Raw genomic sequence first — 55,849 nt, forward strand, 5'->3', positions numbered from 1 at the left:
CGAAGGCCGCCCGCAAGCCTGGGCTCCGAAGCCGAACCGAGCCCGTGACCGTGGATCCATCGGCGTACATAAATCTCTGCCGACTGACATGTGGTCGTCCCACCCACAACCCCACCTGTCGCACACATCATGAGGAGCCGCCTGATGTCCGACTTCGTACCCGGGCTCGAAGGAGTCGTCGCGTTCGAGACGGAGATCGCCGAACCGGACAAGGAGGGCGGCGCCCTCCGGTACCGGGGCGTCGACATCGAGGACCTGGTCGGCCACGTCTCGTTCGGAAATGTGTGGGGACTGCTGGTCGACGGAGCGTTCCGGCCCGGTCTGCCGCCCGCCGAGCCCTTCCCGATCCCCGTGCACTCCGGCGACATCCGCGTGGACGTCCAGTCCGCGCTCGCCATGCTGGCGCCCGTGTGGGGGCTGAAACCGCTCCTGGACATCGACGAGGAGCAGGCCCGCGAGGACCTGGCCCGGGCCGCCGTCATGGCCCTGTCCTACGTCGCGCAGTCCGCGCGCGGCCAGGGCCTGCCGATGGTTCCGCAGCGCGAGATCGACAAGGCGCAGTCCGTCGTCGAGCGCTTCATGATCCGTTGGCGGGGCGAGCCCGACCCCAAGCACGTGGCCGCCGTGGACGCCTACTGGACGTCCGCCGCCGAGCACGGCATGAACGCCTCCACCTTCACGGCCCGCGTCATCGCCTCCACCGGCGCCGATGTGGCCGCGGCGCTCTCCGGCGCCGTCGGGGCCATGTCCGGCCCGCTGCACGGCGGGGCCCCCTCCCGCGTCCTGCACATGATCGAGGAGATCGAGCGCACCGGCGACGCCGAGGCGTATGTGAAGCAGACCCTCGACAAGGGCGAGCGGCTCATGGGCTTCGGCCACCGCGTCTACCGCGCCGAGGACCCACGCGCGCGCGTGCTGCGCCGTACGGCCCGTGAGCTCGGTGCGCCGCGCTTCGAGGTCGCCGAGGCCCTGGAGAAGGCCGCGCTGGCGGAGCTCCATGCCCGCCGTCCGGACCGTGTCCTCGCCACGAACGTGGAGTTCTGGGCCGCCATCGTCCTGGACTTCGCCGAGGTCCCGGCGCACATGTTCACGTCCATGTTCACCTGCGCCCGTACGGCGGGCTGGTCGGCGCACATCCTGGAGCAGAAGCGCACCGGCCGCCTGGTCCGCCCGTCCGCGCGCTACATAGGTCCCGGCCCGCGCGATCCGCGCGAGGTCGAGGGCTACGGGGACATAGCGCACTGAGGGACTGAAGGGCTGAGGCGCTGAGGGGCTCGGGCATCGGGTGACTGAGCCCCCACGCGCGTGTCCCTCCCATGCCAGTGAAGACCGCACACGGAACGTGACTGATCCGCTCCGCCAGTATGCTGGGGCGGCTGCGGCACCCCCCATCACCCCGTCCTGCGTGGTGAGTTATGGCCTGCGGCGATCAGGACGTCTCACGGCATGGGGATGGGTAACAAGTGCTGATAGCGGGCCGCTACCGGCTGAGCGAGTCGATCGGGCGCGGTGGGATGGGGGAGGTCTGGCGGGCGTACGACGAGACGCTCGCCCGGCACGTGGCCGTCAAGCTGCTCCTGCCCCAGGACTCCGACCCCACCGCGACCTCCCGCTTCCGGCTGGAGGCCCAGACCGCGGCGCGGATCGACCATCCGAACGTGGTCGCCGTCCGGGACTTCGGCGAGCACGACAACCGGCTCTATCTGGTGATGGAGCTGGTCGAGGGCGACAGCCTCGCGCGGACACTGGCCCGCTCCGGCGCGCTGCCGGCCGAGCGTGTGGCCCGTATCGCCGCCCAGGCCGCCGCCGGGCTGGCGGCGGCGCACCGTCAGGGCATCGTCCACCGGGACATCAAGCCCGGCAACCTGCTCCTGGACGCCGACGGCACCCTCAAGATCGGCGACTTCGGGATCGCCCGCTTCCTGGACGATCCCGGAGCCGCGCTCACGGCCACGGGGCAGATCGTCGGCACGAGTCTGTACCTCGCCCCTGAGCGGGCGCTGGGCCAGCCGGCGGGCCCGCCTTCCGACGTCTACGCACTCGGCTGCGTCCTGTACCAGCTCCTGACCGGCCGTCCGCCCTTCCATGCCGACACGGCGGTCGCAATCCTGCACAAGCACCTGGACGCCGCCCCCGTGCCGCCCCGCGAGCTGGGTGTCCCGGACCTCCCGCCCGCCTTCGAGAGCTACCTCCTCGGCCTGCTCGCCAAGGACCCCGAGCACCGGCCGACCGCCCAGCAGGCGGCCGACTGGTTCACGGGCGGCGCCTGGCAGGGGCGACCCGAGCCTTTGCCCGACGCGGCTTCGCCGTCGCGGCCATCGACGGTCGCGTCGGCGTCCGCTGCCGGGTCACAGCAGGTGGGTGAGACCAGCACGCCTACGACCTACATGCTGCCGTCCGCCCGAGGGGCGGCGTCCATCGGCAGATCCAGGTCCCGGTCCCGGAGCGGGGCCCGGCGTGTGGTCGCCACGGCTGCCGGAGCGGTGCTCTTCGTGATCGCGATGCTGCTCGGCATGCTGTGGTTCTCCCCCGACAACACCGGCACGGAGGGCTCGAAGTCCGAGGCACCGACCAGTCCGAGCGCGTCCGCATCGGCGACCTCGCTGACGTCGAGTCCGTCCCCGACCGCCTCCCCGAACCCCGCGGTGGAATCGAGCGCGGAGCAGCGGAGGCAAAGCGATGTGCGGCAGGACGACGACGGTGACGAGGACGACTGACGGCCGGTCTGCGGCCTGCCGGGCGTCGCCGGTCAGAGCTTGCCCCACAGATCCGCCAACCGGTGACCGTCCAGCAGCTCGGATATTCGGGTGCGGAACTCAGGGGTGAGTTCGGGCCAGTTCCAGAACTCGAAGCCGAGGTGGGCGAAGGCGAAGTAGTCGTCGGCCCAAGTGAAGTCGGGCAGCGGGACGGCCTCGGCGCAGGCGGGGCAGTCGACCATGGCCTCGCCCGCCTTGTGCCAGGCACTGATGGCCTCGCGGAACGGCGCCCAGGCGGCGTCTATCAGCTCCCACTGGTCGGTGATCAACCGGGTGGTGGTGCCACAGCGCGGACAGGTCACCGCCTCCGGCCCGCCCTGCCCGCCATGGAAGACGGTGCGCTCGGTGTACACGGCGAGGCCGTCCCAGGGGTCCCCGTCGGCGTCGTCCGGCCCCACGGCCCGCTGCCAGTTCGGTCCCGGAGGATGGCCGAGCGGCGGACCGAGAACACAGTCCGTGCGCTCGGCGAGCACGATTCCCTCGGCCACCAGCCACTCGAGAACGCGCTCCGCCAGGCGCGGCGCCTGCTGCGGGCCCGCCTCGAGGTCGACGATCGTCTGGAAGTGATCACCCATGCCCGAACCGTAGGCCCTGCCACTGACAACGCCTTCAGCCCAGGGCCTCCTCCAGCAGCACCGCCCACTGCGCCACCACGCGATCGCGGCGGGCGGTGTCGTCCGTGAGGAGGTTGGCCAGCCCCAGGCCACGGGCCATGTCCAGCACGCCCTGGACCGCCTCCCGTACGCCCGGTCGCGACTCGTCCGCGCCCAGCAGGTCCACGGCGATCCGGTGGGTCTCGCGGCCCACTCGGGCCTCCAGCTCCGTCACCCGGGGGCGTAGCTGCTCCTCGTTCGACGCGGCCACCCACAGGTGCAGGGCGGCACGGAACAGGGGGCCGGTGTAGAGGTCGACCAGTGCTGAGACCACCGCCCGGCGGTCTCCCGCCTCGCCCTCGGGGAACAGGGCCCGCAGCGCCGTCGAGCGTTCCTCGGCGACGTACTCGACGGCCGCCGTGAACAGGTCCTCGCGGGTCGGGAAGTGGTGCTGGGCGGCGCCGCGGGAGACGCCGGCGCGTTCGGCGACGACGGAGACCGTGGAGCCCGCCCAGCCGTGTTCGGCGAGGCAGGCCACGGCGGCTTCCAGGAGCCGCTGCCGGGTGGCGCGGCTGCGGTCCTGCTTGGGTACGCGGTCGGCCCGGTCCGCTCGGTCCGTGCGGTCGCCGACCGTGCTCACACCACCCATTCCGGATCCCGTCTTTCGAGGAAGGCCGTCATCCCCTCGCGGGCCTGCGCGCAGGAGAACAGCCGGGCCGAGAGCGCGGTCAGGTCGGCCGCGTCCCGGTCGAAGGTTTCCAGCACCTTAGCCGTGAGCAGCGCCTTCGTCTCGGCCAGGGCCTGGGGGGAGGCCCGGCGCAGGCCGTCGAGGACGGGGGTCAGGGTCTCGTCGACGTCGTCGCCGTGTGTCGTCAGCAGGCCGATGCGGGCCGCCTCCGGGGCGGTGAAGCGTTCGCCGGTGAGGTAGTAGCGGGCCAGGGCTCTGGGGTCGGTGCGGGGCAGGAGGGGCAGTGAGATCACCGCGGGGGCCACGCCTATGTGGACCTCCGTGAAGGCGAAGGTGGCCTGGGGTGACGCCGCCGAGATGTCGCAGGCGGCGAGGAGGCCCAGGCCGCCCGCGCGTACGTGGCCGGTGACCCGGGCGACGACGGGTTTGGGCAGTTCGACGATCTGGCGGAGCAACGCCACCAGTCCGTCCGGGGGTGGGGGGTCGCGCAGGTCGGCGCCCGCGCTGAACGTGTTGCCGGTGTGGGTGAGGACGATGGCGCGTACGTCGGCGTCCTTGGCGCAGTCGGTCAGCGCGTCGGCGAGCTCGCGCACGAGCGCCGCCGAGAGGGCGTTGCGGTTGTGCGGGGAGTCGAGGGTGAGGGTTTCGACGCCCCGCGCGCGCGTGCGGACGATCAGTGTCATGTGGCCTCCCTGAGGGCCCGCAGTTCGCGGCGCAGGATCTTCCCGGAGGCGGCCCGTGGCACCCCGTCGATGAAGGTGACCTGGCGGACCCGCTTGTAGGGGGCGACGCGTTCGGCGACGTACATCATGACCTCTCCTTCGGAGAGGTCGGTGGCGGACGGCTGGCGGACCACGTACGCGTGCGGGACCTCGTTGCCGTCGTCGTTGTAGACGCCGATCACCGCCGCGTCCGCGATGCCGGGGTGGGTGAGCAGGAGGGCCTCCAGTTCGGCGGGGGCCACCTGGAAGCCCTTGTACTTGATGAGTTCCTTGACGCGGTCCACGACGAACAGCCAGCCGTCGGCGTCCACATGGCCGACGTCGCCGGTGTGCAGCCAGCCGTCGGGGTCGATCATGGCGGCGGTGGCGTCGGGGCGGCCGAGGTAGCCCTTCATGACCTGGGGTCCGCGGATGAGGATCTCGCCGGCCTCGCCGACGCCGAGGTCCTTGTCGGGGTCGTCGAGGGAGACGACGCGCATCTCGGTGCCGGCGATGAGCCTGCCGACGGTTCCGGCGGGCGCGTCGTTCATGGCGGCGAGCGGGACGACGTGGGTGCCGGGGGACAGTTCCGTCATGCCGTAGGCCTGGCCGACCGGTGGCAGGCCGAGGCGCTGCGAGCAGGCGGCCGCGAGGTTCGCGTCCAGGGGCGCGGCGGCGCTGATGACGTACTTCAGGGACGACAGGTCGTACCGCTCGACCAGTGGGTGCTTGGCGAGGGCCAGGACGATCGGCGGGGCCACGTACAGGCCGGTGATGCGGTGGTTCTGGATGGCCGCGAGGAAGGTCTCCAGGTCGAAGCGGGGCAGGACGACGACCGTGGCGCCCACACGCAGGGGGGCGTTCATCAGGGCCGTGAGGCCGTAGATGTGGAAGAAGGGCAGTACGGCGAGGATGCGGTCACCGGGACCGGCCGATATCGCGGGTTCGAGCTGGGCGAGGTTGGTGGCGATCTGGCGGTGGGTGAGCATCACGCCTTTGGGGATGCCGGTGGTGCCCGAGGAGTACGGCAGGGCCGCGACGTCCGCCACGGGGTCGATGTCGACCCGTGGTTCGGGGGCGGCGGACACCAGCATGTCGATGAGCGACCGGTGTCCGGGCGCGCTGTCGCACACGAAGATCTCCCGCACGCCGCCCGCGAGTTCGGCGGCCCGGCGTGCGGTCTCCAGCAGCGGTGAGACGGTGACGATCCAGCGGGCCGCCGAGTCCTTGAGCTGCTTGGCGAACTCCTCGGGTGTGGCGAGCGGGTGCACGGTGGTGACGGAGGCTCCCGCGCGCGTGGCGGCGTAGAACGCCGTGGGGAAGGCGATCGTGTTGGGGCTGTGCAGGGCGAGGACGTCGCCCTTGCGTATGCCGGCCTCGGCGAGACCGGCGGCGACGCGCCGTTGGAAGCGGTCGAGCTGCTCGTAGGTGAGGGTGGTGCCGTCCGTGCCGTCGATGAGCGCGGGGGCGTCCCCGAACTCGGCGGCCCGGCCCAGTACGGCCTCGTGGATAGGGAGTTCTACGGCCGGGACGTCTGCGTACTCGCTGCGGAACACGGTTCCTCCTCGCGACACGGTGCCGGACGGGTGCCGGTCAGTAAGACTTGGGCAGGCCCAGGGTCTGGTGGGAGACGTAGTTGAGAATCATCTCCCGGCTCACCGGAGCAATACGAGACACGCGCGCGGCGGTTATCAACGAGGCGAGGCCGAATTCGCGGGTGAGGCCGTTGCCGCCGAGGGTGTGCACGGCCTGGTCGACGGCCTTCACACAGGCCTCCCCGGCCGCGTACTTGGCCATGTTGGCGGCCTCGCCCGCGCCGACGTCGTCTCCGGCGTCGTACAGGTAGGCGGCCTTCTGCATCATCAGGCGGGCCAGTTCGAGGTCGATGTGCGCCTGGGCGAGGGGGTGCGCGATGGCCTGGTGGGCGCCGATGGGGGCCTTCCAGACGGTGCGGTCGCGCGCGTACTCGACGGCACGGGCGAGGGCGTAGCGGCCCATGCCGATCGCGAAGGCGGCCGTCATGATGCGTTCGGGGTTGAGGCCGGCGAAGAGCTGGAGGAGGCCGGCGTCCTCGTCGCCGACGAGCGCGTCGGCGGGGAGCCGTACGTCGTCGAGGGTCAGCTCGAACTGCTTCTCGGCGGCGTGGAGTTCCATGTCGATCTGACGGCGCGTGAAGCCTTCGGCGTCGCGCGGGACGATGAAGAGGCAGGGCTTGAGCGTGCCGGTGCGGGCGTCTTCCGTGCGGCCGACTATGAGGGTCGCGTCGGCTATGTCGACGCCGGAGATGAAGACCTTGCGGCCGTTGAGGAGCCAGTCGGCGCCGTCTTTGCGTGCCGTTGTCGTGATGCGGTGGCTGTTGGAGCCGGCGTCGGGTTCGGTGATGCCGAAGGCCATGGTGCGGGTGCCGTCGGCGAGGCCGGGGAGCCAGTGCGTTTTTTGGGCGTCTGTGCCGAAGCGGGCGATCACTGTGCCGCAGATGGCAGGAGACACGACCATCATCAGCAGCGGGCAGCCTGCGGCTCCCAACTCCTCCAGGACTATGGAGAGTTCGGCGATTCCGCCGCCTCCCCCGCCGTGTGCCTCCGGCAGGTTGACGCCGAGGTAGCCGAGCTTGGCGGCTTCGGACCAGAGGGCTTCTCGGTCGTAGGTGCGGCCGTGGCGTTTGCCGAGGGCGGATACTGCGGACCGTAGGGCCTTGTGTTCATCGGTTTCGACGTGGGTGGTCATGGGACTCCTTCGGGCTGCGGGTTCGTCGTGGCTGGTCGCGCTCACGCGGCGGTAGCCGCATATCAATACAGCCCCGCGCCCCTAGGTTTCTTGCACTACCGCCAGCAGTGAGCCGACCGTCACTTGTTGACCAGGTACAGCGTGCAAAGCGCTCAGCATCCCTGTGACCGGCGCTGAGATCTTGTGCTGCATCTTCATCGCCTCCAGCCACAACAGGGGCTCTCCGGCCTGTACGGCGGCCCCTATGGTCAGGCCCTCGGCGACGCGGACGACCGTGCCCGGCATGGGGGCGAGGAGGGAACCCGGGGCGTGCTGGGCTGTCGGGTCCGGGAAGCGGGGCAGTGCGGTGAGGTGGGTGGCGTTGACGTGGATCTCGTCGCCGTACCTCGCGACCTCGTAGGTCCTTCGTACGCCGTCCACTTCGAGTACGACGCGACTCGCGTCGGCGTGGACGACGCGCGCCCCGTCCGCCTCCAGGCCCGCCCGTGTGTGGCGGTAGTGGACCTCGATCTCCTCGCCCGCCATCGCGTAGTGCTTGACCTGCGGCTGTGACGGAACGTTGCGCCAGCCGCCGAAGCGGGAGCGGCCGTGGGCGTCGGCGAGGGCGGCGGCCAGGGGGGCGTGCGGGTCGGGGGTCGGCTCGGTCAGGGAAGTGAGGTGGCGGTCGTAGAAGGCCGTGTCCATGCGGGCGGTCGTGAACTCCTCGTGGCGCAGGGAGCGGACGAGAAGGTCCCGGTTGGTGGTCGGGCCGTGGATCGTCGCCCGCTCCAGGGCGCCCGCGAGCTTGCGGATCGCGTCCGCGCGCGTGGGGGCGTGTGCGACGAGTTTGGCGAGCATCGGGTCGTAGTGGACGCCGATCTCGTCGCCGTCGGTGAAGCCGGTGTCCAGCCGGACGCTCCCGGGTACGGCGAAGCGGTGCAGGGTGCCGGTCTGCGGGGCCCAGTCGCGGGCCGGGTCCTCGGCGTAGAGGCGGGCCTCGACGGCGTGGCCACGCGCGTGGGGCGGGTCGGCCGGGAGGGCGTGGCCCTCGGCGACGCGGATCTGTTCCGCGACCAGGTCGAGGTCGAAGACCGCCTCCGTCACCGGGTGTTCGACCTGGAGGCGGGTGTTCATCTCCAGGAAGTGCGCCGTGTCGCCGGCCACCAGGAACTCGACGGTTCCGGCGCCGACGTAGTCGACGGCACGTGCGGCGCGTACGGCCAGCGCGTGCAGCTCGGCCGTGAGCTGCACGGAGAGTCCGGGCGCCGGGGACTCCTCGATCACCTTCTGGTGGCGGCGTTGGAGGGAGCAGTCGCGGGTGCCGAGCGCCCAGACCGTGCCGTGGGTGTCGGCGAGGATCTGCACCTCGACGTGGCGGCCGTTCTCGACGTAGGGCTCGACGAAGACCTCGCCGTCGCCGAAGGCGCTCGCGGCCTCGGCGCGTGCGCTCTCCAGGGCGGCGGTCAGCTCGGCCATACGGCGCACGACACGCATTCCGCGCCCTCCGCCGCCCGCGGCCGCCTTGACCAGCACGGGCAGGTCGGCCTCGGTGACCTCGCCCAGGGGCGCGATACCCATCAGCTCCTTCGCCCTCGTCTTGGACGCCATCGCCTCGATCGCCTCCGGCGGCGGGCCGATCCAGACGAGCCCGGCGTCGAGGACGGCACGGGCGAAGTCGGCGTTCTCGGAGAGGAAGCCGTAGCCGGGGTGCACGGCGTCCGCGCCGGACGCCACGGCCGCCTTCACGATCAGGTCGCCGTCCAGATACGTCGCGGAGAGCGCCGCACCCGGCAGCCGTACGGCGGCGTCGGCCACGCGCGCGTGGAGGGCGTTCGCGTCGGCGTCCGAGTGCACGGCGACCGTCCGGATTCCCCACTCACGGCAGGTGCGGAAGACGCGGCAGGCGATCTCGCCCCGGTTGGCGACGAGCAGAGTCGAAATCATTTGCCTCACATCCGGAAGACGCCGAAGCCGCCCCGCGCGCCCTCGTAGCGGGCGGTGTGGATGGCGGACAGGCACAGGCCGAGGACGGTGCGGGTGTCGCGCGGGTCGATGACGCCGTCGTCGTACAGCCGCCCGGACAGGAACATCGGCAGCGACTCGGACTCGATCTGCTGCTCGACCATGGCGCGCAGGGCGGCGTCGCCTTCCTCGTCGTACGGCTGCCCCTTCGCGGCGGCCGACTGCCGGGCGACGATCGAGAGCACGCCGGCGAGCTGCTGCGGGCCCATGACGGCCGACTTGGCGCTGGGCCAGGCGAACAGGAAACGGGGGTCGTAGGCGCGGCCGCACATGCCGTAGTGGCCGGCGCCGTAGGAGGCGCCCATGAGGACGGAGATGTGCGGTACGCGGCTGTTGCTGACCGCGTTGATCATCATCGCGCCGTGCTTGATGATGCCGCCCTGCTCGTACTCCTTGCCGACCATGTAGCCGGTGGTGTTGTGCAGGAAGAGGAGTGGGATGTCGCGCTGGTTCGCCAACTGGATGAACTGGGCCGCCTTCTGCGATTCCTCGGAGAACAGGACACCCTGCGCGTTCGCCAGCACGCCGACCGGGTAGCCGTGGAGCGCCGCCCAGCCGGTGGTCAGGCTCGTCCCGTACATCGGCTTGAACTCGTCGAAGTCGGAGGCGTCGACGATCCGGGCGATGACCTCGCGCGGGTCGAAGGGGGTCTTCAGGTCGCCGGGGACAATGCCGAGGAGCTCGTCCGTGTCGTACTTGGGGGGATCGGCGGGGCCCGGATCGCCGTACGCCTTGCGGTGGTTGAGGCGGGCTACGACGCGTCGCGCCTGCCTGATCGCGTCCGGTTCGTCGACCGCGAAGTAGTCGGCGAGACCCGACACGCGCGCGTGCATCTCCGCACCGCCCAGCGACTCGTCGTCGCTCTCCTCGCCGGTCGCCATCTTCACCAGGGGCGGGCCGCCGAGGAACACCTTGGCGCGCTCCTTGACCATGATCACGTGGTCGGACATGCCGGGGACGTACGCGCCGCCGGCCGTGGAGTTGCCGAAGACGACCGCGACGGTCGGGATCCCGGCCGCCGACAGCCGCGTCAGGTCCCGGAAGACGGCGCCTCCGGGGATGAAGATCTCCTTCTGGGAGGGCAGGTCGGCGCCGCCCGACTCGACGAGGTTGATGCAGGGCAGCCGGTTGGCGAGGGCGATGTCGTTCGCGCGCAGGGCCTTCTTCAGCGACCAGGGATTACTCGCTCCCCCGCGCACGGTCGGGTCGTTGGCGGTGATCAGGCACTCCACGCCCTCGACGACCCCGATGCCGGTGACGAGGGACGCGCCGACCGTGTAGTCACTGCCCCAGGCGGCCAGCGGGGACAGCTCCAGGAAGGGCGTGTCGGGGTCGAGGAGCAGCTCGATGCGCTCACGGGCGAGCAGCTTGCCGCGCCCCCGGTGCCGTTCGACGTACTTCTCCCCGCCGCCCGCGAGCGCCTTGGCGTGCTCGGCGTCGAGTTCGGCGAGCTTGGCGAGCATGGCCTCGCGGTTGGCCCGGTAGTCGGGGTTCGTGGTGTCCAGGGCGGACGGCAGGACGGTCACAGCAGGGTCTCCGGGATGTCCAGGTGGCGGGAGCGCAGCCATTCGCCGAGGGCCTTGGCCTGCGGGTCGAAGCGGTGCTGGGCGGCGACACCCTCGCCGAGGATGCCTTCGACGACGAAGTTGAGGGCGCGGAGGTTGGGGAGAAGGTGCCGGGTGACTTTCAGCTGGCGGCTTTCTGGGATCAGCTGCCGGAATCGGTCGGCCGTCAACTCATGCGCGAGCCAGCGCCAGGCGTCGTCCGTCCGCACCCAGACGCCGACGTTGGCGTTGCCGCCCTTGTCGCCGCTGCGGGCGCCGGCGACGCGGCCGAGGGGGGCGCGCTTGGTGGGCCCGGGCGGCAGCGGCTGCGGGAGAGGTGGCTCCGGTACGTCGTCGAGTACGAGGCTGTCGTGGGCCGGCGGCACAGGAACCTGGCGTCCGTCGTGGAGGACGGCCACATGGTCGACGGCACCATGGGGGACGTACACATCCTCGAAGACCCCATAGGGCGAGCCCTTTCCGGGTGGCGCGAGCACATGGAAGCCGGGGTAACTTGCGAGCGCCAGCTCGACGGCGGCCCCGCTCAGCGCCCGTCCGACGGCCTCCTGGTCCCGGTCGCGCACGACGAGCCGGAGCAGGGCGCTCGCCGTCTCCTCGGTCGGGGCATCGGGCCGGTCGGTGGGCACGAGCTCCCAACGGACGTCGGCGGGCGGCGACTTGGCGAGCGCCTCCGTCAGCTGCTCGCGCACCAGGGCGGCCTTGGCCTCGATGTCGAGACCGGTGAGCACGAAGGCGACCTCGTTGCGGAAGCCGCCGAGGCGGTTGACGCCGACCTTGAGGGTCGGGGGCGGGGCCTCGCCTCGTACGCCCTCGACGCGGACGCGATCGGGGCCGTCCGGTGTGAGCCGTACGGTGTCCAGGCGGGCGGTGACGTCCGGCCCGGCGTACCGGGCACCAGCCGTCTCGTACAGCAGCTGGGCCGTCACCGTGCCGACGTCGACGAGGCCGCCGGTGCCGGGGTGTTTCGTGATGACGCAGGTGCCGTCCTCGTGGAGCTCGGCGAGCGGGAAGCCGGGGCGGCGCAGGTCGCCACCGCTCCTCCGGAACTGGTCGAAGAAGGCGTAGTTGCCGCCGGTCGCCTGCGCCCCGCACTCCAGCACATGACCGGCGACGACGGCGCCCGCGAGCCGGTCGTACTCCCCCGGCTCCCACCCGAAGTGGGCGGCGGCGGGCCCGGTGACCAGGGCCGCGTCCGTCACCCGCCCGGTGACGACGATGTCGGCGCCCGCCCGCAGGCAGGCGGCGATACCGAAGCCGCCGAGGTAGGCGTGGGCGGCGAGGCTGTCCGGATACCGGGCCTTCAGATCGTCGCCCTCGACGTGGGCGACATGGACGGGGACGCCGAGGCGGTCGGCCAACTTCCGTACGGCGTCCGCCAGTCCGGCCGGGTTGAGGCCGCCCGCGTTGGTGACGATACGGACGCCCCGCTCGTGTGCGAGGCCGAGGCACTCCTCCAGCTGCCGCAGGAAGGTGCGCGCGTATCCGGCGCCGGGGTCCTTCAGCCGGTCGCGGCCGAGGATCAGCATGGTGAGCTCGGCGAGGTAGTCGCCGGTGAGGACGTCCAGTTCGCCGCCGGTGAGCATCTCGCGCATGGCGTCGAAGCGGTCGCCATAGAAGCCGGAGGCGTTGCCGATCCGCAGCGGGCGGGGCGCGGGCGTCACCGCGCGGCTCCCTTCGGCGTGCGGCCCTGGCCGGGTGGGCCCGCGAAGACCTGGGCGATGTCGAACCAGCGGTCGGCGTCGGGGCCCTCGGCGCGCAGGGCGAGGTCGACGCGGTGCGCGCGCTGGGTGACGAGCCTGCAGAAATCGAGCGCCGGGCCGGTCACGCGCTGGGGGGCGTCTTCGGGGCCGTATGTCCACAACTCACCGGACGGCGCGACGAGTTCGATGCGGAAGTCGTCGAGAGGCGCGGGGAGTCCGTGCACGCCGAAGGCGAAGTCCCGGGTCCGTACGCCGATCCACACCACATGCCTGAGCCGATCGGTGGGTGTGCGCACCACACCCAGTGCGTCGGCGACGTCCAGCCCGTGGGCCCAGGTCTCCATGAGTCGGGCCGTGGCCATGGAGGCTGCCGACATGGGTGGCCCGTACCAGGGAAACTTCACGCCCTGCGGTGCCTCGCGCAACGCCGCGTCGAGGGCGGCCCGCCCTTCCCGCCACCGCGTCAGCAACTCGGCGGGCGGCAGTCCGGCCCCCTCCGCCGCCCCCTCGTCGACGAACGACCCCGGCGACACCAGCGCCTTCTCCACCAGCGTGTGGAAGGCGTCCGTGTCGGTCACGGCCAGCAGGGCCGAGTGGTCCGTCCAGGCGAGGTGCGCGATCTGGTGGGCGACGCTCCAGCCGGGGGCGGGCGTGGGAAGTGCCCACTGCTCGGGGTTCAACTCGGCCACGAGTCGGTCGAGTTCCTCACTCTCCGCACGCAGATCGTCGAAGACGGGCGTCGGATCGGACACGGTGCGCTCCCCTCGGGCACGGCGGTGTGCGGGGTGGTGCGGCATGCGGGGTGGTGCGGTGTGCTGAGGAGCATGGCAGCGCCACTAGAAACAAGCAAGCGTGCTTGCATTAATCGGTTTCCCGTTTCGACCTCATAGGGTGAGGCCATGGCGAGTGAATTCAGCGATGCCTTCCTCCTGGAGGCCGAACGGCATGCCGCATGGGGTGCGGCCCAACTCCAGGCCCTCACGGCGTTCCTGCCCGAGGGACCGTGGACCGCCGACCTGTCGTCCTGCCTGTACCGGCAGGGGGAGCTGGAGCTGCGCGTGGCCGTGCTCGGCACGTACGACATGGACGAGCGTTCCTGGATGTGGGGCTGGGCGAACCCCGGACTGCGGGGCACCGACGTGGTTGCCCCGACCGGCGCGGTCGAGCGGTACGGACGGACCCACGGCATCGCCGAACTGACCGAGGAGACCCTGGATCTCTCCGGTTTCGAAGACCCCCGGCGCGCGGCGGAGACGCTCGCCTTCACCGGGATGGGCATGGTCGGGGCGCCCGGCTACATCGGCGTTCCGGCGGGCCCGGGCACGCAGGTCTACTTCCTGCCCGACGATCCGCGGATTCCCCGCGCCGGCCTGGACACCGTCTCGCTGCCGCGGACGCTGCTCACCGGCGCGGGACTGATCGGGCATTCGGCCCGGCAGGTGGTGCACGGCTACTTCGACCACCACGAGGTGCCTCACCGCATCGAGGGCGACCGGATCGTCGCCGACCTGCCCGGCGGCGACACGGTCGCGGTGGGCTTCGACTCCCTGGGCCGGATCGCGGGTGTGGACGTCAAGGTCCTGCCTTGAGCGCGTAGCGGAGGGGGCGGTGGGAGGTGGGGCGTGGGGGCCGCGGCACACCCACGCGGCCGTAGACCACTAGGGCTTCGCCTTCCCCCGCCCCACCTGCGTCCGCACCGCCCCCATGCTCGCCGCGATGACGAGGGCGATCGCGACGGACTGGGCCGCGGACAGCGCCTGGTCGAGGATGAGGAACCCCGCGGTCGCCGCGACGGCGGGCTCGAGGCTCATCAGGATCGCGAAGGTCGGCGCGGGCATGCGGCGCAGGGCGAGGAGTTCGAGGGTGTAGGGGAGGACCGAGGAGAGGATCGCCACGGCCGCGCCCAGCCCGAGGGTCACCGGGTCGATGAGCTTCGTGCCCGATTCGGCGATTCCCAGGGGCAGGAACAGTACGGCGCCCACAGCCATCGCGAGTGCCAGCCCGTCGGCCTGCGGGAAGCGGCGGCCGGTGCGGGCGCTGAAGACTATGTATGCCGCCCACATGGCGCCGGCCCCCAGGGCAAATGCGACACCTACGGGGTCGAGACTCTCGAAGCCTCCGCCGCCGAGGAGGAAGACACCGGCGAGGGCGAGTCCGGCCCAGACGACGTTGATCAGACGGCGCGAGGTCAGGACGGAGAGCGCGAGCGGGCCGAGCACCTCCAGGGTGACCGCGGGCCCCAGCGGGATGCGGGCGACCGACTGGTAGAAGAGGCCGTTCATCGCGGCCATCGTGATGCCGAAGACGATCACCGTGCCCCAGTCGGTACGGGAGTGACCGCGCAGCCGGGGCCGGCAGACCAGCAGCAGGACCACCGCCGCCACCAGCAGCCGCAGCGCCACCACGCCGAGCGCACCGGCGCGCGGCATCAGGCTCACCGCCAGGGCACCGCCGAACTGCACCGAGACCCCGCCGGCGAGCACCAGACCCACGGGACCGAGCGAGCCCCAACGACGCGGGGCACCGGCCGTCGACTCAGGGACGGCCCGCGTGCGGGACGGTGAGGTGGGCGTGGCGGCGGCGTCGGGGGTGCTCACGGGCGTTCCAGGGGCTCGGCTCGGCGTGTTCATCGTGCTGTACTGCCGAGTCCAGGGTAGTGGACCTCGTCAGGTGTGTGAACCCGTTATGCCACTGTCCCGGAATGTGGACGACAGGCGCCCGGTGCCGCACCACGTGTGGACGAGAGGCGCCCCGTGCCGCACCACGTGTGGACGGGAAGGACCGGTCCCTACCGCCGCGCCATGTACAGATCCAGCGCCTTGTGCAGCAGCCGGTTGAGCGGGAAGTCCCACTCCCCCAGGTACTCGACGGCCTCACCCCCGGCGCCCACCTTGAACCGCAGCAGGCCCAGCAGGTGGTTGGAGTCCTCGAGGGTGTCGGTGATGCCGCGGAAGTCGTAGACGGAGGCGCCGAGTTCGTGGGCGTCGGTCATCATGCGCCACTGCATGGCGTTGTTGGGCTGGACCTCACGCCTGCGGCCGGTGGAGGCGCCGTAGGAGTACCAGACGTGGTCACCGACGGTGATCATGGTGGCGGCGGCGAGGGTGTCGCCGTCGTGCTGGGCGAGGTAGAGCCGCATGCGGTCGGGGTGCTCGGCGGTGAGCGCGGTCCACATGCGCTGGAAGTACGGGAGGGGACGCGGGATGAAACGGTCCCGCTCGGCGGTCTCGGCGTAGAGGGCGTAGAAGGCGGGCAGATCCTCGTAGCCGCCCCGCACGACCTTCACGCCGGCCTTCTCGGCCTTCTTGATGTTGCGCCGCCACTGCTGGTTGAGGCCGCGGTGGATGTCGTCCAGCGACCGTCCGGCGAACGGCACCTGGAAGACGTAGCGCGGCTGCCCCGCGGCAAAGCCCTCCTCGCTGCCCGGCTCGGTCTGCCGCCAGCCGGCCCGTCGCAGCCGCTCGGCGATGTCGAGGGCGCCCGGTTCACACGACGTCGGTTCCGCGTCGCGCAGTCGCCGGGCGGCCGGGTCGGCGATGGCCGCCTTCACCGCATCGGCGCTCCAGCGGCGTACGACGACGGGCGGGCCCATCTTGACCGAGAACGCGCCCTGCCGTTTGAGGTGGGCGAGCATCGGTTCGAGCCAGCGTTCGCCGAGGTCGGGGGCGTGCCAGTCGATGAGGGGGCCCTCGGGGAGGTACGCGAGGTACTTCCTCACCTTCGGAAGCGGCCGGTACAACACCAGCGCCGCTCCCACCAGCCGCCCCGCCTCGTCGAACCACCCGAGGCTCTCCGCCCGCCAGTCGGGCTTCACCTCACCCCAGGAGGGCACCTGCATATGGCTGGCGGAGGGGCGGGACGCGACGAAGGCGAGGTGTTCGTCGCGGCTGATGGGCTGGAGGCGGAGGGGCACGGGTGGGCTCCTGTCGGTGGCCGGGATGGGGCGATCTGCCAGCCTATGCACGACGCCTGGCGGCCTCACGGTTGCGCGGCCCGCTCGCTCCCGATCGGCCCACAACCGCTTGCCGCCCCCGACAACCGGTCCTCACTCGTTCACCCCCGGCAGCCGCTCCGCAAGCACCTCCGCGAGATGCCGCCCCCGCACCCCCGCCAACTGCTCCAACTGCGTCCGGCAGGAAAACCCGTCCGCCAGCACCACGGCGCGCTCCTCCTCCCTGCCCGCCCCCTCCGTGCCCGAGCCGTCCGCGGCCGTCGCCTCCCGAACAGCCGGCAGCAACCGCTCCTCCGCACACGCCACCGAGACCCCGAAGTGCCCTTTCTCGAACCCGAAGTTGCCCGCGAGGCCGCAACAGCCGCCGCTCAGTTCTCCGGAGAGGCCCGCGGCCTCGCGCAACCGGCGGTCGGCCGCGTCGCCCAGCACCGCGTGCTGATGGCAGTGCGTCTGCCCGACCGCCGCCCGGTCCACGCGGGGCGGTGTCCAGTCGGGGGCGAGCCGCTCCAGGGTCTCGGCGAAGGTGAGGACGCGGTCGGCCAGGCGCCGGGCCCGTGGATCGTCGTGCAACAGTTCCGGCAGGTCCGAGCGGAGGGCCGCCGCACAGCTCGGCTCCAGGACCACCACCGGGGCGGCCGTCTCCAGAACCGGTTCCATCAGGTCGAGCGTGCGCCGCAGCACCGCACGGGCGCGGTCGAGCTGCCCGGTCGAGATGTACGTCAACCCGCAGCAGACGCGACCGCGGCCCCGGAGGAGGGACACCGGGTCCATCGCGACGGTCGTACGGCCGCCGTCAACGCGCCCGCCACCGTCCGCCGACGCACCGTCAACCACGGCCTCCCCGCCACGACTCGCCGCACCGTCCCCCACCGGCGCCCTCCTCAACCGCACCGTGGGCGGCAGCCCCACCCGCAGTCCGGCCGCCTCCAGCACCCGTACGGCCGCCTGCCCCACGGACGGCGAGAGGTGCTCGGTGAAGGTGTCCGGCCACAGGATGACCAGCTCGCCCTCCGCGGTCTTCTCCCGCCCCTCCCACCACCGGCTGAACGTGCGCGTCGCCAGCCGCGGAATGTCCCGCTCCGGCGCGATGCCGCCGAGCCGCTTCGCCGCCCACGCCAACGGCCGTACGGCGGTCAGGGCGTTGACCAGCGACGCCGTACGCGTGCGTGCCACCAGGCGCAGCCACTGCGGCAGCCGGCCCATGCTGTAGTGCGCGGCGGGACGGCGGCGCCCCTCGTAGTGGTGGTGCAGGAACTCCGCCTTGTACGTGGCCATGTCGACCTCGACCGGGCAGTCGGACCGGCAGCCCTTGCAGGACAGGCACAGGTCCAGCGCGTCGCGCACCTCGGTCGAGCGCCACCCGTCGGTCACCAGTTCCCCGGCGAGCATCTCGTGCAGCAGCCGGGCACGCCCGCGCGTGGAGTGCTCCTCCTCGCCGGTGGCCCGGAAGGACGGGCACATGACGGCGGGGCCGGTCACCGACGTCGTACGGCACTTCGCGACCCCGACGCAGCGCCGTACGGCCGCCGAGAAGTCCCCGCCGTCGGCCGGGTACCCGAAGGCCACGGCCACCGGCTTCCCGGGCAGCACCGCGAACCGGAGGTTCGCGTCCAGGGGTGCCGGGCGCACCAGCATTCCCGGATTGAGCAGGTCGTCGGGGTCCCACACCCCCTTCGCCCGCTCGAAGAGACGGACCATCTCCGCCCCGTACATCTTCGGCAGCAGCTCGGCCCGCGCCTGCCCGTCCCCGTGCTCCCCGGAGAGCGAGCCCCCGTGCGCCACGACGACGTCGGCGAGTTCCTCCGAGAAGCGCCGGAAGCGGCCGATGCCCGCCTGCGTCAGCAGGTCGAAGTCGATACGGACGTGGATGCAGCCGTCCCCGAAGTGCCCGTACGGCGTCCCGCGCAGCCCGTGTGCGGTCATGAGCGCGCGGAAGTCCCGCAGATACGCGCCGAGCCGTTCGGGCGGCACCGCGCAGTCCTCCCAGCCGGGCCACGCCTCCCTGCCGTCCGGCATCCGGGTCGCCGTACCGCTCGCGTCCTCCCGGATGCGCCACAGTGCCCGCTGCCCGGCCGGATCGGTCACGACCAACCCGTCGACGACATCGGCGGCCCGCACGATCGCCTCCGCACGCGCGCGTGCCTCTCCCTCGGACTCCCCGCCCGTCTCCACGAACAGCCAGGCCCCGCCCCTCGGCAGGGCGGCCGAGGCCGCCTCGGGCACCAGGTCCTGCGCCATGCCCTCCACCGTCAGCGGGCCGTAGGTCAGCAGCCCGGCCGCCGCCTCCGCGGCCGCGCTCTCGTCGGCGTACGCCAGCACGGCGAGCGCACGCGCGCGTGGCGCCTCGACGAGGCGTACGACCGCCTCGGTGAGGATGCCGAGGGTGCCCTCGCTGCCGCAGAAGGAGCGGGCGACGTCGGCGCCGTTCTCGGGCAGCAGCGCGTCGAGTGCGTACCCCGAGATGCGGCGGGGCAGTTCGGGGAAGCCGGTCCGCAGCCGGGCCAACTCCCCCTCGGCCAACTCCCGCAGCCCCTGCGGCGCCCCGGCCCACTCCTTTCCCAGCCGCAGCCGCTCCCCGCGCGCGGTGATCACGTCCAGCTCGCGCACACTGTCCGCGGTGGTCCCCCATGCCACCGAGTGCGAGCCGCAGGAGTTGTTGCCGATCATCCCGCCGAGAGTGCAGCGGCTGTGGGTGGAGGGGTCGGGGCCGAAGCGCAGGCCGTGCGGGGCGGCGGCGTCCTGGAGGCGGTCGAGGACGAGGCCAGGTTGGACGACGGCGGTGCGGGTCCCGGGGTCCAGCGACACGACCTTGTTCATGTGCCGGGTGAAGTCCAGAACGACGCCGGTGCCGGTGGCCTGTCCCGCGATCGAGGTACCCCCGCCGCGCGCCACGACCGGCACCATGTGGTTCCGGCACACCTCCAGCACGGCTGCGATGTCGTCGGCGTCATGTGGTGCGACCACACCGAGGGGGACACGCCGGTAGTTGGACGCGTCCATGGTGACCAGCGCCCGGGAAGTGGCGTCGAACCCGACCTCGCCCCGGACGGCCCTGCGCAGCTCCGCCTCTAGTTCCGACATACGTCCACTCAATCAGCCCGCCCGGGTTCAAGGGCGAGATCGGCCCGCCGCCTGCCGAAACGCCGTCTCACCCGACGGACGAGGTTTCACCCAGGTTTCCCCCACCCGCTAACCTCACTGCGTGGCTGAGATCCAGATTCCCGCTGACATCAAGCCCGCCGACGGACGTTTCGGCGCGGGCCCCTCCAAGGTGCGGACGGAAGCGCTGGACGCGCTGGCCGCCACCGGAAACTCCCTGCTCGGCACCTCCCACCGCCAGGCCCCGGTGAAGAACCTGGTCGGCCAGGTGCGCGAGGGCATCAGCGAGCTGTTCCAGCTCCCCGAGGGCTATGAGGTCGTCCTCGGCAACGGCGGCTCGACCGCGTTCTGGGACATCGCGACGCACGGCCTGATCGAGAACAAGTCGCAGCACCTCACGTTCGGTGAGTTCAGCTCCAAGTTCGCCAAGGCCGCCAAGCTCGCCCCGTGGCTCGCCGAGCCGGACGTCATCTCCACCGACCCCGGCACGCATCCCGAGCCGGTCGCCGAGGCGGGCGTCGACGTGTACGCCTTCACCCACAACGAGACCTCGACCGGTGTCGCCATGCCGATCAAGCGCGTGGCCGGTGCCGACGAGGGCGCCCTGGTCCTGGTCGACGCCACGTCGGGCGCCGGCGGCCTCCCGGTGGACGTGTCGGAGACGGACGTCTACTACTTCGCCCCGCAGAAGTCCTTCGCCTCCGACGGCGGCCTGTGGATCGGCGTCTTCTCCCCGGCCGCGATCGAGCGCGCCGAGCGCATCCACGCGTCCGGCCGCCACATCCCCGAGTTCTTCTCGCTGCCGACGGCGATCGACAACTCCCGCAAGAACCAGACGTACAACACCCCGGCCCTCGCGACCCTCTTCCTGCTGAACCAGCAGCTGGAGTGGATCAACGGCCAGGGCGGCCTCGACTGGGCGGTCCGCCGCACGGCCACCTCGGCGCGCACGCTGTACGGCTGGGCCGAGGACATCAAGTACGCCAACCCGTTCGTCACCGACCCGGCCAAGCGCTCCCAGGTCATCGGCACGATCGACTTCACGGACGAGATCGACGCCGCCGCCGTCGCCAAGGTCCTGCGCGCCAACGGCATCGTCGACACCGAGCCCTACCGCAAGCTCGGCCGCAACCAGCTCCGTGTCGCGATGTTCCCGGCGATCGACCCGGCGGACATCGAGGCGCTGACGAAGTGCATCGACTACGTGATCGAGAAGCTGTAACCGCTTCTGCAGCGACGTAACGGAAGGGCGCCCGGCGGATGACCGCGGGGCGCCCTTCGCGCGTCGGCTCAACCGGACGACGACGTGACCGAGGACCACACGCCGAACCACTGCTCGGCGCCGTACTCCTCGAACCGCTCAACCTCGGTGAACCCCAGCTTCGCCGCGAGGCGCATCGCGCGGTCGTTGGCGGTCTGGGTACAGAGCACCACCGGCTCGCCGGGAAGCGCGCCGGCGAACCAGTCGAGTGCCGCCGCGCACGCCTCGGCGGCGTACCCGCGGCCCCACACCCCGGGCAGCAACAGGTAGCCGAGCTCGGCCTCCCCGCCCTCCGGACGAACGTGACCCGGACGTTCCGCGTCGCGCCGATCGAGCGTGATCATGCCGATCATCGCTCCGTCGAGCTCGATCACGAACAGGCCGAAACGCCGCCCGGGCACCTCAGGCATCGCACGTTCGAGCTCATCACGCGGTCGAGGACCACCGATGTAGGTGCCCACCTCCGCCGATGCGAACAACTCGACGAACGCCGCACGGTCCCTGGCCTCGGACTCGCGGAGCACAAGCCGTTCGGTCGTTATCGGGGCAGGCGGCCAGGAGACGGATCCGAGTTGGGTCATGGCGGGAAAACTAACGCACGCCCCGCAATGGGCGGACCGATCAGCTCCGGACGCCCTTCGTCGTACGAAGTCCGAGGCCTCACTCCCGACGAACAGATCCTCGGCGGTCTCGACGGTCAGGGAACGGTCGAACCAGGCCCCCAGCAACTCCAGGTCGACGCAGGCCATGTCCCGCTCCCGGACGGACTCGGAGACTCATACGGCGTCACCGGCTCAGCTTCTGGAACCTTCGCACCGCGAGCGGCAAGAAGATCGCCGTGAGGATCACCGGCCACACCCCCGCCATCAGCAGCGCGTGCTGCTCGACCCAGGAGTCACCGCCGCCGACCGGCGTACCGAACAGGTCACGCGCGGCAGCCGCCGTCGACGAGATCGGGTTCCAGGCCGCCACCCAGCCCAGCCAGTCCGGCATCAGCTGCGGCGCGACGAAGATGCTGGAGATCATCGTGAGCGGGAAGGCGACGGCGAACAGACCGCCCGCGGCCTCCGGGTTGGGGACCAGCAGGCCCAGCCACACCCCGATCCAGATCAGCGCGAACCGCAGCCACAGCAGCAGACCGAAGGCGCCGAGGAAGCCCCACCCGCCGTCCGGCCGCCAGCCCATCGCGAAGGCGGTCAGCATCATGATCGCCAACTCCGCGCAGGCGGCGAGCAGATCGGTGATCCCGCGCCCGGCGACCACCGCGGACGAGGCCATGGGCATGGACCGGAAACGGTCGATGACGCCCTTGGTCGAGTCGTAGACGACGAGCGTCGCGGTGTTGATGAAGCCGAACGCCATCGTCATCACGAACATGCCCGGCATCAGGAAGTCCTTGTAGTCCCCGCCGCCGGGCACCTTCATGGCGCTGCCGAAGACATAGCCGTAGAGGAGGACGGAGAGGATCGGGAAGCCCAACTGCCAGGCGATGTTGACCGGTTGGCGCTGGTAGTGGGTCAGGCCGCGGCGGACGATGTTCCAGACGTCGGCGAGGGTCCAGTACAGGCGGCCGCGCGCGGCCGGGACGGTGAGGTCTACGGCGGTCATGCGACGGCCCCCTTGCCGGTCTTGTTGCTGCTCTTGTTGCCGGTCTTCTCGTCGGTTTCGGTGCGGTGTCCGGTCAGCCGCAGGAACACGTCGTCGAGGCTCGGCCTGCGCAGCCCGATGTCCTCGACCTGGACGCCCTCGTCCTGGAGCGTGCGGGCGACCTCCGTCAGGGCGGACACCCGGTCGAGCACGGGCGCGTGCACCCGCGACTCGCTCTCGTCCGACTCCGGTTCGCCGTCGGAGACCCGGGCCACGACCTTCACCACGCGCGGGATGTCGGCCCGCTCGGCGACCACGACCTCGATACGGTCGCCGCCGACGAGGTTCTTCAGCCCGTCGGGGGTGTCGTCGGCGATGGCGCGGCCCTGGTCGATGACGGTGATGTGCGAGGCCAGCTTGTCGGCCTCCTCCAGGTACTGGGTGGTCAGCAGTACGGTCGTGCCGCCGGCCACCAACGCCCGTACGGACTCCCAGACTTCGCCCCGGCTGCGGGGGTCGAGCCCCGTCGTCGGCTCGTCGAGGAACAGGACGGCCGGGGCGAGGATCATCGACGCCGCGAGGTCGAGGCGGCGCCGCATGCCGCCGCTGTAGCCGCCGACGCCCTTGTCGGCGGCGTCGGTGAGGTCGAACTGCTCCAGCAGCTCGACGGCCCGCAGCTTGGCCCGCCGGCCGCCGAGATGGAAGAGCCGGCCGAACATCTCCAGGTTCTGCCGGCCGGTGAGCACCTCGTCCACCGCCGCGTACTGCCCGGTGAGGCCGATGCGTGCCCGCACCTCGCGCGGCCGCCGGGCCACGTCCAGGCCGGCCACGGTCGCCCGGCCGCCGTCCAGCCGGATCAGCGTGGACAGGATGCGTACGGCGGTGGTCTTGCCGGCGCCGTTCGGCCCGAGCAGGCCGTGCACCGTTCCCTCGCGGACGGCCAGGTCGAAGCCGTCGAGGGCGCGTTTGTCGCCGTAGCGCTTCTCCAGGCCCTCGGCCCGTACCGCGTATCCGTCGTCCGTCATGAGTCCCCCTTCCGATTAACTGAGTACAGCGTACCCGATTGCGCGTACACCGTACCCAGTTTTTTCTGGAGGACTTAAGCTGAACCACATGACGAGCGGCAAGGGCGGCACCAGCGGTACGGAGACCAGCGGCAGCGGCGACATCGCGCGCACTCTGGAGCTACTGTGGGAGACGGGCCGGCGGCCCAGCCGCGGGCCCAAGCCGACACTCACCCTTGACCAGATCGTGGAAGCGGCCGTCCGGGTCGCGGACGCGGAGGGCCTGGAGTCGGTGTCGATGCGCCGGGTCGCCGCCGAGCTAGGCACCGGCACGATGTCGCTGTACCGCTACGTTCCCGGCAAGGGCGAGCTGCTGGACCTGATGCTGGACCGTGTCCAGCGCCCCTCGGAGAACCCGGCGGACCTGGGCGACGGCAGCTGGCGCTCGGCGCTGGAGGCCCTGGGCCGCGCGACCCTCGACCTCTACCGCCGCCACCCCTGGCTGCTCCAGGTCAACCAGTCCCGCCCGATCCTGGGCCCGAGCGCCATGGACGGCATGGAGAAGGTGCTGGCCCGTATCAAGCCGATGGGCCTGTCCGACCCGGAGCTGGTCTCGGCGATCATCATGATCGACGGGTACGTCGTCGGGGCCGCGCGCACCCAGCTGTACCACCAGGAGGCGGAGCGCCGGACGGGCCTGACGGACGCGGAGTTCTGGGAGGCCCAGACCCCGATGCTGGAGAAGGTCCTGGCCTCCGGCCGCTACCCCCTCATGGCCTCCCTCGACGAGAACACCTGGGGCCCCGACTTCGACCACTTCGAGTTCGGGCTGCAGCGGATCCTGGACGGGCTCGAGGCGTTCGTCGCCCGGCGCGCGGACGAGACATAGACACGCGGACGAGACACGGACACGGCGACCGCGGCCGTTTCAGGAACGCGCCGTCGACGACTCGGCAGCGCTTCGTGTCCGGCGTCGCACCGCACGATCAGCCGGTCACCGCCGTCGCAGCAGCCTCCGCAACCCGAACAGCACGACACACGCGACGACCACCGCGACCGCGCCGACCTTGATGTCGCCGCTCGGGCCGTCACTGCCGTCGCCGTCGCCGGAAGAGGCCGAACTGCCGCCGCCCGAGGAGGAGTCGGAGGACCCGGCGGCCTGCGGGGCGTCCTGGGCCACCACCGCGCTGTTGGCTCCCTCGCTGCCGAGCATGAGCTTGGTGCCGTCGGGTGAGTAACTGGCGGACTCCCCCTGGCCGAGGGGCACGCTGATGCGCTCCAGCCGCTTCAGCTTGCCGCCGTTCCAGTCGTAGGCGACACCGCCGAAGTAGCCGCGTACGGCGAGGGTCCGCCCGTCCGGGGAGAAGGCGGCGTCGGTGGCCCACAGGTCGACCGGGGTGATGGGCTTGAAGACGTTCGTGCCGGAGGGGGAAAGCTCGGCCGGTGCCTCGTAGAGGTGCCCGCCGTCCTCCTGCTTGTCGATGATGTAGACGCGCCCGGTCTTGGGGTGCACCACGAGCGACTCGGCGTCGCGGGGCCCGTCGGAGTACTTCACCACGTACTGCGTGGCGCGGACCGACTGGTCCTTGAGCTGCTTCGGCTCGGGCAGCCGGTAGACCCACACGTACGGCCACTCCACCCCGTCGTTGTCGCCGATGTCGCCGACGTAGATCTCGTTGCCGGGCCCGATGGCGATCGCCTCCACGTCGCGCGGGGTGCCCACGCCGGTCATGGTGATCGTCGCGACGGTCTCGCCGGTGGCGCTGTCGACGGCGTAGAGGTAGGCGCCCTCGTCCTGGTCGTTGTGCGTCCAGTAGATGCCCGGGTGCTGACGGGAGGCGGCCAGGCCGCTGGACTCCGTGATGCGGGGGTCCTTGATCGTGAAGTCCTCGTTCCCGTCGGCGGCGGAGGCGGGCAGGGTGAGCGCTCCGGTGAGGAGGACCCCGGCGAGGATGGCGAGCGGTCGGCGCATGCCCTCAAGCCTGCCATCCGGCCTGATGATTCGGCGGCGGAGTGGGCAGGGGGATGAATTCCCGGGGCGTGGCAGGCTTCACACCCCACGGGCCCCTACCGCCGGGTAGCGATCGTCCATCATGAGCGGATGCTCAGGTTCATGCCCGTCGGCGACTCCATGACCATCGGCAGCGCCGGCGAACACACATGGCGCTACCGCATGTGGCAGCACCTGCGTGAGACGTACGGCGGTCCCTTCGCCCTCGTCGGCCCGCGCGAGACGCTGTACGACAAGGCGACGGACGAGCCGACGTCGTACGAGTACGCCGCCGACTGCGACCCGGCCTTCCCCCGCGCCCACCTCGCCGGCTGGGGCGAGGGCTGGCTGCACATGGCACCGCTGATCGGGGATGCGGTGCGGTCGTGCCGGGCGGATGTGCTGCTGGTGTCGCTGGGCCTGATCGACCTGGGGTTCTATACGAACGCGGCACAGACGGCGGAGAACGTGCGCGGCTTCGTCGCCGGGGCGCGGTCGGCGAACCCTCGGGTGCGGATCGTCGTGCTCCCGGTGATCCCGAATGTGCGCGCCGAGTCGGAAACGCTGTTCGCCGCCGAGGTGGCCCGCTTCAACGAGTTGCTGGCGAAGGCGGTCGCCGACCTGGACGAGCCGCGCTCGCCCCTGCTCCTGGCTTCCCCTCCCCCGTCGTACGACATCCACCTCGACACGTACGACGGCACCCACCCGAACGCGAGCGGGGAGCACAAGATCGCGGAGGCGTTCGCGGAGGCGATTCATCAGGCGTGGGATCTGGGCGGGCCCTACGCCATCTGACGGCCGGGTCCGACTACGCGGGTCGGCTCTCGATGGCCCGGACGAGGAAGTCGGCGCAGGGACGGACCCCGGGGAGCAGCCCGTCGTCCCAGCGCTCCTCCTCGTGGCCGAGATAGACGTCTCTGGCATGCGCCAGGACCGCCCGGTGCTCGGCGGGGAGCCGCATGAGGGCCCAGTCGGCGGCGGCGTCCTTGGAGCGGATGACCCCGGTCGCCAGGGTGGTCCAGATCCGCGCGAGCGTCAGCAGCACGTTACGGGTGTCGGTGTCCAACTCGCCGACCAGCTCCGGCACTCCGGCGACGATCGCGCGCCGCAGGTCCTCGTGCGGGACGGGGTCGAGGACGTCGGCGGGTGGGGGACCGTACAGCGGGGCGTTGGCGAGCAGCACCATGGTGAGGAGCGGGGCGAGGTCGGGGCTGGGCTCGGGGGCGGGGGTGACGCCGCGCTCGTAGTCGGCGCGGAGCCATTCGCCGTAGAGGAAGTCGCGGGTGGGCGGGTAGCGCCAGGGCCGTACGTCGTCCTGTACGACGACGATGAGCTCGACGGGGCGGGAGCCGCCGCCGGACACCCTCAGCAACTCCTCGACGAGGGCATGGCGTTGGACCTCGGTGGTGCGCTCGCGTACGACGACCAGGACGTCGATGTCGCTGTGGGGGCGGAGTCCGCCGAGGGTGGCTGAGCCGTGGAGGTAGACGCCGAGGATGGTGGGGCCGAGGGTGCGGTGGAGGAGGGGGAGAAGGGGCTGGGTGTCCGGGGCGGGCATGTGAGGTTCCTCTCGGTGTCCCGGTCACTGTGCGTATCGTTGTACTGCGCGGCTGCACCTGTCCGTGGGGCAGCCGGGGAGGAGCGCCACGATGACCGTCCTTGAAGACAGGATCGAGATGGCCGACGCCGACGCCAACACCAAGCGCTTGGACGAGTGGTTCGAGCGCCTTGAGCGGATGCCCGTCCCCGAAGGATTCAGGGTCGAGATCGTCGGGGGCAACGTCTTTATGACGCCGCAGCGGGACACGCACTGGGTAATCATCCGCCGAATCGTGCGGGCGCTTGAGGACAGGTTCGGGATGGACGTCAAGGCGTTCTCGGACGTCCGCATCGACTTTCCAGGCCACCAGAACGGCTTCTGCCCGGACATCGCCTTGCTCACGGACTCGGCGAAGAAGGACGACAAAGGCCACTGGCGTTACCAGGACGTCGAGTTCGTCGCCGAAGTCATCTCCGAGGGCACGGCCGCCAACGACTACGGCCCGAAGAAGACCGCCTACGCGGTCGCCGAGGTCCCCGTATACGTCGTCGCCGACCCTTACCAGGGGCGGTGCTACATCTACACGGACCCCAAGGACGGCGACTACGAGAGCCGGATGCCGGTGGACTTCGGCACCGACATCGACCTGACCGGCACCGTGGTCGACCTCACCCTGAAGACGGACGACTTCCCCCGCGACTGACCCGCGCACGCTCCGGCGCTCGCCTACTTGCTCTCCAGCTTCCCCAGCGGATCGGGGTCCTCCTCCAGCGACGCGACCGCCGTCTTCCAGCCGGTGTCCTCGGGGTGGAGAGCACTGCGCAGGAAGGCGGAGGTGAGTTGCTGGATGAGGGCGACGCGTGCGGGACTCTCGTCGGTCGTCTCGGCGACCTCGTACCCGGAGATGCCTCCCAGCGAATGCTCTGCCCCGAACAGCGTGAGCAGGCTCTTGCTTCCCGGGCTGTGGGTGTAGGCGTCGGTGAACCAGTCCGGTCCGCGAGTGGTCAGGTGGGACCGGTCGTGGTCCCCGGCGACGAGAAGAGCCGGCGTGGTCATGGTGGCGAAGGACGGCCTCATGAAGGGGAAGTTCTCGGAGGCGAAGGGGGTCAGGTCGTCGCCCAGGCCGGCCATGGCGAGCAGCACACCCGCCTTGACCCGGGGGTCGGACATGTCCTCGCCGGGAACACCGTCGGAGTCGAGGACTCGCGCGCCCAGCAGCGTGCTCGCCGTCTGAGCTCCCCAGGAGTGACCGGCCACAGCGACGCGGCTGCGGTCGACGCGCCCGCCCAGGCCCGGCACGGAGGCCTCCAGGGCGTCGAGTCGGTCCAGCACACGCGTGAGGTCCTCGACACGGAAGCGCCAGATCCGCGGCGTACGCGGATCCTCGGCGGGGAGGCCGAGCGACCTGGAGTCGAGGTGGGTCGGCTGGAGGACCACGAAGCCCTGGGCGGCCCAGAAGTCCGCAAGCGGGGCGTATCCGTTCATCGACCAGCCGAAGCCGTGTGAGAAGACGACGACCGGCAGATCGCGGCCGGTCGCGGGTGCGGAAACGCGGACCTGGAGATCTTCGCCGCGGCCCGGGGCGGACAGCACGACCGGTTTCGCGGATATCACTGTGGCGGGCCCACCCACGATCTTCCGCACGTTCACGGTGTTCGCGTCGGACATGGAAGTACCTCCGTTGATGGTGATGGACAGACCGGTCCCCCGGTCTGCCATCATGGGCGAAACGGAACCTCGTTCCGCAAACGATACGGAACGCTGTTCCGCTTTGGCAATCACGGAAGGAGCGCCGCGGTGAACGACAGCGGCCGAAGCACGGGGAGCGCCGCCGGCTCCAAGCGCAAGGACGCCCTGCGCAACCAGCAGACCCTGCTGGACGCGGCCGCCGCGGTCTTCGTCACCTCGGGCGTGGAAGCCCCGGTGCGCGACATCGCCACCAAGGCCGGTGTCGGGACGGGCACGATCTACCGTCACTTCCCGACCCGGGCGGACCTGATCATCGCCGTCTACCGCCACCAGGTCGAAGCCTGCGCCGAAGCCGGGCCGGACCTGCTGACGACCAGCCCGACACCGCACGCCGCCCTGGAACAGTGGGTCGACCTCTTCGTCGACTTCCTGGTCACCAAGCACGGCCTCGCAGCCGCGCTGCGGACCGACAGCTGCGGTTTCGAGACGCTGCACGCCTACTTCCTCGACCGCCTGCTGCCGGTGTGCACCCGACTCCTCGACGCTGCCGCCGCCTCCGGCGAGATCCGCCCCGGCATCGACGCCTACCAGCTCATGCGCGGCATCGGAAACCTCTGCATCGGCGCGGAGAACGACCCCCGCTACGACGCACGCCACCTTGTCGCGCTCCTCGTCGCCGGGCTACGCCAACCGAGCTGACCGCTGCCCTGTGCCGACGCTCGTCCCCACCACTCCGTGCAGCAATTCACCGTCGACGAAAGGCACTTCCTCCGTCGGCATCGACCGCCACTCCAGCGGCCAGGTGACGCCGGTCAGGGCCGGTACACCCACGTACGCCGAGTAGCCGACGGCGCGCGTCAGGGTGCGTACGCCTGTGGGCCAGCGGTGGGTGGTGGCGGTTTGCGGGGGCAACAGGAAGTACAGGTACCGCTCGCCGGTCAGCTCACGGATGATCGGCCCCGCGTCGAATTGTGTGCGCAGGAGAAGTTCGGCGGCGGTGCGCTCTGCCTGGGCGCCTTTCATGCGTACGGCGTCGAAGTGGATGCCCGCGTGTCGGAGGGCGTGACCGGTGTCGGGGATCCAGGTGGGGAGCCAGGGGTTGGTGATTTTCTCGTTCATGCCGCAAATGCAACCGGCTGCTTACATACTGTGACCAGGGGTTTGGGGTGGTGGTGCGGGGTTGTGCAGTTGGGGAGGTGCGTGTGCGTTCCGGTGATCGAGGGTCGGAGTCGTTCGGTGCGCTGCTGAGGTTCTTTCGCGAGCGGGCCGGGATGACGCAGGAGGGGTTGGCGAAGCACGTCGGATACTCCAAGTCGCAGGTGGCGATGGTGGAGCGGGGTGAGCGGTCGCCGAAGGGGAAGTTCGTCGAGATCGCGGACCAGGTGCTGGGTGCACAGGGTGCACTGCTGGTGCTGGCGGAGAAGGAGTTCGGGAACAAGGGGCTCCGGCCGTGGACCGAGGACTACTTGGCTGAGGAGCGGAGGGCCTCGGCCCTGCATGTGTACCAGACCCATCTGATCCCCGATTCGATCCAGACCGAGGGGTACGCCCGGGCCGTCTTCACCTCGAACCGCTGCCCGACCTTGGACGACGAGGAGATTGACAGGCGCGTGGCTTCCCGTCTGGAGCGCCAACAGCTCTTCACGCGCAAGCCCGCCCCGACCATCAGTTACGTACTTGAAGAGGCAGTGCTCACACGGCCGTTGGGCGGCACGGCCACTCTGAAGGAACAGCTGCACCATGTCTTGGCAATCGGCGAGCTGCGGCACGTCGAGATCCAAGTCATGCCACACAACCGGCACGACCACGCGGGGCTCGCCGGTCGCATGAGCCTCCTGGAGACCGCCGATCGTCACCAGCTCGCCTACGTCGAAGGCCATCGAGGAGGCTATTTCGTCAGCGAACAACCCGACGTGGGGGACCTGTTCGGCAAATATGGCATTCTGCGGGCGCAGGCTCTCTCACCCGAAGAGTCCGCGAAGTTGATCGAAAAGGTGGCGCAGGACCTATGAGCACCGACCTCCACTGGAGCAAGAGCAGCTATAGCGACGGCGAGGGCGAGTGCGTCGAAGTAGCCCTCACCCCCACCACCATCCACATCCGCGACTCCAAGTCCCCCACAGACAACGGACCGGAGGCCGTCCAGATAGCCCCCACCACCTGGACGACCTTCCTCAACTCCCTGCTCTAGAACATCCCGTTGTCATTCGCGGACGTGGCCGGCACATCCTGGATCACATCCCAGTGCTCCACGATCTTCCCGCCCCGCACCCGGAACAGATCCACGATCGCCTGCCCCCGCTCCCCCGGCGCGTTCACGTAGTGGCTGTGCACCGCCACCAGGTCGCCCTCGGCGATCACCCGCTTCGGCGTGACCTTCAGCTGCGGGAACGCGGCGAAGTACCCGCCCAGCCCGGCCTTGACGCCCTCCACACCGTCCGCGATCGCCGGGTTGTGCTGGTGGTACTCGGGCCCCCAGTACCGGTCGACGGCGGACAGGTCCTTCTGAACGAGCAGTTGGTCGAACGCCTTGGTGACGAGCCGCTTGTTGTACGCGGTCAGCCACCCCGGCCCCGGCTGGGTGGTCCGCGGCCAACTCTCCGTCGAGAACATGTCGTTGCCGTTGGCCGTGGTCGCGGGCACCTCCTGGCCCACGTCCCAGTGCTCGGCGATCCTCCCGCCCTGGAAGCGGAAGATGTCGACGACCGCCATGCCCCGCGTGCCCGGCGTCATCACCACGTTCGAGTGGACCAGCACCAGGTCGCCCTCGGAGATGACCCGCTTGACGTCGTACTCGGCGTCCGGGAACTGCTGGTGGATGGCGACGCCCAGGTTCTTCAGCGTCTCCGCCCCGTCCGGCGCGAGCGGGTTGTGCTGGATGTAGTCCGGGCGGACGTACCGGTCGACGACCTCCGTGTCGCCCTGCTCGAACACGCCCTTGAGGACGCGGACGGTGACGGACTTCTGGTAGCCGAGGCGGGCTGAGTCGCCGTAGCCGAAGGCGACGTGCCCGGTGGCGGCGGCCGGCGCGGACGCCACGGCGGGCACGGCGGCGGCGCCGAGCAGGGCCGAGGCGGCCATGACGGCGACGAGCGCCTTGCGGACGGGTGTGGTGGGGGGCATGAGGCTCTCTTTCCAAGCAGGGGCCACGAGATCGCGAGATCCGGCGCAATATTGAAAGTTCAAGCTGACACTTCCCACAGGTAAGCACTAACCAACAGTTAGCGTCAAGATCCCTTGCCTAGAGCGCACTCCACGCGGTTAGCGTGCATATCCATGGAGTACACGCAGCTCGGACGCACGGGACTCAAGGTCAGCAGGCTCGTCCTCGGCACCATGAACTTCGGTCCGCAGACAGACGAAGCCGACAGTCACTCGATCATGGACGCGGCGCTGGACGCGGGCATCAACTTCTTCGACACCGCCAACGTGTACGGCTGGGGCGAGAACAAGGGCCGTACCGAGACGATCATCGGCAACTGGTTCGCCAAGGGCGGCGAGCGGCGCGAGAAGGTCGTCCTCGCCACCAAGGTGTACGGCAACATGGGGCCGGACGGCGCGGCGTGGCCCAACCACGACAAGCTCTCGGCGGTGAACATCCGGCGCGCCGTCGATGCATCGCTCAAGCGGCTGAAGACCGACTACATCGACGTCTACCAGTTCCATCACGTCGACCGTGCCACCCCGTTCGAGGAGATCTGGCAGGCCATCGACGTCCTCGTCCAGCAGGGCAAGATCCTGTACGCCGGCTCCTCCAACTTCCCCGGCTACAAGATCGCCCAGGCCAACGAGATAGCCGCCCGGCGCGGCGGCACCATCGGCCTCGTCAGCGAGCAGTGCCTCTACAACCTCTTCGAGCGCCGCGCCGAGATGGAGGTCATCCCGGCCGCGCAGGACTACGGGCTGGGCGTCATTCCCTGGTCGCCGCTGCACGGCGGCCTGCTCGGCGGCGTCATCAAGAAGGAGGTCGAGGGCGGGCGGCGCAGCTCGGGGCGGGCCGCCGAGGTCCTCGCCGACCCCGCCGTACGGGCGCAGATCCAGGCGTACGAGGACCTGCTCGACAAGCACGGCCTGGAGCCCGGCGAGGCCGCCCTGGCCTGGCTGCTCACCCGCCCGGGCGTGACCGGCCCGATCGTCGGCCCGCGCACGGCCGAGCAGCTGGAGTCCGCACTGAGTGCGGCGGAACTGGAACTGAGCGAGGAGCTGCTGGCGGGACTGGACGAGGTGTTCCCAGGCCCGGGGCCGTCCCCGGAGGCGTTCGCCTGGTAACACAGGGTAAGTGCAACGCCCGGGGGGCGCGGGGCTGGTCTCGACATGCGGCTCCGCCGCGTGGGCGCGACCAGCCACAGACGGCCCGCGGCCGACAACGCCCCGCAGCCGTACGGCGATCCGCAGTTCCTCGGCACTACCTACCGAGCGCCGCCGCCAACGCCACCACGACAAACATCAACACAAGCGCACCGGCCATGATCCGGTTCCGGGTTTTCGGGTCCACGACATCGAGCCTAACCGGCCCCCTCGAGCGGCCATCGGGCGACCGCCTCGTAGCGGGGCTGCTCGCCCTCGACCCCCGACTTCGGCAGATTGCTCCGCACGAGCACCAGCTCGGTCACCGTCCAGGCCCGGCTGGTGAACTCGTCGAGGGCCGCGACATACGGCCGTACGTCCACCGCCGACCGGCTCCTGGCCACGGTCAGGTGGGCCTTGTACCGCCGGTGCTCCCCCATCGGCACCCCGGCCTTGCGCGCCGCCGCCTCGCTGCGGTCCGCCAGCAGCCGCAGGGGCGCCAGGTCACCCTCCGCGCCCGCCCACAGGGCCCGCCCGTGCCCGAACTGACCGCCGCCGCTGAGCGCCAGCCGGAAGGGCGGCGTACGGTGCGCGGCGCGCTCCAGGCGGGCCGACAGGTCGGGTACGAGGTCGTCGTCGACCTCGCCGTAGAAGGCGAGGGTGAAGTGCCAGCCGGGGCGGCCGGTCCAGCGCAGCCGGTCCGCGCCGGGCAGCTTCCTCAACTCGGCGACTTCGGCGGCCAGTTCATGGGTCACGTCCTCCGGGGGCAACACGGCGGCGAAGAGTCTCATGGGATCAAGCCTGGCACCATGAGGGGATGGAGATCACCATCCGGGACGGCGGACCCGGCGACATCCCCGCGATACTCGGCATGCTCGACAGCTGCGTGGAGTGGCTGGTCGCGCAGGGGCGCCCGGGGCAGTGGGGGACGAAGCCGCTGTCGCAGAGCCCGAAGACCGTGGAGTCGGTGACCCGTGCCGTGGACGAGGGTGACGTCTTCATCGCCGAGGTCGGCGACGTGCCCGCCGCGACCCTCACCCTCGGCCACTCGCCCGGCCCCTATCTGGCGCACCTCCCCCCGCCCGGCGAGCCCGAGCGCTACATCCACTGGCTCGCCTCCGACCGCCGCTTCAAGGGCCACGGCGTGGGCGGCGCCCTGCTCGCGCACGCCGCCGAGGTGACCCGGCGGTCGGGTGTCTCGCTGCTGCGGGTGGACTGCTACGCGGGCGACGACGGCAGGCTCGTCCGCTACTACGAGAGCAACGGCTTCGTGCGCACCGAGACCTACCTGGGGAAGGACGACTGGCCGGGGCAGGTGCTGGCGCGGCGGGTCCAGGGCCTGTCCGGCGGGCGGCAGTGACCATGGCCACACGTGTCCCGGTCACCGTGCGTATCGTTGTACTGCGCGGCTGCACTCGTCCGAGGAGCAGCCGGGGAGGAGCGCCACGATGACCGTCCTTGACGACAGGATCGAGATGGCCGAAAGCAGCGGCGAACTCACACTCGACATGCTGTTCGAGTGGCTGGAGAAGATGCCCGTCCCCGAGGGATACAAGACCGAGATCGTCGGGGGGCACATCTTCATGTCGCCGCAGCGGGACACCCACTGGGACATCATCACGGACATCTTCGAGCAGCTGCGCACCAAGTACCCGCGCAGGCGCATCAAGTCCGACGTCCGTATCGACTATCCCGGGCGCCTCAACGGGTTCGCCACCGACGTGACGGCTCTCGCCGAGAGCGCACAGAAGGACGACAAGGGCCGCTGGCAGTACGAGGACGTCGAGTTCGTCGCGGAAGTCATCTCCAAGGACACCGCCGCCAACGACTACGGCCCCAAGAAGACCGCCTACGCCCTCGCCGAAGTACCGGTGTACCTGATCGTGAACCCGTACACCGCGGAGTGGCACCTGCACACACTGCCGAAGGACGGCGAGTACCACAGCGAGGTCAGCTTCCCCTTCGGCGAGGACATCGACCTGACCAGCACCCCGGTCGGCCTCACCCTCAAGACCGACGAGTTCCCCCGCGACTGACCCGGACGCCCTCTCCTACCGCCTACGCCACGGTCGCCAGCTCCTCCTCCCGCCGCTGCCGGGGCACGAACCGGACGTGCGGGTGGCCCCGGTGCCAGCCTACCGAGAGCCGCAGGCCGCCCATCCGCGCCAGGATCAGGCCGATCACCGTGGCCGCGGCCGCCGCGATAGCGCCGCCGACGGCGAGGCCGACCCGGGCGCCGTAGGTGTCGGTGATCCAGCCGACGATCGGGGCGCCGACCGGGGAGCCGCCCAAGAAGACCATCATGTACAGGGCCATCACGCGGCCCCGCATGGCCGGGTCCGTGGCCATCTGGATGCCGGTGTTCGCGGTGACGTTGATCGTCATACCGAAGAGCCCTATCGGGATCATCAGCAGGGCGAACAGCCACAGGGACGGCGTCAGCGCCGCCACGATCTCGACCGTGCCGAAGAGCACCGCCGCCGCGATCAGCACCCGCATCCGGGAGGTGCCGCGCCGGGCGGCGAGCAGGGCGCCGGTCACCGAGCCGACCGCCATCAGCGTGTTGAACATGCTGTACCAGCCCGCGCCGGCGTGGAAGACGTCGGCGGCGAACGCCGAGATGTACACGGGAAAGTTGAAGGCGAACGTGCCGACGAACCCGACCAGCACGATCGGCCAGATCAGCTCCGGCCGCCCCGCCACATACCGCAGCCCCTCCCGCAGCTGCCCCTTCCCGCGCGGGGCGCGCTCGACGGCGTACAGCTCACGCGCCCGCATCAGCAGCAGCCCGGCGATGGGCGCGACGAAGGACAGGCCGTTGAAGAGGAACGCCCAGCCCGTCCCCACGCCGGTGATCAGCAGACCGGCGACGGCGGGGCCGACCAGACGGGCGGACTGGAAGTTCGCGGAGTTCAGGCTGACGGCGTTCTGGAGCTGGTCGGGGCCGACCATCTCGCTGACGAACGTCTGGCGGGCGGGGTTGTCGACCACCGTGGCGAGGCCGATGGCGAAGGCCGCGACATAGACGTGCCAGACCTGGACGTGTCCGGTGAGGGTGAGGACCGCGAGCGCGACGCCGGTGGCCGCCATCGAGGTCTGCGTGACCAGCAGCGTACGGCGCTTGGGCAGGCGGTCGACGAGGACGCCGCCGTAGAGGCCGAAGAGCAGCATCGGCAGGAACTGCAGGGCCGTCGTGATGCCGACGGCGGTGGCGGAGCCGGTGAGGCTGAGCACCAGCCAGTCCTGGGCGATGCGCTGCATCCAGGTGCCGGTGTTGGAGACGACCTGGCCGAGGAAGAACAGGCGGTAGTTCCTGACCTTCAGCGAGCTGAACATCGAGGACTTGCGCGGGCCGGCGGTGGTAGGGGTGGTCGGTGCGGGTGCGGAAGCTGCTCCGGGTCCCGTACTCAAAAGGGTTCGCCTCCTCGTGAACGCGGCTTACAGATGTGCGAGCTTCTCCAGCACGGGGGCGGCGGCGCGGAGTTTCGCCCACTCGTCCTCGTCGAGACCCTCGACCAGGGTGGCCAGGAAGGCGTTGCGCTTACGGCGGCTCTCCTCGAGCATCGCCTCGGCCTGCTCGGTCTTCGTGACGACCTTCTGGCGCCGGTCCTCGGGGTGCGGCTCCAGCCGGACCAGTCCCTTGGACTCCAGCAGGGCGACGATGCGCGTCATCGACGGCGGCTGAACGTGCTCCTTGCGGGCGAGCTCACCGGGGGTGGCCTTTCCGCAGAGGGAGAGGGTGCCCAGCACCGACATCTCGGTGGGGCTCAGCGATTCGTCGACCCGCTGGTGCTTGAGCCGACGTGACAGTCGCATCACGGCGGAGCGAAGAGAGTTCACGGCGGCTGCGTTGTCGCCATGGGTAAGGTCCGGCATGTTCTTTAGGGTAACTCATTACCCTCCCTAAGGACCACCGGGGCGCGCACAGATGCCCGTGACTCCCGCCACTGAATCGTCACATCACTCATATGGGTGATCCGACAGCGGAACGTGACACACCGCACCGAAGAGTGCCGCGACCCTCGTGTTCATGGGGACCAGCGTGCTCAGCCTGCGGATAGACCACGAGCTGCTCGAACGACTCCGGGAGCATGCCGCGAAAAGAGGAATGAGCGTCCAGGACTATGTCGTCCGGACGCTCATCCGCGATGACTTCGACGAACGGTTCCAGGCCGCCGTCGAGGAGACCGAGAAGTTCTACGGCCTTACGTGAGCCCGCCACGCGCTGCCGGCAAGCGTCATTCCGTCGGCGTGCCGATCCGCAGCCGGTTGCCATCCGGGTCGCGCACCTCGATCTCCCGCGCCCACGGAGCGTCCTTCGCCCGCACACCGAGCTCGGCGGCGATGGCGTCGACATCACGAAGGCGGAGGTAGACCAACGTGTCAGGGCGGGCGTCACCCTCGTGCTCCGACAGGAACAACCGCACCCCGCCTCGGGCGACCTCGACGAACGCGGGAAGGCCCGGTTCGAAGCGGTGTTCCCACTGCTTGGCGAAACCAATGCGCTCGTACCACGCGACCGCCGCCGCAGCATCCTCGACGCGGAGAATGGGAATGACTTCCTCGTCCATCGCGTCATCGTCGCAGACCGCCCAGGGCCAACGTCGCCGGATGCGGCACTGGTTCTGGCTCTGGTTCTACGGCCTCACATGAGTCGGCCCTACGTCAGCCCCAGCGCCGGCATGAGGTAGTAGAAGGCGAAGACCGCCGCCACGACGTACATCGCGACCGGCACCTCCCGGCCCCGCCCGGCGGCCAGGCGCAGCACCGCGAAGGTGATGAAGCCCATGCCGATGCCGTTGGTGATCGAGTAGGTGAACGGCATCATCACCATCGTCACGAAGGCCGGGATCGCGATCGTGTAGTCGGCCCAGTCGATCTCCTTGACCGAGTTGGCCAGGATCAGGAAGCCGACCGCGAGCAGGGCCGGGGTGGCCGCCTGCGACGGGACCATGGTGGCGACGGGCGTCAGGAACAGCGCCACACCGAAGAGGCCGCCGGTGACGACGTTCGCGAAGCCAGTACGGGCGCCCTCGCCGACGCCGGCCGTGGACTCCACGAAGGCGGTGGTGGCCGAGGAGGAACTGGCGCCGCCCGCGGCGACGGCGAGGCCGTCGACGAACAGGACCTTGTTGATGCCCGGCATCTGGCCCTGGGCGTCGGTCAGCTTCGCCTCGTCGCTGACGCCCATGATCGTGCCCATGGCGTCGAAGAAGCAGGAAAGGAGGACGGTGAAGACGAAGAGGATGCCGGTCAGCGCGCCGACCTTCTCGAAGCCGCCGAACAGGCTGACCTCGCCGATCAGGCCGAAGTCGGGGGTCGCGACGGGGTTGCCCGGCCACTTCGGGGTCGTGAGGCCCCAGGACGGCACCTTCGCGACGGCCTCGATGACGACGGCGAGTACGGTCATCGCGACGATCGAGATCAGGATCGCGCCGGGGACCTTGCGCACGATCAGCGCGAGGGTGAGCAGCGCGCCGAGGATGAACACGAGCACCGGCCAGCCGTTGAGGTGACCGTCGCCGCCGAGCTGAAGCGGGACCGTGGTCTGGGCGACGTCCGGGATGCGGGAGACGAAGCCGGAGTCGACGAGGCCGATCAGCATGATGAACAGGCCGATGCCGATGGCGATGGCCTTGCGCAGGCTGTAGGGCACGGCATTCATGACACGCTCGCGCAGACCGGTGGCGACGAGCAGCATGACCACGAAGCCGGCCAGCACGACCATGCCCATGGCGTCCGGCCAGGACATCCGGGGCGCGAGCTGGAGCGCGACGACCGAGTTCACACCCAGACCGGCGGCGAGCGCGATCGGCACGTTGCCGATGACACCCATCAGCAGCGTGGCGAACGCCGCCGTGACGGCCGTCGCGGTGACCAGCTGTCCGTTGTCCAGCTGGTTGCCGTACATGTCCTTCGCGCTGCCGAGGATGATCGGGTTCAGCACGATGATGTAGGCCATCGCGAAGAAGGTGGCGAAACCGCCGCGGATTTCGCGGGGCAGGGTGCTGCCGCGTTCGGAGATCTTGAAGAAGCGGTCGAGTGCGCCGTAGGCGGGGCCGGCTCCCGGCTGTTCAGGGGCGGGGACCTTGGCGGGGGCCGAGGTGGGCATGCTTTTGGTGTTTCCTACGAAGAGAAGTGGTCAGACACAAACCGTTTCAGTATGAACATATAAAGCCGGGATCGGCCATCTCCGCGCGTAGATCGGTGTCGATCCGATCGCCTCGTAAGCTGTCCTCCATGGCGAAGTGGACCCCCAGGCACGAGGCACCCGAGCCCCTTGAAGGGCCCGTGGTCGCCACCATCACCGGCGGCACGATCCTCTGGTTCGTTCTCTTCGTCGTACAGCTGCCCTTCTACGGCTGGTTCGACGACCGCGACCAGACCTGGTGGGTGTGGACCTGCCTGGCCGGCGGTGGACTGGGGCTCATCGGCATCTGGTACGTCCGCAGGCGTGACGCGGCGATCAAGCGGGCGGCCGCCGCCCCCGCGGAGACCCGGGAGACGACCGGCGAACCCCAGTCGTCCTGAGGGCCGGCCACTGACCCCCAGGGTCCGCCCCCTACACCCAGGGCACGACACCCGGTCCTCCCCAAGTCGGAACTTCCGCGCACTCGGCGGGTGAAGCCGCAAATCCGCACGTACCGTCGAATGCATGACGCATACCGACGCGGGCGCCGGACTGGACACCCCTGTGCACTCCGCCCGCGCCCCGGTGGCGACGGGCGGGCTCACCGCCGCCGAGGTGGCCGAGCGGGTCGCGCGCGGGGAGGTCAACGACGTACCGGTGCGCAGCAGCCGGTCGATGACCGACATCGTCCGCGCCAACGTGTTCACCCGGTTCAACGCGATCATCGGCGTGCTCTGGCTGATCATGCTGTTCGTCGCGCCCATCCAGGACAGCCTGTTCGGCTTCGTCATCCTCGCCAACACCGGCATCGGGATCATCCAGGAGTGGCGGGCGAAGAAGACCCTCGACTCGCTCGCCGTGATCGGCGAGGCGCGGCCCACGGTACGGCGGGACGGGGTCGCCGCCGACGTCAGTACGTCCGAGATCGTGCTGGACGATCTGATAGAGATCGGGCCGGGCGACAAGGCCGTCGTGGACGGGGTGTGCGTCGAGGCCGACGGCCTGGAGATCGACGAGTCGCTGCTCACCGGCGAGGCCGACCCGGTCGTCAAACGGCCGGGCGACCAGGTGCTCTCCGGCAGCTTCGTCGTCGCCGGCGGCGGCGCCTTCCAGACCACCAAGGTCGGCCGGGAGGCCTACGCCGCCCAGCTCGCCGAGGAGGCCTCGCGCTTCACCCTCGTCCACTCCGAGCTGCGCTCCGGCATCTCCACGATCCTCAAGTACGTGACGTGGATGATGATCCCGGCCGCGATCGGCCTGATCATCACCCAGCTGTTCGTCAAGGAGAACGAGCTCGACGACTCGATCGCCAGGACCGTCGGCGGCATCGTGCCCATGGTCCCGGAAGGGCTGGTGCTCCTCACCTCCGTAGCCTTCGCGATCGGCGTCATCCGCCTCGGCCGCAAGCAGTGCCTGGTGCAGGAGCTGCCCGCCATCGAGGGCCTCGCCCGCGTGGACACGGTCTGCCTCGACAAGACCGGCACCCTCACCGAGGGCGGCATGGACGTCACCGAACTGCGCCCCCTCAACGGCAGCGACGAGGACTACATACGGCAGGTGCTCGGCGCCCTCGGCGAGTCCGACCCCCGCCCGAACGCCTCCCTCCAGGCCATCATCGAGGCCTACCCGGACGCCGAGGACTGGCGCTGCACCGAGTCCCTGCCCTTCTCCTCCGCCCGCAAGTACAGCGGCGCCACGTTCAGCGAGGGCAACGGCGAGGCCAGTACATGGCTGCTGGGCGCACCGGATGTGCTCCTGTCCGCCGAGGATCCCGCGCTGGCCGAAACCGATCGGTTGAACGAACAGGGGCTACGGGTCCTGCTGCTCGCCCGCGCCGGCCGCGACCTCGACGATCCCGACGTCGCGGCGGACGCCAAGCCCGCCGCTCTGGTCGTACTGGAACAGCGTCTACGCCCCGACGCCGCCGACACTCTGCGCTACTTCGCCGAGCAGAACGTCCGGGCCAAGGTGATCTCCGGGGACAACGCGGTGTCCGTGGGCGCGGTGGCGAGCAAGCTGGGCCTGACCGGTACGACGGTCGACGCCCGCACGCTCCCCCGCGACAACGACGGGATGGCCACGGCCCTCGACGAGGCCACCGTCTTCGGGCGGGTCACCCCGCAGCAGAAGCGGGACATGGTGGGCGCGCTCCAGTCCCACGGGCACAACGTGGCCATGACCGGCGACGGCGTGAACGACGTCCTGGCGCTGAAGGACGCCGACATCGGGGTCGCGATGGGCTCCGGCTCGGAGGCCACACGTGCGGTCGCCCAGATCGTGCTGCTGAACAACAGCTTCGCCACGCTGCCGTCGGTGGTGGCGGAGGGCCGCCGGGTGATCGGCAACATCACGCGCGTCGCGACGCTGTTCCTCGTCAAGACGGTCTACTCGGTGCTGCTGGCGCTGATGGTGGTGTTCTGGCAGGTGGAGTACCCGTTCCTGCCCCGCCATCTGACCCTGCTCTCCACCCTCACCATCGGCGTCCCGGCCTTCTTCCTGGCCCTCGCGCCGAACAAGGAACGGGCGAAACCCCATTTCGTACGGCGGGTCATGCGGTACGCGATCCCGGGCGGGGTGGTGGCCGCGGTGGCGACCTTCGCGACGTATCTGATCGCCCGTACCCACTACGCGGGCGAGGGCGCGCTGGACGCGGAGACGAGCGTCGCCACGCTGACGCTCTTCCTGATCTCCATGTGGGTGCTGGCGATCATCGCCCGGCCCTACACATGGTGGCGTCTCGGGCTGGTGGCGGCGATGGGCCTCGGGTTCCTGCTGGTGCTGGTGGTGCCGTGGCTGCAGGAGTTCTTCGCGCTGCGGCTGGTCGGGGTGACGATGCCGTGGATCGCGGTGGGGATCTCGGCGGGGGCGGCGGTCGCCCTGGAGTTCATGTGGAGGTGGGTGGACCGCCGCGTCCCTGCGTAGGGCGTCTCCCTACTGCACGTCGACGAAGTCGCCCGTGGCGTTGACCGCCGGGGTCGTCGTCGTGCCCGCGAAGACGTAGCGGAAGTAGCCGTCCTCGATGGCCTTGACGGTCGTCTTGAGGTTGCCCGTCGCGTTCGTCTTGATGGTCTTCACCGTGGTGTAGGTGTCGCTGTTCTTCTTGCGGAACTGCAGCTGGACGGGCTGCTCCACGTAGCCGTTGTACGTGCCGCGGTCCCAGTTGGCGCGGGAGAGCTTGCCGGTGATCGTGATGGTCTTGTTCTTCTTCACGGGCTCGGGGGAGGCGTCGACCGTGAGCTTGGAGTGGCGCTGCATCAGGGTGGTGCCGAGGCCGCCCTTGCGGGCATACCCGACCTTGCTGTGGTCGTAGTTCTCACCCGCGGGGTCTTGGCCGTTGAAGGCGGTGGCCTCAGCCGCGGCACGCCAGGTACCGGCGTTCGAGTTGATGAGCTCGTGGTCGCCCGCGCCCGGGTAGACGTCGATGGTGCCCTTGCAGTTGGCGGTGGTCGCGGAGGTCGCGGTGCACTTGGCCGGCTTGTTGCCGAGGAGTGTGGCTTCCGGCGAGGTAAGGGTGCCCCGGTAGATGAAGGGGTCGGTAATGAAGTCGTCGGCGGTGATGTCGATGTCCGCGTCGTGGGTCAACGTGTACGTCACCGTCGTGGAGACGTGGTTGGTCGTGCCGACCTTGATCGCCTTGGCGATCTTGAAGTTGGAGAAGGTGACGTCCATGTCGTACCGGGCGCCGCCCCTGTCACCACCGGACGCGGCCTGCGCGGCCTGGCGGATCTTCGCGACGGCGGCGCGGTAGGAGTCGACGGAGGTGTCGGCCTGGGCGGCCGGCGCGGCGAAGGCGGAGAGGGCCAGGGCGCCGGAGAGAGCGGAGACGGCGGCCACGGTGGCTCTGATGCGCATGCGTTCCCCTGGTACGGAAAGGGGCCCCGCTGGTCGTCGTTCCCTGCATTGCGGGTCACGTCGGGGCCCGGGTGATCGAGGGGCCTGTTGGCCCATGTGATCAGATAGCCGTCAGGGGTTCCCGGTTGTCCCGTCGACGAGGAATCTCCGTGACCTTCGTCACGAACTTCCCGCACCAGGCGGGAAGTTCGCGACGAATGCCCTACTGACGAATGTCTCTACCGCTTCGCGTCCTACTGCACGTCGACGAAGTCACCCGTGGCGCTGACCGCCGGGGTGGTCGAGGTGCCCTCGAAGCGGTAGCGGAAGTAGCCGTCCGTGGACGCGGTGACCGTCGTCTTCAGGTCGCCGTACGTGTTCGTCTTGATGGTCTTCAGCGTGGTGTAGGTGCTGGAGCCCTTCTTGCGGAACTGCAGCTTCACCGACTGGTTGGCGTACCCGGCGTACTTGTGGGTGTCCCAGTTGGCGCGGGTCAGCTTGCCGGTGACCGTGATGGTCTTGCCCTTCTTCACGGGCTCCGGGGAGGCGTTGACCGTCAGCTTGGAGAAGCGCTGGAGCTTGGTGGTCCCCAGGTTGTCCTGCTCGGCGTAGCCGACCTTGCTCCAGTCGATGTCCTCGGAGAGCGGGTCCTGGTCGTTGAAGTCGTACGCGTAGCCGGCGGCCTTCCACGTGGTGGCGTCGACGTTCTCCAGCTCCAGGTCCGGATAGACGTCGATGGTGCCCTTGCAGTTGGCGGTGGTGGACGAGGTCGCCGTGCAGACGGGCCAGTCGTCGCCGAGGAGGAGGTTGTCCCACTCGGCGTAGGAGGCGCCGCGGTAGATCTCCACGTCCAGGTAGAAGTCCGGGGCGTTGAGGTCGATGTCCGCGGAGTGCGTGACCGTGTACGTCACCGGTACGGAGACGGGATTGGTGGTGCCCACGACGATCGGCTTGCCGCTGTTGACCTTGACGTTGGAGAAGGTCAGGTCCAGGGGGTACGGCGTGCCCGCGTCCTCGGCGGTGTAGGTGCTGCGGGCGGACGCGTGAGGCGCCGCCTGCACGGCCTCGCGGATGTCCGCCTTGCCGTACGAGGGCCCGTCGGCGGCCTGCACGGCCGGCACGGCGAGGGAGGAGAGGGCCAGGGCGCCGGTGACGGCGGCCACGGTGGCTCGAATGCGCATGGGTTCCCCATAAGGAGAGTGGCTCCGCGATCCTCGGTCACACGGTCCGGGGTCGCGCGGGGCTCAATCGATCAAGGAGTCTGTTGACTCAGGTGATCAGATCTTCAACGAAGCCGGATGGTTGTACGGCCCGTGGAGATTTTGTGTGCGAGCGGGGAGTTCGATCCGGGCACCGGGGCACGCCGAAAGGGCCGTCCGAGTGGACGGCCCCCTTGGCTCAGTCGAACCACCGATCCCGCGCCAGCTCCGCCGTCCTCGACGGATCCTCCAACAACGCCGCCACCTCGAACCGCCGCGGCCACTGACCCGCCGCCCAGGCCAGCCCGGCAGCCACGCCCTCCAGGGTCGCCGCGTGGAGAACCCCGTCGTCGGTGAGCCGCCAGTCGATCTCGACCCCGTCCACGACGAGTTCCTCGTGTTCGACGTACGACTCCGGCGTCCGCGCCCCCAGCAGCACCCGCACCGACTCCGGTACGTCGTGCTCGGTGCCCTCGGAGTCCACCGACCCCGTGACGGACTCGCTCAGCCGCCGCACCTGGAACAGCTCGGCCAGCTCGGCGGCCCGGGACGGGCGTACCGGCAGCAACGGCACGCCCTCGGTGAAGGGCAGCAGGTCCGGCGAGTCGACGACCACCGCGTCCGCCGCGTCCACGACCTCGACCCGTCCGTCGACCACGGCCCGCAGCTCGTCCGGCAGGGTCACCTGCTCGGGGTCCAGCTCGGCCAGCGCGCCGTAGAGAGCGTGCAGTTGGGCGGCGGACACGTCCCGCTCCGGGTCGGCCAGGCGGTCCAGCAGCTCGGCCGCGCCGCCCGGTTCGTCGAGCAGTGCGGCGACCGACGTGCGCACGCCCAGCGCCCGCAGCACCTGCTCGTCGTCGAAGCCGGTCGCGTCGGCCTCGTCGTACAGGCCGCGCAGGAGCGGGTCGCCGCCGGAGGCGAGGAGGCCGGCGGGGCGGCGGCCGTCCAGGACCGGGTGGCCGCGCAGCCACCAGGCCGTGTACGGCCGTACGACTTCGTGCGTGCCGTCGGGCAGCAGGATCCGCACCTGCTGGGTGAGCGCGTCCCGCAGGGGCGGCTGGGCGAGCAGGGCGAGGGCCTGGGGCCACTTGTCCTCGTCCACCAGGTCGAGATCGCGTACGGCGATCAGCTCGGTGGCGACCGGCGGTACGGGCGTGTCCGGGAAGCGGTCGAGGATGTCCTCGCTCCAGACGTCCACGGCGTCCAGGAGGCCCGCGTCGTCGGGCTCGGCGAAGTCGCCCTCGCGGGGCTCCAGTTCGTCCGGGTCGAGGACGACGTCCGTGGCCCGGACCAGGGCGAAGTTGGCGAGGACCCCGCAGGCGGCGAGCGGGGCCTCGCCCCACTTCTCCGCCAACTCCGCGTCTACGGTGGCGAGTTCGTCCTCCCGCATGACCTGGGCGAAGGGGCTGCCGGGGAAGACCAGTTCACCGGCCGGGGCGAGCTCACCGTCCTCGTCGGGCAGCGCGAGCGCGCCGAGCCACGGCTCGTCGCCCGGCTCCAGGCCCGCGTCCCGCACCAGCGCGAGCACGGTGTCGGCCAGCTCCTCGGCGTCGGGAGTGTCCTCCTCCCAGCTCACGCCGCCGTCCTCGTCGAGGGACGCGGCCACGGCGGCCCGCACCTGGGGCGTGGTGAGGACGGCCCGGGGGGTCGCCGGCAGAGCGCCCAGCTTCTCCAGCAACGGGTGCGCGGCGTCCGGGTGGGCGACCTTGAGGCCGAGGCGGGCCAGGATCTCGGCGTCGATGGGGGCGCCGTCGGAGGTGGGGAGCAGGACCTGACGGGGGCCGATGGTGGTGCGGCCGTCGGCCAGCGGTACGGGCAGCCCGGACAGGCGGTCCGGGTCGACCCCGGCGAGGCTGTCGTAGAGCCGCCGCCACCAGCCCGGCTCCTTCTCCAGCCCGGCGAGACGGTCGATCGCGTCGGTGAGCGGGACGCGGGCGACGCCCAGCGTCCGCAGTTCCACGCGCCGTTCGAGCCCGGCGGGAAGGAGGGTGGGCAGCACCTCGGCCAGCACTCGCACGGTGTCGGCGCCCGCGCCCTCCACCACCTCGGCATCACGCGGCCGCAGCGACTCCGGCAGCTCGGAGTCGGCCTCGCGCGGCTCGACGGCGGGCGGCAGGAACGAGGTACGGGGCAGTCGGTCGAGGATCGCCTGGCGCAGGGCACCGTCCAGTTCGCCCTTGCCGAGCGGCCCGGGCACGAGCCCGATGATGCCGACGCTCACCGGCCGCCAGTCGGCGAGCAGCTCGGCGTACGCGTCCGCCGCCCGCTGGACGAGGAAGTCGGTCAGCGGGCCGGGGGCGGCGTGGCGGCGGGTGGTGTCGAGGGGGAAGGACGCGATGAGGAGGGCGGGGACGCCGAGGGCTTCGTCGCTGGGCGTCGGCGCGTGGACCACGGGGGCCGTGCGGGGGTGGGCGGGAGTGCTGTCGGCGGCGTTGACGGGGACGGCCCAGGTGAGCGACCAGTGCGGGCGCAGCCGCTCCTCGACCGGGCGGTCGGCGAGGAGGTCGGGCGTGAGCGGGCCGTGGGCAGCGGCCGTACGCCAGTGGGTGACACCGTCACGCGAGTCCTCTACGACGGTGAAGGGCCCGTCGACCCGGCGGCGCAGCGTGCGCGGCTCGTCGCCGTCGGCCTCGACCACGACCTCCTCGAGCCCCGGGAGGGCGAGGATCAGCGCGTCGTCGACGGCGTGCAGCAGCCGCTCGGCCAGGTCGGCGGCGGCGGTGTCGCGCAGGGGGAGGATGACGGCGGTGTCGTACGGATCCGGGGCGGTGCCCTCGGCGGCGAACGGCAGCCGCAGGAGCGGCACGTGTCCGTCGCGGCGCCGGATCTCGTCACCCAGCCCCGGGCTGTGCCGCGCGGTGTCGCCGGCCAGTTCCCGGGCCTCGGGGAGGGACCACCGGACACCGCCGTGCCGCCCGACGACGGCGGGCTCGTCGGTGACGGCGAGGACGGCGGCGAACCCGACGCCGAAGCGGCCGATGGAGGCCGTGTCCCGTTTCGCCGAGGCCCGCAGGGTGGCGAGCGACTCGACGCCGGCGGCGTCCAGCGGCGCGCCGGTGTTGGCGGCGACGAGCACCCCGTCGCGCAGGGTGAGCCGAAGCCGTCCGGGCACTCCCGCCCTGGCCGCGGCGTCGGCGGCGTTCTGAGCGAGCTCGACGACGAGCCGGTCCCGGTACCCGCCGAGGACGAGGTCCTCCTCGGCGTTGGCGTCCTCCCGGAAACGGGCGGGGCTGGTGGCCCAGGCATCCAGCACTCCGCGACGCAGACGGGCCGTACCGAACGGGTCGGCGCCCTCGGCCGCGGGCCGCACGAACTTGCTCACGTTGACTCTCCTCATCGGCGTGATGATGAAGGTACCGCCCAGGAGACGTGAACGCGCCGCCCGCCCGCCGCGCTCCGGACGCCCGCCCCATGAGCCACGCCACGGCGGTCCGGATACCGGTGAAGGCCAGGCATGCCGGGCCTCGCCGACGGAGCAGCGTGCGGGCCGGCGTCACGGGCCGTGTTCACCAGCTGATGCGGGCCGCCACCGGCAGGTGGTCGCTGCCGGTGGCCGGCAGTACCCACGACCTCTCCGGCTCCACGCCACGCACCAGGATCTGGTCGATCCGCACCACCGGGAACTTCGCCGGCCAGCTGAAGCCGAAGCCGTCCCCGGCCGCTTCCTGGGCGGAGCGCAGTTGCGAGGTGAGGCCGGCGAACGCCCGGTCGTCAACCGTGCCGTTCAGGTCGCCGAGCAGCACCACCCGCTCGTTCCGCTCGTCGGCGACGGCCTCGGCGAGCGCCCGCGCGCCGCGGTCCCGGTGGTCCGTCGCAAAGCCTCCCTTCGGATTCACCCGTGCGGAACCCAGGTGGGCGACGTACACCGCCAGCGGACCCTGGTCCGTGGCCACCGTGGTGCGCAGCGCGCGGTTGTAGGTCAGCTTGACGTCGGCCGGCTTGGTGTCCGCCAGTGGCCCGTAGTCCAGTTCGATGTCGACCGGCCGGGTGTGCGACAGCGGCAGCTTGCTCCACAGCCCGACCGTGCCCTGCACCGTGTGGTACGGGTACGCCGCCTCCAGCTCCTTCTCGTACAGCGGCTTCGCCTGCGCGGTGATCTCCTCCAGGGCCAGCACGTCCGCGCCGGAGGCGGCCAGGTCGCGAGCGGTCCCGACCGGGTCGGGGTTCTCGGCGCCGACGTTGTGGCCGGCCACGGTGAGGTCGCCGCCCGCGTGGGACTTGTCGGTGAGCAGCCCGCCGAAGAGACTCAGCCACACCGTGACCGGTAGCAGCAGCGCGACCATCGCGGCGGCGGAGCGGCGCCAGAGCGCTCCGGCGAGCAGCACCGGGACGAACAGGCCGAACCACGGCAGAAAGGTCGCCACCAGGCTGCCCAGGTTCCCGATCCGGTTCGGGACCTGCGCGTGCAGCAGCATGAGCAGGCCGAGGAGCAGCGCCAGGACCGCGAGCACCGGGCCGCGCTTCCAGGGCTCCGGCCGGGAGGCGGTGCGGATCGCCCGGCGGACGCCCGCGCGCCGGCCACCGGGGCCGGTGTCCGGCCCACGATCGACACCGTCGGCCTCGCCTACCCCACTGGGCGGTGTTCGTGCCGTTCCTGTTGCTGGGGTTCGAGTCATTGCGCCAGTCAAGGCAGCGCGGTGTTGCCGGCACGTATGCGGTTTCCGATATGCCGACGATATGCACCGGCTCGTAGCCTCGACAGCATGCGTGTGCTGATTGTCGAGGACGAGCCCTATCTGGCCGAAGCCATCCGCGACGGCCTGCGCCTGGAAGCGATCGCGGCCGACATCGCGGGCGACGGCAACACCGCTCTGGAACTGCTGAGCGTCAACGCCTACGACATCGCCGTCCTCGACCGCGACATCCCCGGACCCTCCGGTGACGAGATCGCCAAACGCATCGTCGCTTCCCGCAGCGGCATGCCGATCCTCATGCTCACCGCGGCCGACCGTCTCGACGACAAGGCGTCCGGATTCGAACTCGGCGCGGACGACTACCTCACGAAACCCTTCGAACTCCGGGAACTCGCGCTCAGGCTGAGGGCACTCGACCGCAGACGCGCCCACAGCAGGCCTCCCGTACGGGAGATCGCCGGTCTGCGCCTCGACCCGTTCCGCCGAGAGATCTACCGGGACGGGCGTTACGTCGCGCTGACCAGGAAGCAGTTCGCCGTACTGGAAGTCCTCGTCGCCGCCGAAGGCGGTGTCGTCAGCGCCGAGGAACTTCTGGAACGCGCGTGGGACGAGAACGCCGACCCGTTCACCAATGCCGTACGCATCACGGTCTCGGCTCTGCGCAAACGACTCGGCGAACCCTGGCTCATCGCCACCGTGCCAGGCGTCGGCTACCGCATCGACACGCAGCCGGAGCCCGAACCCGAGGGAGGCGACCATGGATAGGGCGCCCGGATTGAGCGTTCGCCTCAAGCTCACCCTCAGCTACGCGGGGTTCCTCATGCTCGCCGGCGTCCTGCTGCTCGCGGCGGTGTGGGTGTTCCTCCTGCGTTACGTCCCTGAACGCGCGACGCTCATCAGCCACGACGACAACCCCACGAACGGCGTCTTTCCCGTCCGGTCCGCCCTCTTGGACGTCTTCGCCCCGAGGGCGGCCGCGGTACTGGCGTTCCTGCTGGTGTTCGGCCTCCTGGGAGGCTGGATCCTCGCCGGCCGCATGCTCGCCCCCGTGACCCGCATCACGGACGCCACCCGCAGGGCCACGCACGGTTCGCTCTCCCACCGGATCCGGCTACCGGGCCGCAACGACGAGTTCCGCGAACTCGCCGACACCTTCGACACGATGCTCGCGCGGCTCGAAGCGCACGTCGCAGAACAGCGGCGGTTCGCGGCCAACGCCTCTCACGAACTGCGCACCCCGCTGGCGATCTCGAAGGCGCTGCTCGACGTGGCCCGCGCAGATCCGAACCGCGACATCGGCGAGCTCATCGACCGCCTCCACGCCGTCAACACCCGAGCGATCGACCTCACCGAGGCACTGCTCCTGGTCAGCCGAGCCGAGCAGCGGTCCTTCACACGAGAACCCGTCGATCTGTCCCTCGTGGCGGAAGAAGCCACCGAGACACTCCTCCCCCTCGCGGAGAAGCACGGCGTCACCATCGAGACCGGCGGCGACATCACCCCCACGACCGGATCGCCGGCGCTCCTGCTCCAGCTGACGACGAACCTCCTGCACAACGCGATAGTCCACAACCTGCCCGGGCAGGGCACCGTGTGGGTCAATACCGGCGTCCGCCCCAGAACTGCGGTGCTCACGGTCGAGAACACCGGCGAGAAGCTGACCCCCCAGCTGGTCTCCACACTCACCGAGCCGTTCCAGCGCGGCACCGAGCGCATACACACCGACCAGGCCGGCGTCGGTCTCGGCCTGGCCATCGTCAAAACCATCACCCACGCACACGACGGGACGCTCACCCTCACCCCGCGCTCCGCCGGCGGGATCCGCATCACTGTGGAACTGCCGCGATAGCAAGGGCGGCCCCGGTCGCTCAGGGTTGCTACTCGACGTCCTTCACCGAGGTCGGCCCCAACTGCTTGGCGCTGGCGTACTCCGGCATCGTCATGGGCTTGTCGAACAAGAAGAACGACTGGTTCGTGCCGACCGTGAACTCCATGTACGCGTCCGTCGTGGCGTCGAAACCGTAGTAGGCATTGCAGGTGGAACCCGACGTGTACGTGCCGTCCATGCCGGGCTGTGCGAGGACCGCGACGCCGTGGGAGGAGGACTCCACCCTCTCCGTCGGAGTGAGCATCTTGCAGCGCGGCACCGGCAAGCCCTTCATGATGAAGTACCCGTACTCGCCGTTGGCGTTCTGGATGTAGACGTACGAGAGTTTGCCCCGCTTCCCCCACGTCTTGATCCACTGGTTGATCGCTTCGCGGGTCGGTGAGTACTCCATGCGCCCCGCCGGCTGCTGGGCGACGAGGTGGTCGTAGTTCTCCTGCTTGGCCTTGTTCTCCTTGTCCTGACTGGAATCGGTGCAGGACGTCAGGGCAAGGCCGACAACCGGCGCGACGACGGTGGCCAGGGCCATGCGTGCGAACTTCTTCATGCGGTGCTGCCCTCTTCCCGGGATGAGATGGGGATCAGTTGGTGCACGTCGTGCGCTCGGCGGTGGTATCCAGCCGGTACGGCAGATCCCTGTCGCGGAAGGGCGCGCGGTGCTCCTGGGCGGCCTTCGAGTTGTAGGCGTTGACCGACTCGATCCGCGTGGCCTTCAGCGCGGTGATCGACTGGTCGATCTGCGTCGTGCGAGTCTCCGAAGCGGTCTTCCGCTCCTCCCGGAGCGCCTGGATCGTCCCTTCGGCGTTCTGCACCGCCTCGCACAGATCGAAGAACTCCTCGTACGTGGTCTGCCGGAACTCGCCCGAGCCGACAGTGTTCTCGCGCTTGTCCGCCTCACCGCGGAACGGGGCGGTGATCCATCCCGCGCCGCCGAAGACGAACACCCCGATCACATACAACACCGCCAGGCCGATGAGCCCGCCGACGGCCCAAGCCCCCAGCCGTGCCCCCTCGCGTACCTGTCCCATGGCCACCCCTCCTCGAAGGCGCATGGGGCCGTTCTACACGCGGGTGCCCGGGAGGGGTCCCGCGCACACGGAACGTGGCGGAGCCCGGGAGTCGTATCCAGCTCCCGGGCCCCTGGGGATGCCACCCAATTGCGCACGCCGGCGGCGTTTAAGAGGACGGATCAGTCATCATGCCGTCGTGTTCTTCCTTTGAACTACCGCACCACGCAAGAGGTGCAGGCGAGAGTCGAACTCGCATCCGACGGCGTTCGTCCGGCCTCGGTCGATCCGGCGATCGGCGGCGATGCTGAGACTGGAGCGAGAGTCTGAGATTGATCGCGGCTGCTCTGCCCCGTTGGGCAGTCACCGCTTCTTCAGGCTGAACTTCAGTGTCAGCTTGCGCTCATCGCGCGAACCGGTCCTCAATCCCGGCCCGCGCCTGTTGCGCACCCCCGCGCTCGCACGCGGGGGCGATCATGGATGCTACCCGTGGCCGGCCTCAGCCGAACAGGTAGCCGAACACCGCGTCGCCGACCCGCTGGTCGGTGACCTCCGCACCGTTGGCCTCCTCGCGGGCGAACTTCACGGCCTGCTGGAGCTTCTCGACCCGCTCCACCAGTTCATTGACCCGCCGCGCCGGAAGGGCGCCGGAGAACTTCACGGTCGTCCAGTACCCGATGGGCACGTCCTCGTAGTACACCTCGACCTGCGCCGGGTGCTTGTCGGTCGCCTCCGCCTTGACGTGGTTGCGCGGGACCTTCTTGGTACGGATCGTGCGGACCGGGTCCGTCTTCCACCAGTCCGTGGACGGGTCGTGGGACCAGGACTCGGCGGCATCGAGCGTGGGAAGCTTCTTCACGAAGGTGTGCAGGTCGGTGAGCTGCTTCTCCAGGAAGAGCAGGTAGCTGACCGGTACGTCGGCGACGATCGTCCGCCCGTCGACCGTGACGTCGGCGCGCGCCGTGCAGTTGGCCCAGTCCTTCGTGGCGGTCACGTCGAAAAGCCGGGTCAGCGACGCGGACATCTCCCGCAGCACGTCCTCCGCCTGCACCTGCACCCGCGTGGACTCAGGCGGCAGCTGCTCGCCCTCTTCGTCCTTCGGCTGGTACGTACGCGAGATACCGGCCAGCAGCGCGGGCTTCTGCACCTTGTGGTGCGCCGCGGTGATGTCCTGGAGCGACTTGCTCTTGACACCCTTTTCGACAGCGATGATCTGGTTCAGCTTCGCCACTTGGTCCCCCTTCGAACAGGCAGGAACGTACCTCACCTGTTCGAACGCCTGCATTCCCTTTTCGAGGGATCAGCCCTCGGAGGCGTAGGTGACGAAAGCGGACCATGCCTGCGGTGCGAGGGCGAGGCGGGGGCTGGTGTCGCGGTACTTGGAGTCGCGGACGTGGATCGTGCGGGGCGCTACCGCGATCTCGACGCAGGAGTCGCCCTCGCTGCTGCTGCTGTAGCTGCTCTTGAACCACGCCAGCTCGGAGACGTTCCCGGCCGAGGCGTTGCGGATCATGTTTCCCCCAGCAGTTGTTCGATGAAGGCCGTGGACTCACGTGGCGTGAGAGCCTGCGCCCGGATGATGCCGTAGCGCAGTTCAAGGATACGGAGATGCTTGGGCTCCGTGACCGGGCGGCCGTTGACCATGGCTGGCGAACGCCCCACCGCCGAGCCGTCGTCGAACTTCAGCACTTCGATACCACCGGCCAGTCCAGCGTGCTCCTCGCGGTCCATCGGCATCACCTGAAGCTCGACGTTCCGCAGCTGCCCTGCCGCCAGAAGATGTTCGAGCTGACTACGCAACGCCAGCCGGCCTCCGAGCGGACGCCGCAGCGTCCACTCCTCCAGTACGAAGCTGAGTTCAGGCGCTGGGTCCCGCTCGAATACGGCCTTGCGGGCCACGCGCGCCGCGATGAACCGCTCCACCTCGTCCTCGGTGTACGCGGGACGCCGCATCAGGAGAAGCCCGCGTGCGTACTCCGGCGTCTGCAACAGGCCATGGACGTTCAGGGGATCGTAGAGCTGGAGCTCGACCGCCTTGGCCTCCATCTCCCCCAGCGCCCGAACCTTCTTCGGGTACCGGACCTTCTTCACGTCCTCCCACGTCGCCGAGATGAGCCCACCGGCCCCCAACACCTCGTCGGCCTTGTCCAGGTACTCCTGCCTGGGGATCCGCTTCCCACTCTCGATCTTGTACACCAAGTCCTCGCCGTACCCGACCCGCCGCCCGAACTCGCCGGCCCGCATCCCGACCGCCTCCCGCCGCAGCTTCAGTTGCCGCCCGACGGTCGCGATGACGGCGACGCCCCACTCGTCGTCCGGATCCACCTCCCAACCCGGCTCGTCCGCCTCCGTCTTGAGCCGACCCGTGTCCGCCTCGACCGACATCCCGTACCCCTCCGTCGTACCGCCGTGGTGCAGCAGCGCCCTACCCGCAAGCCCGTCCCGACAGCCTGGACACGACCGGACAATCACCGGACAGTCACCTGACGCACCCGCTGAGTCACTGTTCACAGTAAGCACGCCCGGCCACGCTGAGTGATGTGAATCAAGAAACCGCCGCCCCCACGGCCCAACTCGACAATCCCATCCGAAACTTCGGCGTGCAGCTGTCCCCCACCCCGCGCGGAGCCCGTCTCGCCCGCCTGCTCACCACCGAGCAACTCCGCAGCTGGGGCCTGCCGTTGGACCCGGCGGCGCACATCGTGGCCGAACTGGCGACGAACGCGGCAACGCACGGCCGCGTCCCCGGACGCGACTTCCGGCTACTCCTGTACGTCGTCGGCGACACCCTCCGTATCGAAGTCACCGACACCCGCGCGGACCGCCTACCGCACGCCGAAGTACCCGCCCTAGACGCGGAGTCGGGCCGCGGCCTCACCATCGTCGCCGCCCTGGCCAACCGGTGGGGCGTCGCGCCGGGGCTGCCGCCGCGCAAGACGGTGTGGGCCGAAGTGAACCTCTGACCGGAACCCGGGAACCCGGGCTCCGGTGGCACGGGCGGTCACCCACAAAGGAATCCGAGGGTGAAAGGAACCCCACCAAACCCCACCCCTCCCTCCCCCAGCGCACGCTCACCCGGGAGGGTGAATATCACCAACTCGGCTGGATTTCAGGCAGGTTGTCTGGCCTACGCTCGCCGCAACACAACCGCAGACATGCAACGGCCCCCGCCGGGACGGCAATCCCAGTGCGAGGGCCTGACCACCAAGGAAGTAGCAGCCTTCCCGATGGATACCCAAAACCCTAGCGCGCCCTCGCGCGCCCAGTCCCGCCTTGCCGCCAAGAACACCCGAACCGGGGGCGGCCTGATCCACGAGAACACCCCCCACACCACCCGCTTCACGGTGATCGGCAATCACCTGGCCCAGCACCAGGAGCTCTCACTCCTCGCGATCGGCCTGGCCGTCCACATCCAGTCGCTGCCCAAGGGCGCCCGCGTCTGCATCAAGACGCTCGCCGCCCGCTTCCCCGAGGGCACGACCCGTATCGCCGCCGCCCTGCGCGAACTGGAAGCCCACGGCTACCTGCGCCGCGAACGCGAGCGCGTCCCCGGCGGCCGCATCGTCACCCGCACGATCTCCTGCAACCAGCCCGGTCGCAGCCATGCCCAGAACGACCCGGCGCCGCCCCGGAAGAAGCGAACCGCGACCGCCCGCAGACCCCTCCCTGCCGTACCGCAACCCGCTTACCCGGCGCCCACCCTCCTCCGAACGGCCACCGACCTCCTCACGGACCTCCGCCGCCACGACCCCCGCCTATTGCTTTCCGCCCACGACACGGCCCACCTCGCCCCCGGCGTCGCCGCCTGGCTGGAACGGGACGTAACCCCCACGGCCGTACGCCACGCCCTGACCACCGACCTGCCGCCCGAACCCTTGTGCCGCCCGGCATCCCTCTTGGCCCACCGCCTCACCACCCAACTACCGCCCCCACCCCCGTTCACCCCACCGCCAACCGTCCGCCACCCACTCCAGACCTGCGAAGGCTGCGACCGCGCCTTCCGCTCACCCACCCCAGGAACCT

Annotated in this window: 54 protein-coding genes (1 of these 54 cut by a window edge); 20 read left to right on the forward strand and 34 right to left on the reverse strand. The window is 70.3% G+C overall.

The window, feature by feature from the left end:
• Nucleotides 1–144: 144 nt before the first annotated feature.
• Both IF78_RS0126945 and IF78_RS0126950 read left to right on the forward strand, forming a co-directional pair.
• Nucleotides 145–1,245, forward strand: coding sequence for a citrate synthase 2 (locus tag IF78_RS0126945; protein ID WP_031478799.1), 1,101 nt, complete (start codon nt 145–147; stop codon nt 1,243–1,245).
• A gap of 218 nt (nt 1,246–1,463) precedes the next feature.
• Nucleotides 1,464–2,717, forward strand: a complete 1,254-nt coding sequence (locus IF78_RS0126950; protein ID WP_037641351.1) for a serine/threonine-protein kinase — start codon at nt 1,464–1,466, stop codon at nt 2,715–2,717.
• A 32-nt stretch (nt 2,718–2,749) separates the two neighbouring features.
• Here the strand turns inward: IF78_RS0126950 and IF78_RS0126955 are convergent, their stop codons facing one another.
• The 9 genes from IF78_RS0126955 to IF78_RS0126995 all read right to left on the reverse strand — a co-directional run bounded on the left by IF78_RS0126955 (nt 2,750) and on the right by IF78_RS0126995 (nt 13,483).
• Complete coding sequence (locus IF78_RS0126955) at nt 2,750–3,331, reverse strand: CpXC domain-containing protein (RefSeq protein ID WP_031478801.1); 582 nt, start codon at nt 3,329–3,331, stop codon at nt 2,750–2,752.
• Nucleotides 3,332–3,365: 34 nt separating this feature from the next.
• Nucleotides 3,366–3,998, reverse strand: a complete 633-nt coding sequence (locus IF78_RS0126960) for a TetR/AcrR family transcriptional regulator (protein ID WP_031478802.1) — start codon at nt 3,996–3,998, stop codon at nt 3,366–3,368.
• On the reverse strand, nt 3,986–4,720 hold the full coding sequence (locus tag IF78_RS0126965) for an enoyl-CoA hydratase family protein (RefSeq protein WP_031478803.1): 735 nt from the start codon (nt 4,718–4,720) through the stop codon (nt 3,986–3,988). The genes IF78_RS0126960 and IF78_RS0126965 overlap by 13 nt, the downstream gene beginning before the upstream one ends.
• Nucleotides 4,717–6,294, reverse strand: a complete 1,578-nt coding sequence (locus IF78_RS0126970; RefSeq protein WP_031478804.1) for a 4-coumarate--CoA ligase family protein — start codon at nt 6,292–6,294, stop codon at nt 4,717–4,719. Before IF78_RS0126970 ends, IF78_RS0126965 begins: the two co-directional genes overlap by 4 nt.
• A 37-nt stretch (nt 6,295–6,331) precedes the next feature.
• Nucleotides 6,332–7,465 (reverse strand): acyl-CoA dehydrogenase family protein, encoded by a 1,134-nt coding sequence (locus IF78_RS0126975; RefSeq protein ID WP_031478805.1) that lies wholly within the window; start codon nt 7,463–7,465, stop codon nt 6,332–6,334.
• A gap of 81 nt (nt 7,466–7,546) precedes the next feature.
• The gene (locus IF78_RS0126980) at nt 7,547–9,388 is read right to left on the reverse strand and encodes an acetyl/propionyl/methylcrotonyl-CoA carboxylase subunit alpha (protein WP_031478806.1); all 1,842 of its coding nucleotides are present in this window, start codon (nt 9,386–9,388) and stop codon (nt 7,547–7,549) included.
• Between the two features lie 5 nt (nt 9,389–9,393).
• On the reverse strand, nt 9,394–10,992 hold the full coding sequence (locus IF78_RS0126985; RefSeq protein WP_031478807.1) for an acyl-CoA carboxylase subunit beta: 1,599 nt from the start codon (nt 10,990–10,992) through the stop codon (nt 9,394–9,396).
• On the reverse strand, nt 10,989–12,692 hold the full coding sequence (locus IF78_RS0126990) for an acyclic terpene utilization AtuA family protein (RefSeq protein WP_031478808.1): 1,704 nt from the start codon (nt 12,690–12,692) through the stop codon (nt 10,989–10,991). The genes IF78_RS0126985 and IF78_RS0126990 overlap by 4 nt, the downstream gene beginning before the upstream one ends.
• On the reverse strand, nt 12,689–13,483 hold the full coding sequence (locus tag IF78_RS0126995) for a TIGR03084 family metal-binding protein (RefSeq protein ID WP_031478809.1): 795 nt from the start codon (nt 13,481–13,483) through the stop codon (nt 12,689–12,691). Before IF78_RS0126995 ends, IF78_RS0126990 begins: the two co-directional genes overlap by 4 nt.
• A gap of 147 nt (nt 13,484–13,630) precedes the next feature.
• Here IF78_RS0126995 and IF78_RS0127000 point away from each other — a divergent pair, with 147 nt between their 5' ends.
• Nucleotides 13,631–14,320 carry a DUF6882 domain-containing protein gene (locus IF78_RS0127000; protein WP_031478810.1) on the forward strand — a complete coding sequence of 230 codons (690 nt, stop codon included), beginning with the start codon at nt 13,631–13,633 and terminating at the stop codon, nt 14,318–14,320.
• A gap of 69 nt (nt 14,321–14,389) precedes the next feature.
• Here IF78_RS0127000 and IF78_RS0127005 read toward each other — a convergent pair whose 3' ends face one another.
• The 3 genes from IF78_RS0127005 to IF78_RS0127015 all read right to left on the reverse strand — a co-directional run bounded on the left by IF78_RS0127005 (nt 14,390) and on the right by IF78_RS0127015 (nt 19,764).
• Nucleotides 14,390–15,361: an EamA family transporter gene (locus tag IF78_RS0127005; protein ID WP_031478811.1), complete on the reverse strand. Its 972-nt coding sequence runs from the start codon at nt 15,359–15,361 to the stop codon at nt 14,390–14,392.
• 158 nt (nt 15,362–15,519) lie between these two features.
• Nucleotides 15,520–16,644, reverse strand: coding sequence for a lipid II:glycine glycyltransferase FemX (locus tag IF78_RS0127010; protein WP_031478812.1), 1,125 nt, complete (start codon nt 16,642–16,644; stop codon nt 15,520–15,522).
• A 132-nt stretch (nt 16,645–16,776) separates the two neighbouring features.
• A complete protein-coding gene (locus tag IF78_RS0127015; RefSeq protein WP_031478813.1) occupies nt 16,777–19,764 on the reverse strand; it encodes an FAD-binding and (Fe-S)-binding domain-containing protein in 2,988 nt (995 codons plus the stop codon).
• Nucleotides 19,765–19,885: 121 nt separating this feature from the next.
• Between IF78_RS0127015 and serC the strand changes: the two genes are divergently transcribed.
• Entirely contained in the window at nt 19,886–21,004 is a 1,119-nt protein-coding gene (gene serC / locus IF78_RS0127020; RefSeq protein WP_031478814.1) for a phosphoserine transaminase, read from the forward strand.
• Between the two features lie 68 nt (nt 21,005–21,072).
• On the opposite strand, the gene IF78_RS0127025 is transcribed toward serC, so the two are convergent.
• The 3 genes from IF78_RS0127025 to IF78_RS0127035 all read right to left on the reverse strand — a co-directional run bounded on the left by IF78_RS0127025 (nt 21,073) and on the right by IF78_RS0127035 (nt 23,655).
• On the reverse strand, nt 21,073–21,624 hold the full coding sequence (locus IF78_RS0127025; RefSeq protein ID WP_031478815.1) for a GNAT family N-acetyltransferase: 552 nt from the start codon (nt 21,622–21,624) through the stop codon (nt 21,073–21,075).
• Between the two features lie 205 nt (nt 21,625–21,829).
• Nucleotides 21,830–22,651 carry an ABC transporter permease gene (locus IF78_RS0127030; RefSeq protein WP_031478816.1) on the reverse strand — a complete coding sequence of 274 codons (822 nt, stop codon included), beginning with the start codon at nt 22,649–22,651 and terminating at the stop codon, nt 21,830–21,832.
• Nucleotides 22,648–23,655 (reverse strand): daunorubicin resistance protein DrrA family ABC transporter ATP-binding protein, encoded by a 1,008-nt coding sequence (locus IF78_RS0127035; RefSeq protein WP_031478817.1) that lies wholly within the window; start codon nt 23,653–23,655, stop codon nt 22,648–22,650. The genes IF78_RS0127030 and IF78_RS0127035 overlap by 4 nt, the downstream gene beginning before the upstream one ends.
• Nucleotides 23,656–23,743: 88 nt before the next feature.
• Here IF78_RS0127035 and IF78_RS0127040 point away from each other — a divergent pair, with 88 nt between their 5' ends.
• The gene (locus tag IF78_RS0127040; protein ID WP_031478818.1) at nt 23,744–24,523 is read left to right on the forward strand and encodes a TetR/AcrR family transcriptional regulator; all 780 of its coding nucleotides are present in this window, start codon (nt 23,744–23,746) and stop codon (nt 24,521–24,523) included.
• Nucleotides 24,524–24,628: 105 nt separating this feature from the next.
• On the opposite strand, the gene IF78_RS0127045 is transcribed toward IF78_RS0127040, so the two are convergent.
• Nucleotides 24,629–25,606 (reverse strand): WD40 repeat domain-containing protein, encoded by a 978-nt coding sequence (locus tag IF78_RS0127045; RefSeq protein ID WP_031478819.1) that lies wholly within the window; start codon nt 25,604–25,606, stop codon nt 24,629–24,631.
• A 129-nt stretch (nt 25,607–25,735) separates the two neighbouring features.
• Here IF78_RS0127045 and IF78_RS0127050 point away from each other — a divergent pair, with 129 nt between their 5' ends.
• Complete coding sequence (locus IF78_RS0127050; protein WP_031478820.1) at nt 25,736–26,419, forward strand: SGNH/GDSL hydrolase family protein; 684 nt, start codon at nt 25,736–25,738, stop codon at nt 26,417–26,419.
• 13 nt (nt 26,420–26,432) lie between these two features.
• Here IF78_RS0127050 and IF78_RS0127055 read toward each other — a convergent pair whose 3' ends face one another.
• A complete protein-coding gene (locus IF78_RS0127055) occupies nt 26,433–27,182 on the reverse strand; it encodes an aminoglycoside nucleotidyltransferase ANT9 (RefSeq protein ID WP_031478821.1) in 750 nt (249 codons plus the stop codon).
• A gap of 91 nt (nt 27,183–27,273) precedes the next feature.
• Here IF78_RS0127055 and IF78_RS0127060 point away from each other — a divergent pair, with 91 nt between their 5' ends.
• Complete coding sequence (locus IF78_RS0127060) at nt 27,274–27,867, forward strand: Uma2 family endonuclease (RefSeq protein WP_031478822.1); 594 nt, start codon at nt 27,274–27,276, stop codon at nt 27,865–27,867.
• Between the two features lie 23 nt (nt 27,868–27,890).
• Here the strand turns inward: IF78_RS0127060 and IF78_RS0127065 are convergent, their stop codons facing one another.
• A complete protein-coding gene (locus tag IF78_RS0127065) occupies nt 27,891–28,832 on the reverse strand; it encodes an alpha/beta hydrolase family protein (RefSeq protein ID WP_031478823.1) in 942 nt (313 codons plus the stop codon).
• Nucleotides 28,833–28,961: 129 nt separating this feature from the next.
• On the opposite strand from IF78_RS0127065, the gene IF78_RS0127070 reads away from it, so the two are divergent.
• Nucleotides 28,962–29,552 (forward strand): TetR/AcrR family transcriptional regulator, encoded by a 591-nt coding sequence (locus IF78_RS0127070; protein WP_031478824.1) that lies wholly within the window; start codon nt 28,962–28,964, stop codon nt 29,550–29,552.
• On the opposite strand, the gene IF78_RS0127075 is transcribed toward IF78_RS0127070, so the two are convergent.
• Entirely contained in the window at nt 29,535–29,972 is a 438-nt protein-coding gene (locus tag IF78_RS0127075; protein WP_031478825.1) for a hypothetical protein, read from the reverse strand. The genes IF78_RS0127070 and IF78_RS0127075 overlap by 18 nt on opposite strands.
• 83 nt (nt 29,973–30,055) lie before the next feature.
• Between IF78_RS0127075 and IF78_RS0127080 the strand changes: the two genes are divergently transcribed.
• Together IF78_RS0127080 and IF78_RS0127085 are read left to right on the forward strand one after the other, a co-directional pair.
• Entirely contained in the window at nt 30,056–30,865 is an 810-nt protein-coding gene (locus IF78_RS0127080; protein WP_031478826.1) for a helix-turn-helix domain-containing protein, read from the forward strand.
• Nucleotides 30,862–31,044, forward strand: coding sequence for a DUF397 domain-containing protein (locus IF78_RS0127085; protein ID WP_031478827.1), 183 nt, complete (start codon nt 30,862–30,864; stop codon nt 31,042–31,044). Before IF78_RS0127080 ends, IF78_RS0127085 begins: the two co-directional genes overlap by 4 nt.
• Here the strand turns inward: IF78_RS0127085 and IF78_RS0127090 are convergent.
• Entirely contained in the window at nt 31,041–31,976 is a 936-nt protein-coding gene (locus IF78_RS0127090; RefSeq protein ID WP_031478828.1) for a nuclear transport factor 2 family protein, read from the reverse strand. The genes IF78_RS0127085 and IF78_RS0127090 overlap by 4 nt on opposite strands.
• Nucleotides 31,977–32,129: 153 nt before the next feature.
• Between IF78_RS0127090 and IF78_RS0127095 the strand changes: the two genes are divergently transcribed.
• A complete protein-coding gene (locus IF78_RS0127095) occupies nt 32,130–33,122 on the forward strand; it encodes an aldo/keto reductase (RefSeq protein ID WP_031478829.1) in 993 nt (330 codons plus the stop codon).
• A 236-nt stretch (nt 33,123–33,358) separates the two neighbouring features.
• Here IF78_RS0127095 and thpR read toward each other — a convergent pair whose 3' ends face one another.
• Nucleotides 33,359–33,931: an RNA 2',3'-cyclic phosphodiesterase gene (thpR, locus tag IF78_RS0127100; RefSeq protein WP_031478830.1), complete on the reverse strand. Its 573-nt coding sequence runs from the start codon at nt 33,929–33,931 to the stop codon at nt 33,359–33,361.
• Nucleotides 33,932–33,957: 26 nt separating this feature from the next.
• Between thpR and IF78_RS0127105 the strand changes: the two genes are divergently transcribed.
• Nucleotides 33,958–34,500, forward strand: a complete 543-nt coding sequence (locus IF78_RS0127105; protein ID WP_031478831.1) for a GNAT family N-acetyltransferase — start codon at nt 33,958–33,960, stop codon at nt 34,498–34,500.
• An 88-nt stretch (nt 34,501–34,588) separates the two neighbouring features.
• On the forward strand, nt 34,589–35,176 hold the full coding sequence (locus IF78_RS0127110) for a Uma2 family endonuclease (protein WP_031478832.1): 588 nt from the start codon (nt 34,589–34,591) through the stop codon (nt 35,174–35,176).
• A 22-nt stretch (nt 35,177–35,198) separates the two neighbouring features.
• Here the strand turns inward: IF78_RS0127110 and IF78_RS0127115 are convergent, their stop codons facing one another.
• Nucleotides 35,199–36,551: an MFS transporter gene (locus IF78_RS0127115; protein WP_107050020.1), complete on the reverse strand. Its 1,353-nt coding sequence runs from the start codon at nt 36,549–36,551 to the stop codon at nt 35,199–35,201.
• Between the two features lie 27 nt (nt 36,552–36,578).
• On the reverse strand, nt 36,579–37,016 hold the full coding sequence (locus IF78_RS0127120) for a MarR family winged helix-turn-helix transcriptional regulator (RefSeq protein ID WP_031478834.1): 438 nt from the start codon (nt 37,014–37,016) through the stop codon (nt 36,579–36,581).
• Between the two features lie 154 nt (nt 37,017–37,170).
• Between IF78_RS0127120 and IF78_RS0127125 the strand changes: the two genes are divergently transcribed.
• Nucleotides 37,171–37,353, forward strand: a complete 183-nt coding sequence (locus tag IF78_RS0127125; RefSeq protein WP_031478835.1) for a ribbon-helix-helix protein, CopG family — start codon at nt 37,171–37,173, stop codon at nt 37,351–37,353.
• Between the two features lie 25 nt (nt 37,354–37,378).
• On the opposite strand, the gene IF78_RS0127130 is transcribed toward IF78_RS0127125, so the two are convergent.
• Both IF78_RS0127130 and IF78_RS0127140 read right to left on the reverse strand, forming a co-directional pair.
• On the reverse strand, nt 37,379–37,711 hold the full coding sequence (locus IF78_RS0127130; RefSeq protein ID WP_031479265.1) for a glyoxalase superfamily protein: 333 nt from the start codon (nt 37,709–37,711) through the stop codon (nt 37,379–37,381).
• 89 nt (nt 37,712–37,800) lie between these two features.
• A complete protein-coding gene (locus IF78_RS0127140; protein WP_031478836.1) occupies nt 37,801–39,252 on the reverse strand; it encodes an NCS2 family permease in 1,452 nt (483 codons plus the stop codon).
• A 128-nt stretch (nt 39,253–39,380) separates the two neighbouring features.
• On the opposite strand from IF78_RS0127140, the gene IF78_RS0127145 reads away from it, so the two are divergent.
• Together IF78_RS0127145 and IF78_RS0127150 are read left to right on the forward strand one after the other, a co-directional pair.
• The gene (locus IF78_RS0127145) at nt 39,381–39,671 is read left to right on the forward strand and encodes a DUF2530 domain-containing protein (RefSeq protein WP_037641356.1); all 291 of its coding nucleotides are present in this window, start codon (nt 39,381–39,383) and stop codon (nt 39,669–39,671) included.
• 124 nt (nt 39,672–39,795) lie between these two features.
• On the forward strand, nt 39,796–42,192 hold the full coding sequence (locus tag IF78_RS0127150; protein ID WP_031478838.1) for a cation-translocating P-type ATPase: 2,397 nt from the start codon (nt 39,796–39,798) through the stop codon (nt 42,190–42,192).
• 9 nt (nt 42,193–42,201) lie between these two features.
• Here the strand turns inward: IF78_RS0127150 and IF78_RS0127155 are convergent, their stop codons facing one another.
• The 4 genes from IF78_RS0127155 to IF78_RS0127170 all read right to left on the reverse strand — a co-directional run bounded on the left by IF78_RS0127155 (nt 42,202) and on the right by IF78_RS0127170 (nt 48,916).
• Nucleotides 42,202–43,122 (reverse strand): hypothetical protein, encoded by a 921-nt coding sequence (locus tag IF78_RS0127155; RefSeq protein WP_031478839.1) that lies wholly within the window; start codon nt 43,120–43,122, stop codon nt 42,202–42,204.
• 233 nt (nt 43,123–43,355) lie between these two features.
• A complete protein-coding gene (locus IF78_RS0127160; protein WP_031478840.1) occupies nt 43,356–44,282 on the reverse strand; it encodes a hypothetical protein in 927 nt (308 codons plus the stop codon).
• A gap of 217 nt (nt 44,283–44,499) precedes the next feature.
• Nucleotides 44,500–47,622 carry a sacsin N-terminal ATP-binding-like domain-containing protein gene (locus IF78_RS0127165; protein WP_031478841.1) on the reverse strand — a complete coding sequence of 1,041 codons (3,123 nt, stop codon included), beginning with the start codon at nt 47,620–47,622 and terminating at the stop codon, nt 44,500–44,502.
• A 184-nt stretch (nt 47,623–47,806) separates the two neighbouring features.
• Nucleotides 47,807–48,916, reverse strand: coding sequence for an endonuclease/exonuclease/phosphatase family protein (locus IF78_RS0127170; protein ID WP_078662599.1), 1,110 nt, complete (start codon nt 48,914–48,916; stop codon nt 47,807–47,809).
• 87 nt (nt 48,917–49,003) lie between these two features.
• On the opposite strand from IF78_RS0127170, the gene IF78_RS0127175 reads away from it, so the two are divergent.
• Nucleotides 49,004–49,699 carry a response regulator transcription factor gene (locus tag IF78_RS0127175; protein ID WP_031478843.1) on the forward strand — a complete coding sequence of 232 codons (696 nt, stop codon included), beginning with the start codon at nt 49,004–49,006 and terminating at the stop codon, nt 49,697–49,699.
• On the forward strand, nt 49,692–50,783 hold the full coding sequence (locus IF78_RS0127180; RefSeq protein WP_031478844.1) for a sensor histidine kinase: 1,092 nt from the start codon (nt 49,692–49,694) through the stop codon (nt 50,781–50,783). Before IF78_RS0127175 ends, IF78_RS0127180 begins: the two co-directional genes overlap by 8 nt.
• Nucleotides 50,784–50,811: 28 nt before the next feature.
• On the opposite strand, the gene IF78_RS0127185 is transcribed toward IF78_RS0127180, so the two are convergent.
• From IF78_RS0127185 to IF78_RS0127205, 5 genes are all read right to left on the reverse strand, one after another.
• A complete protein-coding gene (locus IF78_RS0127185; RefSeq protein WP_031478845.1) occupies nt 50,812–51,366 on the reverse strand; it encodes a hypothetical protein in 555 nt (184 codons plus the stop codon).
• A 34-nt stretch (nt 51,367–51,400) separates the two neighbouring features.
• Entirely contained in the window at nt 51,401–51,847 is a 447-nt protein-coding gene (locus tag IF78_RS0127190; RefSeq protein WP_031478846.1) for a hypothetical protein, read from the reverse strand.
• A gap of 478 nt (nt 51,848–52,325) precedes the next feature.
• Entirely contained in the window at nt 52,326–53,057 is a 732-nt protein-coding gene (locus IF78_RS0127195) for a DUF7873 family protein (protein WP_031478847.1), read from the reverse strand.
• Nucleotides 53,058–53,126: 69 nt separating this feature from the next.
• A complete protein-coding gene (locus tag IF78_RS0127200) occupies nt 53,127–53,339 on the reverse strand; it encodes a DUF397 domain-containing protein (RefSeq protein WP_031478848.1) in 213 nt (70 codons plus the stop codon).
• Nucleotides 53,336–54,211 (reverse strand): helix-turn-helix domain-containing protein, encoded by an 876-nt coding sequence (locus IF78_RS0127205; RefSeq protein ID WP_031478849.1) that lies wholly within the window; start codon nt 54,209–54,211, stop codon nt 53,336–53,338. Before IF78_RS0127205 ends, IF78_RS0127200 begins: the two co-directional genes overlap by 4 nt.
• Nucleotides 54,212–54,366: 155 nt before the next feature.
• Between IF78_RS0127205 and IF78_RS0127210 the strand changes: the two genes are divergently transcribed.
• A complete protein-coding gene (locus tag IF78_RS0127210; RefSeq protein WP_031478850.1) occupies nt 54,367–54,789 on the forward strand; it encodes an ATP-binding protein in 423 nt (140 codons plus the stop codon).
• A gap of 264 nt (nt 54,790–55,053) precedes the next feature.
• Nucleotides 55,054–55,849: the 5' portion of a helix-turn-helix domain-containing protein gene (locus tag IF78_RS0127215; protein WP_031478851.1), read on the forward strand. It continues 38 nt past the right edge of the window; the window shows 796 of its 834 coding nt (coding positions 1–796); it begins with the start codon at nt 55,054–55,056; its stop codon lies beyond the right edge, outside the window.

The organism is Streptomyces bicolor (assembly GCF_000719285.1).
Classification (GTDB): domain Bacteria; phylum Actinomycetota; class Actinomycetes; order Streptomycetales; family Streptomycetaceae; genus Streptomyces; species Streptomyces bicolor.

Bases quoted from the DNA above. Each gene is read 5' to 3' on its own strand.
- IF78_RS0126945 (WP_031478799.1), top strand. From the start codon at position 145: ATGTCCGACTTCGTACCCGGGCTCGAAGGAGTCGTCGCGTTCGAGACG.
- IF78_RS0126955 (WP_031478801.1), bottom strand. From the start codon at position 3,331: ATGGGTGATCACTTCCAGACGATCGTCGACCTCGAGGCGGGCCCGCAG.
- IF78_RS0126960 (WP_031478802.1), bottom strand. From the start codon at position 3,998: ATGGGTGGTGTGAGCACGGTCGGCGACCGCACGGACCGAGCGGACCGG.
- IF78_RS0126965 (WP_031478803.1), bottom strand. From the start codon at position 4,720: ATGACACTGATCGTCCGCACGCGCGCGCGGGGCGTCGAAACCCTCACC.
- IF78_RS0126975 (WP_031478805.1), bottom strand. From the start codon at position 7,465: ATGACCACCCACGTCGAAACCGATGAACACAAGGCCCTACGGTCCGCA.
- IF78_RS0126980 (WP_031478806.1), bottom strand. From the start codon at position 9,388: ATGATTTCGACTCTGCTCGTCGCCAACCGGGGCGAGATCGCCTGCCGC.
- IF78_RS0127000 (WP_031478810.1), top strand. From the start codon at position 13,631: ATGGCGAGTGAATTCAGCGATGCCTTCCTCCTGGAGGCCGAACGGCAT.
- IF78_RS0127005 (WP_031478811.1), bottom strand. From the start codon at position 15,361: ATGAACACGCCGAGCCGAGCCCCTGGAACGCCCGTGAGCACCCCCGAC.
- IF78_RS0127015 (WP_031478813.1), bottom strand. From the start codon at position 19,764: ATGTCGGAACTAGAGGCGGAGCTGCGCAGGGCCGTCCGGGGCGAGGTC.
- IF78_RS0127025 (WP_031478815.1), bottom strand. From the start codon at position 21,624: ATGACCCAACTCGGATCCGTCTCCTGGCCGCCTGCCCCGATAACGACC.
- IF78_RS0127030 (WP_031478816.1), bottom strand. From the start codon at position 22,651: ATGACCGCCGTAGACCTCACCGTCCCGGCCGCGCGCGGCCGCCTGTAC.
- IF78_RS0127035 (WP_031478817.1), bottom strand. From the start codon at position 23,655: ATGACGGACGACGGATACGCGGTACGGGCCGAGGGCCTGGAGAAGCGC.
- IF78_RS0127040 (WP_031478818.1), top strand. From the start codon at position 23,744: ATGACGAGCGGCAAGGGCGGCACCAGCGGTACGGAGACCAGCGGCAGC.
- IF78_RS0127045 (WP_031478819.1), bottom strand. From the start codon at position 25,606: ATGCGCCGACCGCTCGCCATCCTCGCCGGGGTCCTCCTCACCGGAGCG.
- IF78_RS0127050 (WP_031478820.1), top strand. From the start codon at position 25,736: ATGCTCAGGTTCATGCCCGTCGGCGACTCCATGACCATCGGCAGCGCC.
- IF78_RS0127055 (WP_031478821.1), bottom strand. From the start codon at position 27,182: ATGCCCGCCCCGGACACCCAGCCCCTTCTCCCCCTCCTCCACCGCACC.
- IF78_RS0127060 (WP_031478822.1), top strand. From the start codon at position 27,274: ATGACCGTCCTTGAAGACAGGATCGAGATGGCCGACGCCGACGCCAAC.
- IF78_RS0127065 (WP_031478823.1), bottom strand. From the start codon at position 28,832: ATGTCCGACGCGAACACCGTGAACGTGCGGAAGATCGTGGGTGGGCCC.
- IF78_RS0127075 (WP_031478825.1), bottom strand. From the start codon at position 29,972: ATGAACGAGAAAATCACCAACCCCTGGCTCCCCACCTGGATCCCCGAC.
- IF78_RS0127085 (WP_031478827.1), top strand. From the start codon at position 30,862: ATGAGCACCGACCTCCACTGGAGCAAGAGCAGCTATAGCGACGGCGAG.
- IF78_RS0127090 (WP_031478828.1), bottom strand. From the start codon at position 31,976: ATGCCCCCCACCACACCCGTCCGCAAGGCGCTCGTCGCCGTCATGGCC.
- IF78_RS0127095 (WP_031478829.1), top strand. From the start codon at position 32,130: ATGGAGTACACGCAGCTCGGACGCACGGGACTCAAGGTCAGCAGGCTC.
- thpR (WP_031478830.1), bottom strand. From the start codon at position 33,931: ATGAGACTCTTCGCCGCCGTGTTGCCCCCGGAGGACGTGACCCATGAA.
- IF78_RS0127105 (WP_031478831.1), top strand. From the start codon at position 33,958: ATGGAGATCACCATCCGGGACGGCGGACCCGGCGACATCCCCGCGATA.
- IF78_RS0127110 (WP_031478832.1), top strand. From the start codon at position 34,589: ATGACCGTCCTTGACGACAGGATCGAGATGGCCGAAAGCAGCGGCGAA.
- IF78_RS0127120 (WP_031478834.1), bottom strand. From the start codon at position 37,016: ATGCCGGACCTTACCCATGGCGACAACGCAGCCGCCGTGAACTCTCTT.
- IF78_RS0127125 (WP_031478835.1), top strand. From the start codon at position 37,171: ATGGGGACCAGCGTGCTCAGCCTGCGGATAGACCACGAGCTGCTCGAA.
- IF78_RS0127130 (WP_031479265.1), bottom strand. From the start codon at position 37,711: ATGGACGAGGAAGTCATTCCCATTCTCCGCGTCGAGGATGCTGCGGCG.
- IF78_RS0127140 (WP_031478836.1), bottom strand. From the start codon at position 39,252: ATGCCCACCTCGGCCCCCGCCAAGGTCCCCGCCCCTGAACAGCCGGGA.
- IF78_RS0127145 (WP_037641356.1), top strand. From the start codon at position 39,381: ATGGCGAAGTGGACCCCCAGGCACGAGGCACCCGAGCCCCTTGAAGGG.
- IF78_RS0127150 (WP_031478838.1), top strand. From the start codon at position 39,796: ATGACGCATACCGACGCGGGCGCCGGACTGGACACCCCTGTGCACTCC.
- IF78_RS0127155 (WP_031478839.1), bottom strand. From the start codon at position 43,122: ATGCGCATCAGAGCCACCGTGGCCGCCGTCTCCGCTCTCTCCGGCGCC.
- IF78_RS0127160 (WP_031478840.1), bottom strand. From the start codon at position 44,282: ATGCGCATTCGAGCCACCGTGGCCGCCGTCACCGGCGCCCTGGCCCTC.
- IF78_RS0127170 (WP_078662599.1), bottom strand. From the start codon at position 48,916: ATGACTCGAACCCCAGCAACAGGAACGGCACGAACACCGCCCAGTGGG.
- IF78_RS0127175 (WP_031478843.1), top strand. From the start codon at position 49,004: ATGCGTGTGCTGATTGTCGAGGACGAGCCCTATCTGGCCGAAGCCATC.
- IF78_RS0127180 (WP_031478844.1), top strand. From the start codon at position 49,692: ATGGATAGGGCGCCCGGATTGAGCGTTCGCCTCAAGCTCACCCTCAGC.
- IF78_RS0127185 (WP_031478845.1), bottom strand. From the start codon at position 51,366: ATGAAGAAGTTCGCACGCATGGCCCTGGCCACCGTCGTCGCGCCGGTT.
- IF78_RS0127190 (WP_031478846.1), bottom strand. From the start codon at position 51,847: ATGGGACAGGTACGCGAGGGGGCACGGCTGGGGGCTTGGGCCGTCGGC.
- IF78_RS0127200 (WP_031478848.1), bottom strand. From the start codon at position 53,339: ATGATCCGCAACGCCTCGGCCGGGAACGTCTCCGAGCTGGCGTGGTTC.
- IF78_RS0127205 (WP_031478849.1), bottom strand. From the start codon at position 54,211: ATGTCGGTCGAGGCGGACACGGGTCGGCTCAAGACGGAGGCGGACGAG.